Here is a 55,815-nt window from a genome sequence, read left to right as displayed (position 1 = left end):
GGAGGTGACGAAGGCCGCCCTGTACTACCACTTCAAGACGAAGGAAGAGATCATCGTCAGCATCTTCCAGGATCTGACGAAGCCGATCGAGGAACTGATCGAGTGGGGCGAACAGCAGCCGCACACCCTGGAGACCAAGCACGAGATCGTACGGCGCTACAGCCAGATCCTCGCCGACGCGTCCCCGCTCTTCCGCTTCATGCAGGAGAACCAGGCCACCGTCCGTGAACTCCGGATCGGCGAGTCCTTCAAGGACCGGATGCGCGGCCTGCGGGACATCTTCATCGACCCCGACGCCCGGCTCACCGACCAGGTCCGCTGCGTGAGCGCCATCTTCACGCTGCACGCCGGGATGTTCCTGCTCCAGGACCTCGAAGGCGACCCCGAGGAGAAGCGTGCAGCCGTCCTCGAAGTCGCCGTCGATCTCGTGACCCAGGCCCACGAGGGCACCCTCCCGTCCTAGAGCGACACCGCCGTGTCCACCCCAGGGGATGCCTCCGTGGATCCTGCCGTGGTCACGGAGTGGGTCAAATGGACAGACCCTTGGCGCGCAGGAAGGCGGCCGGGTCGATCGCGGTGCCGTAGTTCGCGGACGTACGGATCTCGAAGTGCAGGTGCGGGCCGCTGGAGTTGCCCGTGTTGCCCGACAGGGCTATGCGCTGGCCGGTCTTGACGACCTGACCGATCTTCACGTCGATGCGCGACAGGTGGGCGTACTGGGAGTACGTGCCGTTGCCGTGCTTGATGACGATGGCGTTGCCGTAGGCCGGGCCGTCACCGGCGCCGTTGCCGCCGGCCTTGACGACCGTGCCGCCGTGCGCGGCGACGACCTTGGTGCCGGTCGGCACGGCGAAGTCCTGGCCGCTGTGGGTGGACTGCCACATGGCACCGGCCTGGTGGAAGCTCGCGGACTTGGCGTACTTGGCGACCGGCTTGACCCAGCCCTTGGCCGCGACGGCCTTCTTGGCTGCGACGGGCGCCGCGGCGGGCGCGGCGGCGGACGCCACTCCGGCTCCCAGCACGACCGAGGCACCGACAGCGGCGGCGCCGACGGCCACGCGAGCGCGAAGCAGGGACGTACGGGAAGAACGGAACGTGACGCGCTTGAACATGAAGACCTCATGGGTTCGGGGACTGAGAAACCACCCGGCACACGGACGTCCGCCGGATGGCCATCCCTTGGTAACCCGCGCTCCGCCGCACCCCCAAACGTGTGATCTACGACGGAAGCTAGTACTTCAGATCAAAACTGCCCAGTCCTTGACAGAGGCCCTCAAGGCCGCAATTTGGACACTCGGCACGCCGCAGACATAGGGGCACTTCACACCCCTGGGGTGTATGTCCTTTTTGCCCAAATGGCCTGATCCACTATGCGCCCTAGTACCCCTCGGGCGGCCTGTGCCGCTTGTCACCGGCCCCCGCCCGTAAGGGACTTCAGGATGTGACCGGGGCTACTCCCCTACCCCTTGGGGGACTTGTGACCCCGGTCACCTCGCGTGCACGGGTCTGTGATGGGCCTCTCAGACCCTCTACCGTCCAGTAACCCATCGGTTCCCGCCAGTAACCCGTTGGTTCCCCTCAGGCCACCCCCACCGATCAGCATGCTCACGACACCCGGCATGCAAGGACGCGAGAGGACCCCCACCCATGACCAGAGGCACCTGGACTCGCCGTATCGCCCTGACCGCGGCGGCCACCGCCGCCGTCACCGCGATGGCCGTCCCGGCCGGCGCTCAGGCCGCTCCGGCCACCGGCATCCCCACCGTCGCCACCGCCTCCGTGACCGCCGCCGCGGCCGCCGAGGACGTCGACTACGCCACCTGGCAGGCCGACGTGCGGGCCGTGATGGACCAGGCGCGGCCGTACCTCGAACAGCGCATCGCCACGACCACGCCGGGCGAGAAGAAGGCGATCGTGTTCGACATCGACAACACGACCCTGGAGACCGACTTCGGCTTCAGCTACCCGCAGCCCGCCAACAAGCCGGTGCTCGACATCGCCAAGTACGCCCAGGACCGCGGCGTCGCGCTGTTCTTCGTCACCGCCCGCCCGGGCATCCTCTCCGGGGTGACCGACTACAACCTCAAGGTCGTCGGCTACAAGGTCAACGGGCTCTACGTCCGGGGCTTCCTGGACCTCTTCAAGGACGTCGCCGCCTACAAGACCGCCCAGCGCGTCGACATCGAGAAGAAGGGCTACACGATCATCGCGAACATCGGCAACAGCGCCACCGACCTCTCGGGCGGCCACGCCGAGAAGACGTACAAGCTGCCGGACTACGACGGTCAGCTCTCGTAGCCGACAAGGCCCGACAAGGCCCGGCACGGCGCCCCGAGGGCCGTCAGGGCATGCGAAAGGGGCCGGTGCTCGAAAGCACCGGCCCCTTTCCGTGGCGACGCGCGGTGGCGTCGCCGTGAGGCTTACGCCTCCTTGCTCAGGTTCGGCCCGGCACCGCCGGCCGCCTGCTCGATCGGCGGGACGTCGGGCAGCGCCGACTTCTCCTCACCGCGGAAGGTGAAGGTCTGGGTCTCGCCCTCGCCCTCGGTGTCCACGACCACGATGTGACCGGGGCGCAGCTCGCCGAAGAGGATCTTCTCCGAGAGCGTGTCCTCGATCTCGCGCTGGATCGTGCGACGCAGCGGACGCGCGCCCAGCACCGGGTCGTAGCCCTTCTTGGACAGCAGCTCCTTGGCGGACTGGGACAGCTCGATGCCCATGTCCCGGTCCTTGAGGCGCTCGTCGACCTTGCCGATCATCAGGTCGACGATCCGCAGGATGTCGGCCTGGGTGAGCTGCGGGAAGACGACCACGTCGTCGACGCGGTTGAGGAACTCGGGGCGGAAGTGCTGCTTCAGCTCGTCCGACACCTTGTTCTTCATGCGCTCGTAGTTGGTCTTCGAGTCGCCCGAGGCCGCGAAGCCCAGGTTGAAGCCCTTGGAGATGTCCCGGGTGCCGAGGTTGGTCGTCATGATGATGACCGTGTTCTTGAAGTCCACGACCCGGCCCTGGGAGTCGGTCAGACGACCGTCCTCCAGGATCTGCAGAAGGCTGTTGAAGATGTCCGGGTGGGCCTTCTCGACCTCGTCGAAGAGGACGACGGAGAACGGCTTGCGGCGCACCTTCTCGGTGAGCTGGCCGCCCTCCTCGTAGCCCACGTATCCGGGCGGGGAACCGAAGAGACGCGAGACCGTGTGCTTCTCGCTGAACTCCGACATGTCGAGGGAGATCAGCGCGTCCTCGTCGCCGAAGAGGAACTCGGCGAGCGCCTTGGACAGCTCGGTCTTACCGACACCGGACGGGCCGGCGAAGATGAACGAGCCACCGGGACGCTTCGGGTCCTTCAGACCGGCGCGCGTACGGCGGATCGCCTTGGACAGCGCCTTGACGGCGTCGACCTGGCCGATGACCCGCTTGTGCAGTTCCTCCTCCATGCGGAGCAGGCGGCTGGACTCCTCCTCGGTCAGCTTGAAGACCGGGATGCCGGTGGCCGTGGCGAGGACCTCGGCGATCAGCTCGCCGTCGACCTCGGCGACGACGTCCATGTCGCCGGCCTTCCACTCCTTCTCCCGCTTGGCCTTGGCGGCCAGGAGCTGCTTCTCCTTGTCGCGGAGAGAGGCGGCCTTCTCGAAGTCCTGCGAGTCGATCGCGGACTCCTTGTCGCGGCGGACGCCGGCGATCTTCTCGTCGAACTCGCGGAGGTCCGGCGGAGCGGTCATCCGGCGGATGCGCATCCGGGAACCGGCCTCGTCGATCAGGTCGATCGCCTTGTCCGGCAGGAAGCGGTCCGAGATGTACCGGTCGGCCAGGGTGGCGGCCTGGACCAGCGCCTCGTCGGTGATGGAGACGCGGTGGTGCGCCTCGTACCGGTCGCGCAGACCCTTGAGGATCTCGATGGTGTGCGGCAGGGACGGTTCGGCGACCTGGATGGGCTGGAAGCGGCGCTCGAGGGCGGCGTCCTTCTCCAGGTGCTTGCGGTACTCGTCCAGCGTGGTGGCGCCGATGGTCTGGAGCTCACCGCGGGCCAGCATCGGCTTGAGGATCGACGCGGCGTCGATGGCGCCCTCGGCGGCACCCGCACCGACCAGCGTGTGCAGCTCGTCGATGAACAGGATGATGTCGCCGCGGGTGCGGATCTCCTTGAGGACCTTCTTCAGGCGCTCCTCGAAGTCACCGCGGTAGCGGGAGCCGGCGACCAGCGCGCCGAGGTCCAGGGTGTAGAGGTGCTTGTCCTTGAGGGTCTCGGGCACCTCGCCCTTGACGATGGCCTGCGCGAGGCCCTCGACGACGGCGGTCTTGCCGACGCCGGGCTCACCGATCAGCACCGGGTTGTTCTTGGTACGGCGGGACAGCACCTGCATGACCCGCTCGATCTCCTTCTCGCGCCCGATGACCGGGTCGAGCTTGGACTCACGAGCGGCCTGGGTGAGGTTCCGGCCGAACTGGTCGAGGACCAGGGACGTCGAGGGGGTGCCCTCGGCAGGGCCGCCGGCGGTGGCGGTCTCCTTGCCCTGGTAGCCGGAGAGCAGCTGGATGACCTGCTGCCGCACCCGGTTCAGATCTGCGCCCAGCTTGACCAGGACCTGGGCGGCGACGCCCTCGCCCTCACGGATCAGGCCGAGCAGGATGTGCTCCGTGCCGATGTAGTTGTGGCCCAGCTGAAGGGCCTCGCGGAGCGACAGCTCCAGCACCTTCTTGGCACGGGGGGTGAAGGGGATGTGCCCGGACGGGGCCTGCTGGCCCTGGCCGATGATCTCCTCCACCTGCTGGCGGACCGCCTCGAGCGAAATCCCGAGGCTCTCAAGGGCCTTGGCGGCGACACCCTCACCCTCATGGATCAGGCCCAGGAGGATGTGCTCGGTGCCGATGTAGTTGTGGTTGAGCATCCGGGCTTCTTCCTGAGCCAGGACGACAACCCGCCGCGCGCGGTCGGTGAACCTCTCGAACATCGTTAATCGCTCCTCAGAGCGGTCAGGCAGTGGGGGGAACTTCCCCTCCCTGTCCTTCCGCAGCTTAGTCCCGCAAGCGGGGACCGCTCATTCCAACTGCCGACACCGTCGATGGCCTCCTGACCCCGAACGCCGACATCTGCTCCAACCCGATGGTGCGAGACGATGTTCCCGCAGGCCAGGCAGTTACCCACACCATCAGTACGCCGATGGCGAACGTGAGACGTCCTGTTCTGCGTGTCGCCCCCTCCCACTAGGCATGTCTTACCCGCTGGGACTGACACTCCATGCCCTGCGCCCCGGTTCCCTCCGCTACGGGCGAACAACCTTGCGCCTCCCGGCACCGCCACCCGCCCCCTTTTCCGGCACCCTGCGCAGCAGACACGACACCCAGCGTAACTCTCGGGACTTTCGGTCCGTTGCACTTGGCATGGCTGGCCCGGTCCCACCTCCGACGCACCCCCTGCTGCCCCTCCCCCGACGGCCGCTCGCCCGGGAGAGCCGGGAGGGCCGGGAGGGCAGGGGTGGCGGAGACGACGTCCGCGGCTGGTACGAGAACGAACTGGGGTGGCCGACGGTGCCCGGGCACCCGGTACGACTTTTGACCGGCGAACGCTTCGACGTCCTGGACGTACCGGCGACGGCGGGCCACGCGGCCCTACGGCGTCTGACGGCGGCCACGACCACGCCGGCGGGCTTCCCGGTATCGGCGGGCTTCCCGGTATCACTGCACGGGAACTCGGCATCACCGCACGGGCACACGGCGAACGGCATCCGCATGCGGCTCCTGGTGGCCGCGGGCGCGGCGGAGGAGCTGCCGGGGATCCTTCAGTGGCTGGAGTGGGGCGCGCTGCCGCTGGACCTCACGGCGATCGGCGCGGGCGGGGTCATGGAGGCCCCGCCGCCTCCGGCCGTCCGCCGGCCGCCACGGGCCGGGCCATTGCAGGGGGCCGCTGTGTGGGTGCGGCCCCCCGTCGCGGGGTGCGAGGTCGAGTCCTCGCTGCCGACGATGTCGGCCCTGGGGGCCCCAGGGGGCGCCCCCGATCTCGTACGACTGGTGAACACGCTGGCGACGGAGTGCCACCGTGTCCGACTGCGGCGCGCGAGCGCTCAGCCGTTGGCCTTCTCGTAAGCCTCGCGAATGGTCGCGGGAACACGGCCACGGTCATTGACCTCGAAACCGTTCTCCTTCGCCCACGCGCGGATCTGAGCGGTGTCCTGGCTGCCACCGGCAGCGGCACGCGCCTTTCCACGCCCACCCGAAGCGCGGCCCCCGGTACGCCGGCCACCCTTCACGTAGGGCTCGAGAAGACCACGCAGCTTGTCGGCATTGGCAGTGGTGAGATCGATCTCGTACGTCTTGCCGTCCAGCGCGAACGTCACGGTCTCGTCCGCCTCGCCGCCGTCGAGGTCGTCGACAAGAAGGACCTGAACCTTCTGTGCCACCGGATTTCCTTTCATCGATAACGTGAGGGCCGGGGGTCCTCGGCTTCCGCCGTTTAGCCGCACCCTGTTATATGCAGTACTGCGTTACGTCGGAAAGCAAACCGCTTTTGCTGAGAAAACACAAACCCCTGGCGGAGCCCGGCAGCCCGCCCTCCGCCCGGAAACGTGCGCGTTTCGGACATAGGGAACCCGGGCAAGGGGGGTCGGCCGGAATGGGCCCGACGATCACAGATGCAGAAGCATCCGGCTGTTGCCCAAGGTGTTCGGTTTCACTCGTTCGAGTCCGAGGAACTCCGCTACGCCCTCGTCATATTGATCCGAAACGGTTTGGGTTCTGGGTCGTTGGAGGGGTGTGAGCGATCTGGTGGGGGACGCGCGGCATCTGTCGCCGTCGGCGCAGGAGGCCCTGCGGCTGCGGGCGGTGGCCGCGTTGGTGGCGGGGCGGGACCGTGAGGACGTGGCGGCGGTGTTCGGGGTGTCGCTGAAGGCCGTCGACATCTGGTGGGCGAAGTGGCTGGCCGGCGGTCGGGAGGCTCTGGTGATGCGGCCGCGTGGTAAGCCGGTCGGGGTGCACCAGGTGCTCGGGGAGGCCGAGCAGGCCGCTGTGCGGCAGGCGGTCCTCGATCACCGGCCCTGTGACGTGGGGCTGAGTGGGCAGTTGTGGACGCGGCGGCTGATCGGTGACCTGATCGCGAAGCTGTACCGGGTACGGCTGACCGAACCGGGGGTGGGCAAGTACCTGAAGCGGTGGGGTCTTTCCTTCCAGCGCCCGGACAAGAGGGCCGTCGAGCAGGACCCCGAGGCCGTCCGGCGCTGGCACGCCGAGACCTGGCCCAAGATCCGGGCGAGGGCGAAGGAGGACGGTGGGGAGATTCTCTTCGCCGACCAGGTCGGCATCCGCTCCGACCAGGTCACAGGCCGCACCTGGGGAGAGAAGGGCAAGACCCCCGTCGTGCGACGGGCCGGGAACCGGTTCTCGGTGAACGCGATGTCGGCGATCAGCACCAAGGGCCGGATGCACTTCATGGTCTTCACCGAGAGTTTCACCGCCGAGGTGATGTGCCGCTTCCTGGACCGGCTCGCCGGCCACTTCGACCACAAGGTCCATCTCGTGGTCGACGGGCACTCCGCCCACCGCTCGAAGAAGGTCCGCGACTGGCTCGCAGCCCACCCCGACGACGTCGAGCTGCACTTCCTGCCCCCGTACTCGCCCGAGCTCAACCCCGACGAACTCGTCAACGCCGACCTCAAGCACAGCCTGCCCAAGCAGCACCGAGCCCGGAACCAGGCCGAACTCGCCGCCGAGACCCGCCGCTTCTTCCGCAGACGCCAGCGCCAGCCGCACATCGTCCGCGGCTACTTCGGCGGCCCACACGTCCGCTACGTCCTGGACGAGAACCCCATGAGTTTCTGATCAATAGGAACGCAGCAGCTCCGCGTAGACGTCTGTGTCGACGGGTGTCTCACCGATCTCCACGAAGCCGTGCTTGCCGAAGAAGTCCACTTCGAAGGTGAGGCAGAAAACCCGGCGAACGCCGAGCCAGCGGGCGGTGTGCAGCAACTTCTCCAACAACTGATGGCCGACGCCCGCGCCCTTCAGGCCGGGCTTCACCGCGAGAGTGCGCACTTCAGCGAGGTCTTCCCACATCACGTGCAGGGCTCCGCAGCCGACCACCTCGGCGTTGTCGTCCCGTTCGGCGACCCAGAACTCCTGGATGTCCTCGTAAAGCGTGACGGTCGCTTTGTCGAGCAGGATGCGGCCGCGGACGTACGCGTCAAGGAGTCGGCGTACGGCAGGGACATCGCTGGTCCGGGCCCGGCGGACGGTGATGGCTTTACCGGTGACTTCGGCGTTCTCGGCGGAGGGGCTCTCTGCGGACATGTCCGGACGCTATCGCCCGTCGTCCTCCGTTGCCGAGCCGGGGTTCTCCCGCGGACTCGCCGTTGCGGGTTCGGATGTTTCCGGACCTTGGACGATGCGTACGGCGTCGCTCAGCGCCTGTCGCTGTTCGTCGCTCATCATCCCGAAGAAGGCGACGAGTGCGGCGGCGGGGTTGTCGCTCTGCGCCCAGGCGTCGTTCATGAGGGCGGCGGCGTAGGCGGGACGGGTCGAGACCGCCTCATATCGATAGGCCCGGCCTTCCGACTCACGGCGTACCCAGCCCTTCTGATGGAGATTGTCCAGAACGGTCATCACCGTGGTGTAGGCGATGGAGCGTTCCTGCTGAAGGTCTTCCAGGACTTCCCGAACGGTCACCGGGCGGTTCCACTTCCACACCCGCGTCATGACCGCGTCTTCGAGTTCTCCCAATGGGCGAGGCACCCTCAGAACAATAATGGGAGATCTCGCCAATCGCGTGCCGGACGTGCACTTTCATCGGCAAACACGAACAAAAAGGGCGCACGGCTCCGGGAAGGAGTCGTGCGCCCTCGTGTCGTGGGGACGCGGCGTGCGCGCCGGGTCAGGCGTCGGGGGCGGCGGACGCCTGGCGGGCGCTCTCCGCGCGCGCGAGGGCCGCGTCGACGGCGGCGTCCTCCTTGGACTTGTTGGCACCGCCCTGGGTCTTCACGATCACCCGGATCAGTCCGATGAAGAACACGGCCATGACGGCCGGGGGCAGCAGCGCGGAGACGTAGTCCATGGACCCAGGGTAGCCAGGGACGAAGGGGACATCGGGGCGGGGTCGGGGTGTCGGCCCCGCCACCGATGACGATCTCGGCCGGTACCGGCCTCGGCCTCAGCCGGCCACCAGCCGCCGCTGCTCCGGGTCCGCGGGCGGCGGGGCGGGCTTGCGGCGCGGGAAGACCTCGCCCGGGGTGGGGACGGGTCGGCGCGCCGGCTGGGAGGGGTCGGGCTTGGCGGGGGCGGGGCCCGGGGCGGGCGCGGCCGGCCGCTCGCCAGGCTTGGCGCGCGGCTGCCCGCCCCGCTCGCCGGGTTCGTCCTGCTCGCCCTGTGCTCCCACCGGCTCGAAGGCACGGTCGTCGTGGTCGCCGGAGCGGCCCCCCGGGAGCGCCAGGAGGCGCGTACGGGACGCGGGGACCAGCGGGACGGTGGAAGTGGCCGTGCGGGGCGTACGGCGGGCGAGACGGGCCCGTACGTCGTGTTCGGCGAGGGCCTGGCAGCGGTCCAGGAGGGCGGCGGCCGTCGGGTTGCCGCGCAGGGCGCGCAGGGCGGCCAGGTCGTCAGGTCCCGGCCGCTGGCCCGTGGCCAGGACCTCCTCCAGGAGCGTGAGGTAGCCGGCGGCGGTGCCGGGGAGGGCGGCGCGGTACCGGGCGAGGTCGGCCACCAGGAAGGCCCGCAGCCGGGCGGCCTCGCGCATCGCCTCGTCGAGGGACTCGGCGAGGCGATGACAGTCCTGGACGTCCTCGGCGGAGACGGGGCCGGGGTGGAGGGCGAGGGCGAGGGCGCGGCGGAGCACTCGCAGCTCCTCCGTCCCGAACGCCATGCCGCCGCGGGATCCGTAGGGCGTGGGCATGCCGCGACGATACGCGCTAATCAGACAAATTTGACATAAAGGCTGGAAGCGACGCGCCCGAATCCGCCCTGGTGGACGCGTGCACGCACGCGAAAGGGGTCCCCGGACCGTGTTGGCTCGGGGACCCCTTCGCGCGCGGGTCACATCCGCGAGACGTTCCGCTCGTACACCAGCCGCAGGCCGATCAGGGTCAGCCAGGGCTCGTGCTCGTCGATCACCGAGGACTCGCCGAGCACCATGGGGGCGAGGCCGCCGGTGGCGATGACCGTGACGTCGTCCGGGTCGGTGGCCAGCTCGCGTGCCATCCGGCTGACGACACCGTCGACCTGGCCGGCGAAGCCGTAGACGATGCCGGACTGCATGGCCTCGACCGTGTTCTTGCCGATCACGCTGCGGGGCCGGGCCACCTCGATCTTGCGGAGCTGGGCCGCCTTGACGCCGAGCGCCTCGACGGAGATCTCGATGCCGGGGGCGATGACCCCGCCGACGTACTCCCCGCGCGCGCTGATCGCGTCGAACGTGGTGGCCGTGCCGAAGTCGACGACGACCGCCGGACCGCCGTACAGCTCGTTCGCCGCGACCGCGTTGATGATGCGGTCGGCGCCGACCTCCTTGGGGTTGTCGAAGAGGATCGGCACGCCCGTCTTCACGCCGGGTTCGACGAGGACGGCCGGTACGTCGCCGTAGTAGCGGCGGGTCACCTCGCGCAGTTCGTGCAGCACGGAGGGGACCGTGGCGCAGATCGCGATGCCGTCGATGCCGTCGCCCAGTTCGACCCCGAGGAGCGGGTGCATGCCCATCAGGCCCTGGAGGAGGACCGCCAGTTCGTCGGCCGTACGGCGGGAGTCGGTCGAGATCCGCCAGTGCTCGACGATCTCCTCGCCGTCGAACAGTCCCAGCACGGTGTGCGTGTTGCCCACGTCGATCGTCAGCAGCATGGCCGGTTCCCGCTCTCTACTCGGCCGCGCGCAGATCCAGGCCGATGTCCAGGATCGGCGAGGAGTGGGTGAGGGCCCCGACGGCCAGGAAGTCGACGCCCGTGTCGGCGTACGCGCGCGCGGTGTCCAGCGTGAGCCGGCCGGACGCCTCCAGCAGGGCGCGCCCGCCGACGATGCCGACGGCCTCGGCGCACTCCGCGGGCGTGAAGTTGTCCAGCAGGATCAGGTCGGCGCCCGCGTCCACGACCTCGCGGAGCTGGTGCAGGGTGTCGACCTCGACCTCGATCGGCACGTCGGGGAAGGTCCCCCGGACGGCCTTGAACGCCTGGGCGACTCCGCCGGCGGCGACCACGTGGTTGTCCTTGACGAGCGCCGCGTCGGAGAGCGACATGCGGTGGTTGACGCCGCCGCCGCAGCGGACCGCGAACTTCTCCAGGGAGCGCAGGCCCGGCGTGGTCTTGCGGGTGTCACGCACGCGTGCCGTGGTGCCCTCCAGGACGTCCGCCCACGCGCGGGTGGCGGTCGCGATGCCGGAGAGGCGGCACATCAGGTTGAGCGCGCTGCGCTCGGCGGTGAGCAGGTCACGCGTGCGCGAGGTGACCGACAGCAGCTTCTGCCCGGCCTCGACGCGGTCGCCGTCCTCGACGTGCCGTTCGACCTCGAACTCGTCCGTGCAGACGACCGAGAGGACCGCCTCGGCGATCCGCAGGCCCGCGACGACGCCGGCCTCGCGCGCGGTGAAGTCGGCGGTGGCCACCGCCTCCTCGGGGATGGTCGCGACGGTGGTCACGTCCACGCCGTGGTCCAGGTCCTCCTGGATCGCGACGTTGGCGATGTCCTCGACCTCGACGGGGTCGAGTCCGGCGTCGGCCAGGAGCTGGGCGAGCGCGGGGTCGAGCCCGCACTCCAGGTACTCCTCGCCGCCGGGGTCGCCGTCGGCGCCACAGGCACAGCCGTCGCCGCAGCCGCCGTTCGGGGCGAGGGGAAGGTCGGGGGTGCTCACGTCTGTCACTGCTCCTGCTGGTGCTGCCGGGTCGGGGGGAAGTCTGCGGTATCGGTGGTGCGTACGGCGAGTGTGCGGTCCGGATTCAGCCGTACGACGATGTGGCGGCGCCAGTCGGCGTCGTCGCGGTCGGCGTGGTCCTCGCGCCAGTGGCAGCCGCGGGTCTCCTCGCGCAGCGCGGCGGCGGCGACCAGGACACGGGCCACGCACAGGAGGTTGGTGGCCTCCCAGGTGTCGACGCCGGGCTCGGCCGTCTTGCCGTTCTCGTCGAGGGCGTCGCGGGCCTCGGAGTGCAGCCGCTGGAGCTGGGCGGCGGCCCGCTCCAGGGACGCGGCGGAGCGCAGCACGCCCGCGCCGTCGGTCATGGTCCGCTGGATCGCGAACCGGGCCTCGGGGGCGAGCAGCGGGTGCGCGGGCCGCTCGGGGTGCTCGACCGGCGCGGGCACGCGCGCGTGCGGGCCGTCGCCGGAGCGGTCGGCGGCGCCGGGGGCGAATTCCGCGGCGATGTCGGCGACGATCCGCTCGGCGTAGACCAGGCCCTCCAGGAGCGAGTTCGACGCCAGCCGGTTCGCGCCGTGCACCCCGGTGCAGGCCACCTCGCCGCACGCGTACAGGCCGGGCACGGTCGTACGGCCCCGGGAGTCGGTGCGGACGCCGCCGGACGCGTAGTGGGCGGCCGGGGCGATCGGGATGGGCTCGTGCACGGGGTCGATGCCGTGGGCGCGGCAGGCGGCGAGGATCGTCGGGAAGCGGTGCTCCCACATGGCCGCGCCGAAGTGCCGGGCGTCGAGGTACATGTGCTCGGCGCCCTGCTCCTGCATCCGGCGCATGATGCCCTTGGCGACGATGTCCCGGGGCGCCAGCTCGGCCAGTTCGTGCTGGCCGACCATGAAGCGCACGCCGTCGGCGTCGACCAGGTGGGCGCCCTCGCCGCGCACCGCCTCGGAGACCAGCGGCTGCTGGCCCTCGGCGTCCGCGCCCAGGAACAGCACGGTCGGGTGGAACTGCACGAACTCCAGGTCGGAGACCTCGGCGCCGGCCCGCAGCGCGAGCGCCACGCCGTCGCCGGTGGACACGGAGGGGTTGGTGGTCGCGGAGAACACCTGGCCCATGCCGCCGGTCGCGAGGATCACCGCGGGGGCGTGCACGGCGCCCACGCCGTCGTGCTGGCCCTCGCCCATGACGTGCAGGGTGACGCCCGCGGTACGGCCGGACGCGTCGGTCAGCAGGTCCAGGACGAGCGCGTTCTCGACGGTGCGCACGCCCCGCGCGCGTACGGCCTCGACCAGCGCGCGGGAGATCTCCGCACCGGTCGCGTCACCGCCCGCGTGCGCGATACGGCGCCGGTGGTGGCCGCCCTCCCGGGTGAGTTCCAGGCCGCCTTCCTCGGACTCGTCGAAGTGGGCGCCGGTCTCGATGAGCCGCCGTACGGCGTCGGGGCCCTCGGTGACGAGGATCCGGACCGCCTCCTCGTCGCACAGGCCGGCGCCCGCGACCAGGGTGTCGTCGAGGTGCTGTTCGGGGGTGTCGCCCTCGCCCAGGGCCGCGGCGATGCCGCCCTGCGCCCAGCGGGTGGAGCCGTCGTCGAGGCGGGCCTTGGTGACCACGACCGTGCGCAGCCCGGCGGCCTCGCAGCGCAGGGCCGCGGTGAGACCGGCGACGCCGGAGCCGACGACCACGACGTCCGCGGCGATGCTCCACCCGGGCGCGGGCGCGTGCAGTCGTATGCCTGTGCTGGTCACGAGGCGGCTCCGAGGGTTCCGAAGGTGAGCGGGAGGTTGTCGATCAGCCGGGTCGTCCCGACCCGCGCGGCGACGGCGAGGACCGCCTCGCCGGTGAAGTCGTCCGCGATCTCGGTGAAGTCGGCCGGGTCGACGAGCGCGAGGTAGTCCAGCACCAGCGGCGGGTCCAGCCGGACGGCCTCGTCGAGGACCTGGCGGGCGGCGGCGCGGACGGCCGCCGGGTTGCCGGGGGCGGCCTTGGCGACGGCGTGCGCGTCGGCGGCCGCGCGCGACTCGCCTATGGCGCTGAGCGCCTCGGCGCGCGCCTGGGTGGCGGGCACCTCCCGCGCGCGGGCGCGCAGCGCCTCCTGCGCGGCGTGCCGGTCACGGCCCGCGAACAGGGCGGCCGACAGCGCGAGCGCGGTGCGCCGCTCCCGCGCGGAGAGGTAGCGGTTACGGCTGGACAGGGCCAGGCCGTCGGCCTCGCGCACGGTGGGGACGGCGACGATCTCGACGCCGAAGTTCAGATCGCGGACCATCCGGCGGATCAGGGCGAGCTGCTGGGCGTCCTTCTGCCCGAAGAACGCCACGTCGGGCCGGGTGAGGTGGAGCAGTTTGGCGACGACGGTGAGCATGCCGTCGAAGTGCCCGGGGCGCGTGGCGCCCTCCAGCCGCTCCCCCATCGGGCCGGCGCTGATCCGCACCTGGGGCTCGCCGCCCGGGTAGACCTCGTCGACGGACGGGGCGAACACAGCGTCCGCGCCCGCCTCCTCGGCGATCTTGAGGTCGGCGTCCAGGGTGCGCGGGTAGCGGTCGAGGTCCTCGCCGGCGCCGAACTGGAGGGGGTTCACGAAGACCGTGACGACGACCTCCCCGTCCGGGCCGGCGATCTCGCGGGCGGTGCGCACGAGCGTGGCGTGGCCCTCGTGCAGGGCGCCCATCGTCATCACGACGGCCCGGCGGCCCGCACGCGTGCGTGCGTGCAGCTCCGCGGCGGTGCGCAGCAGGGTGGTGGTCATCCGGCATCTCCTTCGGTGCCGTGCGTGCCGGGTGTACCGGGCGTCTCGCCGGAGAGCACGCCGAGGAGGTCCTCGGCGAGTTCGGGCTTGAGCAGTCCGTGGGCGAGCGCGCGGTCGGCGGTGGCGCGGGCCATCGCGAGATAGCCGTCGACGGCCTGCGGGGCGTGCCGGCGCAGCTCGGAGACGTGCGCGGCGACCGTGCCCGCGTCGCCGCGCGCGACGGGGCCGGTGAGCGCGGCGTCGCCGGAGCGCAGCGCGTTGTCCAGGGCGGCGCCGAGCAGCGGGCCCAGCATCCGGTCGGGGGCCTCCACGCCGGCCGCCCTGAGCAGCTCCATGGACTGGGCGACCAGGGTGACCAGGTGGTTCGCGCCCAGGGCGAGGGCAGCGTGGTAGAGCGGGCGGCTCTCCTCGGCGATCCACTCCGGCTCGCCGCCCATCTCGATGACGAGCGCCTCGGCGGCCAGCCGCAGTTCCTCGGGCGCGGTGACGCCGAAGGAGCATCCGGCGAGCCGCTGCACGTCCACGGGCGTGCCGGTGAACGTCATCGCCGGGTGCAGGGCCAGCGGCAGCGCGCCCGCGCGCAGGGCCGGGTCCAGGACGCGCGTGCCGTAGCGCCCGGAGGTGTGCACGAGGAGCTGGCCGGGGCGGACGGCACCGGTCTCGGCGAGGCCCTCGACGAGGCCGGGCAGGACGTCGTCGGGGACGGTCAGCAGCACCAGGTCGGACCGCTCGAGAACCTCGGCGGGCCGGACGAGCGGCACGTCGGGCAGCAGCAGCGCGGCCCGCCGCCGGGAGGCGTCGGAGACGCCGGAGACGGCCACCGGGCGGTGCCCGGCAAGCTGGAGGGAGGCGGCCAGCGCGGGACCCACGCGGCCGGCGCCGACGACACCGACGGTGAGCCGCGCGGGGCGGTCCCTGGGGTCTGGCTGTTGGACTGTACTCACGCGACGGCGGCCTTCCGTTCCAGTCCGCTCCGGGTACCGGACGATTTCTCGTCATGTTAACGCGATCGGTTCCACGGGGACCCGGCTGTCCACAGGCTGTGCGTAATCTCGCAACGCAGCGCCACCACCGGGCGGGACGGGCGGGGCAGGGCAGGCGGGGGCGGGGGGAAAGCCGTGTGCACGCCCGCACCGGCGCACGGCATGATCCGCGCATGACGCATACGGCGAACCAGGGCGACCGGGACGGCCGCCAGGACGGCGACCGGGACAGCGGCGGGGACGGCGGGCAGGACAGCGGCCAGGGCCGGGAGGAGTCGCCGCAGCAGCGGCTGCGGGCCCGGCGCAGGGCGGCCCTGCGGGCGGCCGGACGCGTCCTGTCGCGCGGCGCCGCCCTGGGCACCCTGGCGGAACGCCTCGCCCTGCTCCAAGAGGCCGCTCCCGAGGTCCACGACCTGGACGAGCCCACGGACCTCTACGGCGACGGGATCGTGACGGCCCTGGAGGAGCGGGTCGCCGCGCTGCTGGGGACGGAGGCCGCCGCGTTCTTCCCGACGGGCACGATGGCCCAGCAGGTCGCCCTGCGCTGCTGGGCGGGCCGTACCGGCAACCCGACGGTGGCGCTGCACGCGCTCGCCCACCCCGAGGTGCACGAGCGCAACGCCCTCTCCGTGGTCAGCGGTCTGCGCACGGTGCGGCTGACCGGCGAGCCCCGGCAGCCGACGGCCGACGAGGTGCGCTCCTTCGAGGAGCCGTTCGGCACGCTCATGCTGGAGCTGCCGCTCAGGGACGCGGGTTTCGTGCTGCCCACCTGGGAGGAGCTGACCGAGCTGGTCGCGGCGGCACGCGAGCGTGACGCGGTGGTGCACTTCGACGGCGCGCGCCTGTGGGAGTCCACGGTCCACCTCGGCCGTCCGCTGGACGAGATCGCCGCCCTCGCGGACAGCGTCTACGTGTCGTTCTACAAGTCCCTCGACGGCTTCGGCGGTGCCGCGCTCGCCGGGCCGAGCGGCCTGGTCGAGGAGGCGAAGACCTGGCGGCACCGGTACGGCGGCGCGGTCTTCCAGCAGTTCCCCACCGCCCTGTCGGCGCTGATCGGCCTGGAGCGTGCGCTGCCCCGGCTGCCCTCCTACGTGCGGCACGCGCGCCTGGTGGCCGCCGCGCTGCGCGAGGGGCTGGCCGCGTCGGGCGTGGCGTGGGCGCGCGTGCACCCCGAGGTGCCGCACACCCACGAGTTCCAGGTCTGGCTGCCGTACGAGGCCGACGTGGCGGCCGAGGCGGCGGTGCTCCAGGCCGAGGAGACCGGGGTGATGCTGTTCACCGGCTCCTGGCAGGCCGGCGGGCCCGGTCTGTCGTTCACCGAGGTCACGGTCCGCTCCGACGGCCTGGAGTGGACGGCGGACGACGTACGGGCGGCCGTCGCCGGCTTCGTCGTACGCGCGGAAGCGGTGGCGGACCGCCGGTAGCGGCGTTGTCAGTGGGTGGGTGCACCATGAGGACATGAGCGTCAGCATCGACATCGCGGGGCTGCGGCCGGAGAGGGTGGCCGTCGTGCCCTCTCCGCTGGCCGAGCTGGGGATGGCGCTGCACGCCCTGTCCGAGCCCGGCCACCACCCGCGCCTCCAGGGCTGGGCGACGGGCGTGACCGCCCGCCTCGACCCGCACCTCGCCGACCGGATGTGCGAGGCGGACTTCCTGTGGCGCACGACCTTCTCGGACATCTTCCTGCCGTACGCGGGCCTGCCGGGCAGTGCCGTGCTCCCCGGGGCCACGCTCGCGGAGGACCTCGACCTCCTGGACAAGCTGACGGACGAGCAGTTCGTGGACGCGGCCCTGGAGTTCATCACCTGCTCGCTCGACTACGACACCCGCACGCCCGACCTCCTCGCCGACAGCTCGCTGCGGCCGCGCGCCCTGGAGGCGGCCGCCTACCGCGGCCCGCAGCAGGTGCGCTTCACCCAGCGGCTGTTCGACGACCCGCCCGGCGTCCGCGCGTGGGTGCGGCGCTTCCTGGAGGACTGCGACGAGGCGTTCTTCGGGGAGGCGTGGGCCCGGCTCACCCACCAGCTCGCGGCGGACGCCCGGCACAAGACCGAGCTGCTGCGGCACAAGGGGCTGGCCGAGGCGCTGGCCGCGGTGTCCCCGGTGGTCACGCTGGACGAACCCGCCGGGCGGATCGTCGTGGACAAGCTGCTGGAGGGCCGCACCTCGCTGCGGGACGGCGGGCTGCTGCTCGTGCCGACCAGCTTCGGCTGGCCGCACCTCAGCGTGCTGCACCGGCCCGGCTGGCAGCCCGTGCTGCACTACCCGGTGGGCTCCCCCGACCCCGCCGTGCCGCCGTCGGTCGAGCAGCTCACCCTGCGGCTGACGGCCCTGTCCCACCCCGTGCGCATGCGGATCTGCCGCTTCCTGGCGCGCAGCACCTACACGACGAGCGAGCTGGCCCAGGCGCAGGGCATGACGGCCCCCGAGATATCCCGGCACCTCGCGGTGCTGAAGAAGGCCGGTCTGGTCACCACCCGCAGACGCGGGCGGTACGTGCTGCATCAGCTCGACGTGGCGGTGGTGGCCCGCCTGGGCAGCGACTTCCTGGAAGGCGTCCTCAGATAGCGCGCGCGGGTCGGGCGGGCCCCTGGCGTGCGGGTCAGCCGTGGCCCCCGCCGCCCGCGCGGACCAGCCCCGTCTCATAGGCGAGGACGACCACCTGCACGCGGTCGCGCAGCCCCAGCTTGGTCAGGATGCGGCCCACGTGCGTCTTGACGGTCGCCTCGGACAGCACGAGCCGGGCCGCGATCTCCCCGTTGGACAGCCCCTGGGCGACCAGGATCATGACCTCGCGCTCGCGCTCGGTGAGCCGCTCCAGCTCCTTGTGCCGGGGTTCCTGGCCGGTGGACGGCAGCATCGGCGCGAACCGGTCGAGGAGACGCCGCGTGGTGGAGGGGGCGACGACGGCGTCCCCGCTGTGCACCGAGCGGATCGCGGCGAGCAGCTCCCCGGGCGGCACGTCCTTGAGCATGAAGCCGGAGGCGCCCGCCTTCAGCCCGGAGAACGCGTACTCGTCGAGGTCGAAGGTGGTCAGGATCAGCACCTTCGGTGGCTCGGGCTCCGCGCAGATCCGCCGGGTCGCCTCCACGCCGTCCAGCTTGGGCATGCGGACGTCCATCAGGACGACGTCGACCGCCGTGGAGCGCACCACCTGGAGGGCCTCGACGCCGTCGCCCGCCTCGGCCACGACCTCCATGTCCGGCTGGGCGGCGAGCACCATCCGGAACCCGGTGCGCAGCAGCACCTGGTCGTCGACGAGCATCACGCGGATCGTCATCGGGTCCTCTTCCGTGGGTCGGTTCTCTGTGCGGGGGGCGTGGGGCAGAGCCAGGGGGCGTGACAGGTGTCAGTGAGGGGCGTGCGTTCGCGTCAATGCGCCGGTTTGAGCGGGAGCAGGACGCTGATGCGGAATCCTCCGCCCGGCCGCGGTCCCGCGTCCAGGGTGCCGCCGACCATGCCGACGCGTTCGCGCATACCGATCAGGCCGTGGCCCTGGCCGTCGACGCCGCCCTCCTCGTACAGCTCGTGCGGGGCGCCCTTGCCGTCGTCCTCGACGAGCAGGCCGAGGCCGTCGTCGAAGTAGACCAGACGCACACTCGCACCCGCGTTCGGCCCGCCGTGCTTGCGCGTGTTCGTCAGGGCCTCCTGGACGATGCGGTACGCGGTCAGCTCGACGCCGCTGGGCAGCGGGCGCGGGGTGCCCTCGATCTTGAAGTCCACGGGCAGCCCCGAGCCCCGGCACTGCTGGACGAGGTCCTCTATCTGCTCGACGTCCGGCTGCGGCACGTACTCGCCGCCCTCCTGGTGCTCGCCGGTGCGCAGCACGCCCAGCAGGCGGCGCATCTCGGCGAGGGCCTGGCGGCCGGTCGAGGAGATCGTCTCCAGCGCCTTCTTCGCCTGGTCGGGGGCGGCGTCCAGGACGTACGCGGCGCCGTCGGCCTGCACCACCATCACCGACACGTTGTGCGCGACGACGTCGTGCAGCTCGCGCGCGATCCGGGCGCGCTCGGCGGCCACCGCGACCTTCGCCTGCGCCTCCCGCTCCTTCTCCAGGCGCGCCGCGCGCTCCTCCAACTGGGCGAAGTACGCGCGCCGGGTGCGCATCGAGTCGCCCAGCACCCAGGCGAGGGCGAACGGCACCGTCTGGAAGACGATGACCGCGACCTGACCCGGCACGCTCGCGTTCTCGTGCGGCCAGCGCAACTGCGCCAGGGTGGCCGCGCACAGGGCCATCACCAGCGCGAGCCGGGACGCCCAGCGGGCGCCGTTCGCCGCGACCGTGTAGACGATCACCAGCAGCGCGAAGTCGGCCGCCGTGACCCCCACGTTCAGCACGAGCTGGGCCAGCCCGAGCGCGGCGGCGAGCACGAGCATCGCCTCAGGCATCCGCCGCCGCAACGCGATGACCAGGCACAGCAGGAACACGACCGGCACCAGCAGCGCCGTGGAGTCGGTGCCGCCCCGATCCTGACCGGCGGTTCCGGCGGCCGCGGTGATCCCGAAGAGGACGAGGGCCCAGAAGCCGTCGACCCCGGTCGGGTGTCTGCGGAGGAAGTCATAGAGGCGCTGCACGTGACCCAGCGTAGGGAAGCGGGATGTGTGCGGGGGTCAACCGGAGGGCCGATCCGTCCCCGACGCGTGTACTCCGCAAGGTGGAGGCCGTGATCACCTGTACGCCTAGTCTGTCCGGGTGGTGCGAGACGGGACCGGTTCCGGCGGATGGCGCGGATGGCGTGCGGCGACACGGTCCGCCCTGTACGGGACGGACGGCGAGGGCGGCAGCGGTACGGGTGACAGCGACGCCCGTGGCTTCTACCGGCGGCCGGAGGGCCCCGCCGGGCACTTCCGTACGTCCGTCCACGCGTCGCCCCTGTTCGCCACGGCCGTGGCCCGCCTGCTGTGCCGGGTCGACGAAGCGCTGGGCCGGCCGGGGACGCTGGACTTCGTGGACATGGCCGCGGGGCGGGGCGAACTGGTCACCGGGGTGCTCGCCGCGCTGCCCGCCGACGTGGCGGCCCGCACACGCGCGTACGCCGTCGAGATCGCCGGCCGCCCCGAGGGCCTCGCTCCCCGGATCACCTGGCTGAGCGCGCCCCCGCCGCAGGTCACCGGGCTGCTCTTCGCCAACGAGTGGCTCGACAACGTGCCCGTGGAGGTCGCCGAGGTCGACCCGGCGGGCGTCCCGCGCCTGGTGCTCGTACGGGACGACGGCACCGAACGGCTCGGGGACCCCCTCTCCGGGGCGGAGGCCGAGTGGCTCGCGCGCTGGTGGCCGCTGCCGGCCGAGGAGGGCCTGCGCGCGGAGATCGGCCTGCCCCGGGACCTCGCGTGGGCGGCCGCCGTCTCCTGTGTCGCGCGCGGGCTCGCGGTGGCGGTGGACTACGGCCACACCGCCGACGCCCGGCCGCCCTTCGGCACGCTCACCGGCTTCCGCGAGGGACGCGAGACGGCACCCGTACCCGACGGCTCGTGCGACATCACGGCCCATGTGGCACTGGACGCGTGCGCGACGGCGGGGGCGGACGCTCCCGGTCCCGCGCCGCTGCTCACCCAACACGCCGCCCTGCGCGCCCTCGGCATCACCGGCGCGCGCCCCCCGCTCGCGCTCGCCGGCACGGACCCCGCGGCCTACGTCCGCGCCCTCGCGGGTGCCGGGGAGGCCGCCGAACTCACCGCGCCGGGCGGCCTGGGCGACTTCGCGTGGCTCCTCCAGCCGGTCGGCATCGCGAACCCGCTGCCGCGGGAGCCCGCCTGACCGTCCGCCCGGCGGCCGCTCGTCCCGCCGCGCGGGCTGCTTGCCGCCGCGCGGGCTACTTGTCGATGTCCCCGACCACGAAGAACATCGACCCCAGGATCGCCACCATGTCCGCGACGAGCGTGCCCGGCAGCAGCTCGGTCAGCACCTGGATGTTGTTGTAGGAGGCCGACCGCAGCTTCAGCCGGTACGGCGTCTTCTCGCCCTTGCTGACGAGGTAGTAGCCGTTGATGCCGAGCGGGTTCTCGGTCCACGCGTACGTGTGCCCCTCGGGCGCCTTGAGGACCTTCGGCAGCCGCTGGTTGATCGGGCCGGGCGGCAGCTCGGCGATCCGGTCCAGACAGGCGTCCGCGAGGTCGAGCGCGTTGTGGGTCTGACCCAGCAGGCACTCGAACCGGGCGAGACAGTCCCCCTCGCTCCGGGTGACCACCTTCAGGGTGTCCGCCAGCTCCCCGTAGGCCAGGTAGGGCTCGTCGCGGCGCAGGTCGAAGTCGACGCCCGCGGCGCGCGCGATCGGCCCGCTCACGCCGTACGCGTGGACGGCGCGGGGCGTGAGCGTGCCCACCCCGCGCGTGCGGCCCCGGAAGATCTCGTTGCCGAGGACGAGGTCGTCGTAGACGTCCATGCGCGAGCGCACCGCGGAGACGGCCGCACGCGCGCGTGCCGTCCAGCCGGCCGGGAGGTCCTCCTTGAGGCCGCCGACGCGGTTGAACATGTAGTGCATGCGCCCGCCGGAGACCTCCTCCATGACGTTCTGGAGCACCTCGCGCTCGCGGAACGCGTAGAAGACCGGGGTGATGCCGCCGAGTTCCAGCGGATAGGAGCCGAGGAACATCAGGTGGTTGAGGACCCGGTTCAGCTCCGCGAGGAGCGTGCGGGTCCACACCGCGCGCGGGGGGACCTCCATGCCGAGCATCCGCTCGACGGCGAGGACCACGCCCAGTTCGTTCGAGAAGGCGGACAGCCAGTCGTGGCGGTTGGCCAGCATGACGATCTGCCGGTAGTCGCGCGCCTCGAACAGCTTCTCCGCGCCCCGGTGCATATAGCCGATCACCGGTTCCGCGTGCTGGATGCGTTCGCCGTCCAGCACCAGCCGCAGCCGCAGCACGCCGTGCGTGGAGGGGTGCTGGGGGCCGATGTTCAGCACCATGTCGGTGCTCTCCGCGGCCCCGCCGATCCCGACCGTGGTCTCCGTCGTAGGAGTCATGAGCCCAGTCTCCCCTACGTACGCTGGCCGTATGGAGACGGGGAGCGCGGTGGGCGAGGAGACGGCGGCGGACGGGCCGGTGTGGACCGGACTGCCGCCCGGGCTGCTGCGGATGCGGCGGCTGCTGCTGGTGGTGTGGCTGGGGCTCGCGGCCGTCGCCGTCGGGGTGCCGCTCGGTCTGTTCGCGGGGCCCGGGTGGGCGGCGTTCGCGCTGCTGCCGCTGGCCGGGATCGGCTGGGGCTGGGTGCTGCTCGGCCGCAACTGGCGGTCCTGGCGCTACGCCGAGCGCGCCGACGACCTGCTGATCAGCCGGGGTGTGCTGTGGCGGGAGGAGACCGTGGTGCCGTACGGGCGGATGCAGCTCGTGGAGGTGACCTCCGGGCCCGTGGAACGGCACTTCGGGCTGGCCAGCGTGCAGCTCCACACGGCGGCCGCCGCCACCGACGCGACCGTCCCGGGCCTGGACCCGGCCGAGGCGGAACGGCTGCGCGACCGGCTCACGGCACTCGGCGAGGCCCGATCGGCGGGGCTGTGACGACGCGGGGGGCCGCGGGAGGGCCTCCGTCGGAGGGCGGTGCGTCGTCCGCGCGTGGGCCGTCACCCGAGGGCGGGTCGGCAGCCGAGGGCAGACCTGCAGCCGAGGCCGGGCCATCACCCGAGCGTGGCTCGTCACCCGAGGGCGGGCCTACAGCCGAGGCCGGGCCATCGTCCAAGGGCGGACCGTCAGCCGAGCGTGGGCCCGCAGCCCAGGGCGGGCCCGCTGCCGAGCACGGGCCGGCAGCCGAGGCGGGCGGCGTGCCCCGTGAGCCCTCCGCGCGGCCGCCCGTCACCGAGCGGCGGCTGCATCCCGTCACGCCGTTCCGGCGGGCGTGGGCGCCGCTCGCGGTGCTTGTCGGCTGGGCCGCGCACGATCCGAACCAGGCGCAGCAGCAGCTCACCCGGCTGACCACCACGACCCTGCTGGTCGCGCTCGCCGTACTGCTCCCGGCGGCCGCCGCGTACGGCTTCCTGACCTGGTGGTTCACCCACTTCGCGGTGACCGACAGCGAGTTGCGCATCCGTACCGGTTTGCTGTTCCGGCGCACCGCGCACATCCGGCTGGAGCGCATCCAGGCGATCGACGTCACCCAGCCGCTCCTCGCGCGCGTCGCGGGCGTGGCCAAGCTGCGGCTCGACGTCGTCGGGGCGGCGAAGAAGGACGAGCTGGCCTTCCTCGGCGAGGAGGAGGCCCGCGCGCTGCGCGCCGAACTGCTCGCGCGGGCGGCCGGGTTCGCGCCCGAGACGGCGCACGAGGTGGGCGAGGCGCCGGCACGCGAACTCGTGCGCGTACCGGCGCGCGAGCTGGCGATCGCGCTCGCGCTGACCGGCGCGACCTGGGGCACGCTGGCCGCCGCGCTGGTCGTCCCGCCCCTGCTGTGGCTGGCCACGCACAGCATGGTGACGGTCCTGGCGAGCGGGCTGCCGCTGCTGGGCGCGGCGGGCGCGAGCAGTGTGGGCAGGTTCGTCGCCGAGTACGACTGGCGGGTGGCCGATTCCCCGGACGGGCTGCGCATCGACCACGGGCTTCTGGACCGCGCCCACGAGACGGTGCCGCCGGGGCGCGTGCAGACCGTGCGGATCGTCCGGCCCCTGCTGTGGCGGCGGCGCGGCTGGGTGCGGGTGGAGCTGGACGTGGCCGGGTCGTCCAACTCCGTGCTGCTGCCGGTCGCCCCGCGCGCGGCGGCGGAGGCGGTCGTCGCGCGCGTGCTGCCCGGTGTCACCGTCCCGCCGGACGAGGCGCTGTCCCGCCCGCCGCGCCGGGCCGGGCGGTGTGTGCCGGTGTGGTGGCGGGGCCACGGGATCGCCGTCACGGACGCGGTGTTCGCGGCGCGCCACGGACTGCTGAGGCGGCACCTGGCGCTCGTCCCGCACGCCAAGGTGCAGAGCGTACGGCTCTCCCAGGGGCCCTGGCAGCGCCTCTGGCGGCTCGCGGACGTCCATGTGGACACGGGAGCCGACAAGACCGTCACGGCCCGGCTGCGGGACGCTCAGGAGGCCGCGGAGCTGCTCCGCGGTCAGGCCGAACGGTCCCGCACCGGGCGCCGGGACGCGCGGCCCGACCGCTGGATGGCTCAGGAGACGGCTCAGGAGACGGCGCTGCGCAGTCCCTGAAGGTCGATCTGCTCGGTCTCGTCGTGCGCGGTCAGGTCGATCACCTGGCCCACGCCGCGCGACTCCTCACCGGCGGGCTTGAACTCCGCCTCCGCCTCGGCCTTGTGCAGGGCGAGGGCCTCCTGTCCGACCACGTCGGCGAGGTCCTCGTTCTGCACGTCCGCGAGGGCGTCGGACGGCGCCTCGCTCTTCGTGCCGAAGAAGTCGAAGCCGCCCTCGGCGGTGGGACGCCGGATCGGCGGCGTGGCGGGGACGACGGCGACGGCGGTCGGCACCGTGAAGTGCCCGGAGGGCCGCACCACCGGCCCGGCCGGACGCCGCACCAGCTCGGCCGAACCCGAGGACACCGGGGCCGGGGCCGGGGCCCGCGCGGGCTCAGCGGGGCTGCTCTCGGACTGCTCGGCGGCCGGGGCGGCCTCCGTGGTCGAAGCGACCGGGGCGGTCGGGACGTTCGGGTGGGGGGCGGCCGCGCGCGTGTGCTCGACGGCCGCCTCGGACTTCCCCTCCGCCTCGTCCTCCCGCGCGGGTTCCGCGTCACCGTCGGCGGCATCCGTCGCGGTCTCGGTGACGACCGCCTTCGCCGCGGCCTCCGCACCGGCCGGGTCGTCGTCCTTGGCGGCCTTGGCAGCCTCGGCGGCCTTGACGTTCGGCGTGTCCTCGGCGAGCTTCACCGCGTCCGGGTCGAACTTGCCCAACGCCGCCTGCGCGCGCAGGAACAGCTTGGAACCCTCGGGGGAGAAAGCCGCGGGGGCGTCCGCCTCGTGCGCGGCGTCCTCGTCGTCCTCATCGCCGTCGGCGGCCGCCTCAGGGACCTCGGACTCGTCGGTGTCGTCGGCGGCGTCGGCCGACTCGTCCAGCTCGGCCGTCTCGTCCAACTCGCCCGCGTCAGCCGCGTCATCGGCGGCGACCGTCTCATCAGCCTCGGTCTCGGTCCCGACCTCGGCCTCGGCCGCCTCGACCCCGTCGACCGCCTCGACCGCGTCGTCCTGCGCCGCACGCGCCGGGGGCAGGGCCGCGGGCGGTGCGGTGGTCTCTATCTCCAGCAGCCGGCGGCCCTCCAGGGCGGTCGCCCGCTCGGTCTCCGCGGTGGCGTACCGGCGCAGCAACGCGGCGTGCTCGTTGCGCAGGCCGGCCAGCTCGGCGCGCTTGGCACGCAGCCGCTGTTCCAGCTTGACGCGCAGCTCGCGCGATTCGTCGAGGTCGGTCTCCAGTTCGGCGACCCGTTCCTCGAAGCGCCACTCGTCGCTCGCCCGCGCGCGCGTGAGGTCGGCGACCTGCCGGCCCGCCTGCGTGTCCCAGCGGCGCATGACGAACGCGCCGACGAGCGCCGTGGCCGCGGCGGCCGCGGCCAGACCTCGGAGCACCATGGGCTCCGTGAACAGCCATGGTCCCAGGGCGCAGACGACCGAGACACCTGCGATAGCCGAGGGAGGCAGCAGCCTGTGCAAAGGCGGGGAATGGCGGTGACGTCCACGTGGCATGGCCAGAAACTTACCGCGCGTAGGCGATTGTTGGCGCCCCGCCCCACAAAAAGCTGCCATACCGAAGCCTTCACAGGACATCGGGAAACAGAGCGGTCACGCATTCAACGGAAATCAAGATCATTTACGGTGCGGAACGGCCGTTCACGCCCCGGTCAGACGCCCGCTGATCCACTCCAGCGTCGGCGGGATCTCCCGCCGCCAGGTGTTGAAGTTGTGTCCGCCGCTTTCGAGGATGATCGACGAGATCCGGGTCCGCTGCGTGGCCTTCACCTCGTCGATGAACTTCAGCGTGGCCTTGTAGTTGGATTCGCCCACTTTGCTGCTCGTGACCAGCAGGGAGGTGTCCGGGGCGGAACGGTTCTTCAGAAACCAGTGCAGATCCGCCTCGTCGCGCAGCGTGCGGTTCCCGTGGAAGAGGTCGCCCGTGGTCGGATCGATCGGCGCCTTGTAGTACGCCGACAGGCCCGCGCCCGCCGCGTACACGTCCGGGTGATGCATCGCCAGCTTCAGCGCGCAGTAGCCTCCCGTGGAGTCCCCGATGATCCCCCAGCTTCCCGGCTTCCTGCCGACCCGGTAGTGGGCCGTCACGGCTTCCGGCAGGTCCTCGGCGAAGAACGACTCGGTCTGCGGCCCGTCCGGGATGTCCACGCACTCCGTGTCGCGCGGCGGCGCGACCGTGGGCCGCAGCATCACCAGGATCATCGGCTGCATCCGCCCGTCCTTGGCGAGCTGCCGCGCGGTGCGCGGGTAGTGCAGCTTGTCCACCAGCGCCTCGGCCGTCCCCGGGTAGCCGGTGAGCACGACCGCCGCGGGGAACGTACGCGTGCGGTTCGCCGGGTCGAAGTACTCCGGCGGCAGGTACACGTACGCGGGCGTGGCGATGCGTGTCGTACGGCCGTTGAGGGCCACCTTCTGTATCTGCCCGCCGAACCGCGGCCGGCCGCCGCCCCCGTCGACCTGACGGGTGTCGACGACCCGCAGGAGCCCCTCCGGCGCCCCGCCGCCGCCCGCGTGGTCGACGACCACGCCGACCTCCGTCTCCCGGCCCAGGAGGTCCGCCCAGCTCGCGTAGAAGCCGAATGCCTGGTTCGCGGAGAGGCCCACCGACACGAAGACCGCCAACTGCGTGGCGAACAGCAGGCCGACGCGCCCGCTGACGGCCCGCCAGGTGCGCCGCGCGAGGCGCGGCCACAGCCACACCGTGCCGACGAACAGCACGACGGCGAACGCGATCGACAGCAGCAGCAAGGTGTTGCTCGTGAGACCCATGCGGTGGTTTCCTGCCTGCTCTCCGTCCGGACACAGGCCCGTCCCCCCGACTCCTTCGCGAGGGCTTGTCCCGGACTTTCCTTGGCCTTTTCGGTGGCTTTGAGAAGCTGAGTGAACCTCTCCCCCCGAGACACCGTCCTAGAGGGCGCAATGTCGCCGGATGCCCGAATCGGCACCGGGTCCAAGGTCTCTCGCGGAACTACGGGATGCGATGTCTGTCAGGGAAGATGGGGAAATGTCGGGCGGGGTTCCGAACCGATCAAGCAGGGTGCGGCGGCTCGTGCGCGGTCCGCGCCCCGAGTCCGTGCCCGCCCTCGTCGGCAGAGCCTGTGCCCTCGTCGGCCTGGTGGACGTGGCCGCGGGCGTCTTCCCCCGGTTCAGGCACAGCCGTATGCACACCCTCGCGGAGGTGCTGCCCGGCTCGTTCGGCCCCTTCGCGGCGGCGCTCTCGCTGAGCGCCGGCATCCTGCTGCTGCTCCTCGCCCACGGCCTCAAGCGCTCCAAGCGGCGGGCCTGGCGCGCCGCCGTGGTGCTGCTCCCGGCGGGCGCCGCGGCCCAGTTCGTATACCGCCACTCGGTCGTGGGCGCGCTCATCTCGATCGCGCTCCTGGTGCCCCTGCTGGTGCACCGCGACCAGTTCGCCGCCCTGCCCGATCCGCGCAGCCGCTGGCGCGCGCTCGCCAACTTCGTCCTCATGGGCGCCGGTTCCCTCGGTCTCGGACTGGTCATCGTCAGCGTCCACCCGAACCGTCTGATCGGCGACCCGAGCCTGGCCGATCGCCTGACACACGTCCTGTACGGCCTCTTCGGCTTCGAGGGCCCGGTCGACTACGCGGGCAACACCTCCTGGACGGTCGCCTTCTCGCTCGGCGCCCTCGGCTGGCTCACCGCGGTCACCACCATCTACCTGGCCCTGCGCCCCGAACACCCGGCCGCGCGCCTCACCGAGGAGGACGAGTCCCGGCTGCGCGCCCTGCTGGACCGGCACGGCCGCCGCGACTCCCTGGGCCACTTCGCGCTGCGCCGCGACAAGGCGGTCGTCTTCTCGCCCAGCGGCAAGGCCGCGGTGACCTACCGCGTGGTCTCCGGCGTGATGCTCGCCAGCGGCGACCCGATCGGTGACGTCGAGGCGTGGCCCGGGGCCATCGAACGCTTCATGGACGAGGCCAGGGCCCACTCCTGGACGCCCGCCGTCATGGGCTGCTCGGAGACCGGCGGCGAGGTCTGGACCCGCGAGACCGGCCTCGACGCCCTCGAACTGGGCGACGAGGCGGTGGTGGACGTCGCGGATTTCTCGCTCGCCGGCCGCGCGATGCGCAACGTCCGCCAAATGGTCAAGCGCATCGAGCGCGCCGGATACGAAACCCGGGTCCGACGTGTACGTGACCTCGGCGAGGCCGAGCTGGAGCGGATCAGGCGGGCCGCCGAGGACTGGCGGGGCACCGACACCGAGCGCGGCTTCTCCATGGCGCTCGGCCGCGTGGGCGATCCGGCCGACGGCGACTGTCTCATCGCCACCGCCCACAAGGCCGACGAGGTCCCCGGCCCGTACGGCGACCTCAAGGCGATCCTGCACTTCGTGCCCTGGGGCCCGGACGGCGTCTCCCTCGACCTGATGCGGCGCGACCGCGCGGCCGACCCCGGGATGAACGAACTGCTGATCGTGGCCGCGCTCCAGGCCGCCCCCCGCTTCGCGATCACGCGCGTGTCGCTGAACTTCGCGATGTTCCGCTCGGCGCTGGCCCGCGGCGAGAAGATCGGCGCCGGACCGGTGCTGCGGGCCTGGCGCGGTCTGCTGGTCTTCCTCTCCCGCTGGTTCCAGATCGAGTCGCTGTACAAGTTCAACGCCAAGTTCCAGCCCCGCTGGGAGCCCCGTTTCGTCGTCTACCGCGCCTCCGGCGACCTGCCGCGCATCGGCTTCGCCGCCATGCAGGCCGAGGGCTTCGTCGACCTCGCCCTGCCGCTGCCCCGCTTCCTGCGCCGCCGTACGAAGCCGGCACGCGTGTGTGCGCACCGGCCGGCCGAGCGGGACGTACAGGCCGCGTAGGGGTGACCGGGCAGCACCTGCGGGGTTCCGCCCCGGCCCGGGAAGCCGGGCCGGGCAGCGTCCCGGCCCGCCCCTGGGCCTACGCTGAACATATGAGCAAGCAGAGCGGACGCGGACGGGTCGCCGGTCTTCCGGAATGGGATCGCTGCGCGGTCATGGGGGTCGTCAACGTCACCCCCGACTCCTTCTCCGACGGCGGCCGCTGGTTCGACACGACGGCCGCCGTCAAGCACGGCCTCCAGCTCGTCGCCGAGGGCGCCGACCTGGTCGACGTCGGCGGGGAGTCCACCCGCCCCGGCGCCACCCGTGTCGACGAGGCCGAGGAGATGCGCCGGGTCGTCCCCGTCGTCCGCGGCCTCGCCTCCGAGGGCGTCGTCGTCTCCGTCGACACCATGCGCGCGTCCGTCGCCGCCCGGGCCCTCGCCGCCGGCGCCGCCCTGGTCAACGACGTCAGCGGCGGCCTCGCCGACCCGGAGATGATCCCGGTGGTGGCCGACGCCGGCGCCCCCTTCGTCGTCATGCACTGGCGCGGCTTCCTCGAAGGGGGCAACGTCAAGGGCGTCTACGCCGATGTGGTCGCCGAGGTCGTCGACGAGCTGCACGCGCGTGTGGAGGCCGTCCTCGCGGGCGGCGTCTCCCCCGACCGGATCGTCGTCGACCCCGGGCTCGGCTTCTCCAAGGACGCCGATCACGACCTCGCCCTGCTCGCCCACCTCGACCGGCTGCACACCCTGGGGCACCCGCTGCTGGTCGCCGCCTCCCGCAAACGCTTCCTCGGCCGCGTCCTGGCAGGCCCGGAGGGCGCACCACCCCCCGCGCGCGAACGGGACGCCGCCACGGCCGCCGTCTCCGCGCTCGCGGCGCACAACGGCGCGTGGGCCGTGCGCGTGCACGAGGTCCACGCGACGGCGGACGCGGTGCGGGTCGCGCGCGCCGTGGAAGGGGCGCGCGCCACGGAAGGGACGCGCGCCGACGACACCGCGCGCGCCGTGCGCCCCGGTGGTGCGGAAGGAGTCCGGTGAGCGCCCCCCACACCGACGTCGAAGAGGTCGAGGCCGCCAACACCGCGTTCTACGAAGCGCTGGAGCGGGGCGACTTCGAGACGGTGTCCTCGCTCTGGCTCACCCCCTCCGACCTGGGCGTCGACGAGGAGTACCACGATCCGGCGGACAGCGGCGTGATCTCCTGCGTGCACCCCGGCTGGCCGGTGCTCACCGGGCGCGGCGAGGTGCTGCGGTCGTACGCGCTGATCATGGCGAACACCGACTACATCCAGTTCTTCCTGACCGATGTCCACGTCTCCGTCACCGGCGACACCGCCCTGGTGAACTGCACGGAGAACATCCTCAGCGGCGGTCCGGCACCGTCGGACGGCGAGGAGCTGGGGCCCCTGGTGGGCCAGCTCGTCGTCGCCACGAACGTGTTCCGCCGGACCCGGGACGGCTGGAAGCTGTGGTCGCACCACGCCTCCCCGGTCCTGGCCGACGGCGAGGAGCCGGAGGACGGCGAGAAACCGGAGAGCCTGGACCACCCCGAGAACCCGGGGAACGACGACAACGGCGAGAGCCCGGTCTGACCCCCGCACCCCCGCGCCCCCACCCCCTTTCCCCCTCCCGCACCAAGAAGTGGTTGGAATCACGAACCCGCGGGTAGGCGCGGCTATCGGCCCGTGAGCCACCGGGTTCACCGAGGGAAACGCCCGGTGAAAACTGCGGTGCCGCCCCGGGCCGTGCCCGCCGGGGCCCGGCGCTGTCGGTGCTCGCAGGTAGATTCGTTCGAGGCCGCGGTGGCGCCCGCACACGCCACCGGCCGGCCGGAACCGACGATTGCAGGAGTGATGCGCGTGGATCGTGTCGAGCTGCGCGGCCTGAAGGCCCGCGGGTACCACGGTGTGTTCCCGAAGGAGCGCGAGGAGGGCCAGACCTTCATCGTGGACCTCGTGCTCGGCCTGGACACCCGCCCGGCGGCCGCCGACGACGACCTGGCGAAGACCGTGCACTACGGCATCGTGGCGGAGGAGGTCGTCGCCGTCGTCGAGGGCGAGCCGGTCAACCTCATCGAGACGCTCGCCGAGCGCATCGCCCAGGCCTGTCTCGCACACGAAGGGGTGGACGAGGTCGAGGTCCGCGTCCACAAGCCCGACGCACCGATCACCGTCCCCTTCGACGACGTGACCGTCACCATCATCCGGAGCCGAGCATGACCGCGTCCTTCACCGAGGGTCACAGCGACCCGACCGTACAGCCGGTACCCGCCTCCGTGGTCGAGCAGGTGGACGCCGCCGACACCACGCTGCACAACCCGCAGCGCGCCGTGATCTCCCTCGGCTCCAACCTCGGCAACCGCCTGGAGACCCTCCAGGGCGCCATCGACGCCCTGGAGGACACCCCGGGCGTCCGCGTGAAGGCCGTCTCCCCGGTGTACGAGACGGCGCCGTGGGGCGTCGAGCCCGGCAGCCAGCCCTCGTACTTCAACGCGGTCGTGGTGCTGAAGACGACCCTGCCGCCGTCCTCCCTGCTGGAGCGGGCGCACGCGGTCGAGGAGGCGTTCCACCGGGTCCGCGAGGAGCGCTGGGGCGCGCGCACCCTCGACGTCGACATCGTGGCCTACGCCGATGTCGTCGACGGCGACCCGCGGCTCACCCTCCCCCACCCGCGCGCCCATGAACGCGCCTTCGTGCTCGCCCCCTGGCTCGACGTCGAGCCCGAGGCCGAGCTGCCCGGCCGGGGGCCGGTCGCGGCGCTCCTGGACACGATCACCCGGGAAGGCGTCACCGCGCGCCAGGACCTGGAACTTCACCTGCCCGCGTAGTCGTTAAGGTCAAGACGACCACTGTCCTTGAGGACCCGGGGGAGCTGAAGGATCACCGTGAAAGAGCTGCGCATCAGGGTGCTGGCCGGGGTCTTCCTCGTGGCCGGCGTCCTGTCCTGGGCCGGTGCCCGTCTGTGGACCTCGATCGGGACCCTGCCCAGCGTCCCGCTGGCCGCCCCCATCGTCCTGGCCCTGATCGCGGTGGTGCTGCTGGCCACCGCGCTGTCGCTGCGCTCCCGCCTCAAGGCCCAGCGCGAGCGCCGCCCCGGCGCCAAGGGCGTCGACCCGCTGATGGCCGCCCGCGCGGTCGTCTTCGGCCAGGCCAGCGCCCTGGTCGCCGCCCTCGTCAGCGGCATGTACGGCGGCACGGGCGTCTTCCTCCTGGAGTCCCTGGAGGTCCCGGCCCACCGCGACCAGGCGATCTACGCCGGCTTCTCCGTCGTCGCGGGCATCGGCGTCATAGCAGCCGCCCTGTTCCTGGAGCGCGTCTGCAAACTCCCCGAGGACGACGACGACCACAACAACGGAGCGGCGACCCCGGCGTAAGTCAGCGCGCGCGATCCTTCAGCGCGCAATCCTTCAGCGCGCCATGATGAGACTCATCGCCTCGTTGCGCGTCGCCATGTCCCGGAGCTGCCCGCGGACCGCCGACGTGATGGTCTTGGCGCCGGGCTTGCGGATGCCCCGCATGGACATGCACATGTGCTCGCACTCCACGACGACGATCACGCCGCGCGGCTCCAGAATCTCCATCAGCGAGTCCGCGACCTGCGTGGTGAGACGTTCCTGCACCTGGGGGCGGCGGGCGAACACATCCACCAGCCGGGCCAGCTTGGACAGACCGGTGATCTTCCCGGTGGTGGACGGGATGTAGCCGACATGCGCCACCCCGCGGAACGGCACCAGATGATGCTCACACGTGGAGAACACCTCGATGTCCTTCACCAGCACCATCTCGTCGTGCCCCAGGTCGAACGTCGTGGTCAGCACGTCCTCGGGCTTCTGCCACAGCCCCGCGAATATCTCCTTGTACGCCCGCGCCACCCGCGCCGGAGTCTCCTTGAGGCCCTCGCGGTCCGGGTCTTCGCCGACCGCGATCAGGAGTTCGCGTACGGCGTTCTCGGCGCGCTTCTCGTCGAACTCGCCGATCTGGCCCTCGCCGTCCAGCGTCACGGGGTCGGTCATGTGCTGCCTCGTTCCTAGGTGTCCCACAAGGGCGTCGAAAACAGGTCATACGGAAAATGCCGCGCCCCCCAGGCTAGAACCTGGGGGGCGCGGCATCCATTCCGGGCCTGGTCAGCTCTCCGGGCGGTCCTCCGGAGCGGGCTCGGTCACCGGGGCGGGCTCCGCCGCGGTGGCCTTCGCGGTGGAGATCGCCGGAGTGGTGCCGTTCGCGCCGTTCGTCAGGGCCAGCTCCTTGGGGGAGAGCACCGGCGGACGGGTCGAGGGCGTACGGCGGGAGGAGCCGGTCCAGGCCGGCCGCGGGGGACGCTTGTGGATGGGGGCGAAGATCTCGGCGATCTCCTCCTTGCCCAGCGTCTCCTTCTCCAGGAGCTGAAGCACCAGGTTGTCGAGAACGTCGCGGTTCTCGACGAGGATCTCCCAGGCTTCGTTGTGCGCGTTCTCGATGAGCTTCTTGACTTCCTCGTCCACCAGCGCGGCGACCTCTTCCGAGTAGTCGCGCTGGTGAGCCATCTCACGGCCGAGGAACGGCTCGGTGTTGTCGCCGCCGAACTTGATGGCACCCAGGCGCTCGGTCATGCCGTACTGGGTGACCATCGCGCGGGCGGTGGCGGTGGCCTTCTCGATGTCGTTCGCCGCGCCCGTGGTCGGGTCGTGGAAGACCAGCTCCTCCGCCGCGCGGCCGCCCAGCATGTACGCGAGCTGGTCCAGCATCTCGTTGCGCGTGGTGGAGTACTTGTCCTCGTCCGGCAGGACCATCGTGTAGCCGAGGGCACGGCCGCGGGACAGGATCGTGATCTTGTGGACCGGGTCGGAGTTCGGCGAGGCCGCCGCGACCAGGGCGTGACCGCCCTCGTGGTACGCGGTGATCTTCTTCTCCTTGTCCGACATGATCCGGGTCCGCTTCTGCGGGCCCGCGACCACACGGTCGATCGCCTCGTCCAGCATGTGGTTGTCGATCAGCTTCTTGTCCGAGCGGGCCGTCAGCAGCGCGGCCTCGTTCAGCACGTTCGACAGATCGGCACCCGTGAAGCCGGGAGTGCGGCGGGCGACGGCGGACAGGTCGACGTCGGGCGCGACCGGCTTGCCCTTCTGGTGGACCTTGAGGATCTCCAGACGGCCCTGCATGTCCGGGCGGTCGACCGCGATCTGGCGGTCGAAGCGGCCGGGGCGCAGCAGCGCCGGGTCGAGGATGTCGGGCCGGTTCGTCGCGGCGATGAGGATCACGCCGCCCTTGACGTCGAAGCCGTCCATCTCGACGAGGAGCTGGTTCAGCGTCTGCTCGCGCTCGTCGTGACCGCCGCCGAGGCCGGCGCCGCGGTGGCGGCCGACCGCGTCGATCTCGTCGACGAAGACGATCGCCGGGGCGTTCGCCTTGGCCTGCTCGAAGAGGTCACGCACACGGGAGGCACCGACACCGACGAACATCTCGACGAAGTCGGAACCGGAGATCGAGTAGAAGGGGACGCCCGCCTCGCCGGCGACGGCACGCGCGAGGAGCGTCTTGCCGGTGCCGGGCGGGCCGTACAGCAGCACGCCCTTGGGGATCTTGGCGCCGACGGCCTGGAACTTGGCCGGTTCCTGGAGGAACTCCTTGATCTCGTGGAGTTCCTCGACGGCCTCGTCCGAACCGGCGACGTCCGCGAACGTCGTCTTCGGGGTGTCCTTGGTGATGAGCTTCGCCTTGGACTTTCCGAAGTTCATGACGCGGGAGCCGCCGCCCTGCATCTGGTTCATCAGGAACAGGAAGACGACCACGATGAGGACGAAGGGGAGCAGGGACAGCAGGATCCCGACGAAGGCGTTCTGCTTCGTCGGAGAGACCGTGTAGCCGTCCGGAATCTGCTTGTCCTGGTACTTGGTCTGCAGCGTGTTGGCGATGGTCACGCCCTGATCGCCGATGTAGCTCGCCTGGATCTTCGAGCTGCCCTCGATCTTCACGCCGTCTTTGAGGGTGGCCTTGATGGTCTGCTCGTCACCGGTGGTGAGCTTGGCCGACTCGACCTTGTTGTCGTTGATCGCTGCAATGACCTGGCCTGTGTCCACCGTCTTGTAGCCGCCGGACGAGCCGACGACCTGCATCAACACGACCACGGCAAGGACGGCCAGCACGATCCACATGACCGGCCCACGGAAGTATCGCTTCACGTCCATCCATACGGAGCGGTGCCGCCCCGTCCCTCCTGCCATAGTGAGTTTGATAAGACAGTTCTTCTGACGGTACCCCAGCATGGTGGCCCGAAGCCGCACAGGAGAGCCGGTGAGCCCGTCTGCCTGCTCCAACGGTGCGAAACCCGCTGGGGTTCCCGATCGCCCTACAAGACCGGCCGTCCGGCTCAGTCCGTGCCCGGGCCGGCGCTGCCGTCCGGCTCAGCCGCCGTAGACATGGGGCGCGAGCGTACCGACGAACGGCAGGTTCCGGTACTTCTCGGCGTAGTCCAGGCCGTAGCCGACGACGAACTCGTTGGGGATGTCGAAGCCCACCCACTCCACGTCGATGGCGACCTTCGCGGCGTCCGGCTTGCGCAGCAGCGTGCACACCTTGAGGGAGGCCGGCTCGCGCGAGCCGAGGTTCGACAGCAGCCAGGACAGCGTCAGGCCGGAGTCGATGATGTCCTCGACGATCAGGACGTGCCGGCCCTTGATGTCGGTGTCGAGGTCCTTCAGGATCCGCACCACGCCGGAGGACTGGGTGCCCGCGCCGTACGACGACACGGCCATCCAGTCCATGGTGACGGGGGTGGACAGCGCCCGGGCGAGGTCGGCCATGACCATCACCGCGCCCTTGAGGACACCGACGATCAGCAGGTCCTTGCCCGCGTACTCAGCGTCGATCTTCGCGGCCAGCTCGGCCAGCTTCGCGTCGATCTCTTCCTTGGTGATGAGTACCTGCTTGAGGTCGGCACCCATGTCTTTCGCGTCCACCGCATCACTTTCGGTCGTCCCACCGGCCGCCTGGCCCTCCGTGCGGAGAGCCGGGTTTCAGCCTTGCCGAATCACCAGTCTGCCACCCTGCCGCTGGGCCACGACTTTGCCGGGGAGGTTGATGACCCCCTGGCCGCGCCATCCGGTGATCAGCCGGTCGACCTCCTCGATGTGCCGGGCGAAGAGGGAACCGGCCGGCGCGCCCGCCTCGATGGCGGCGCGGCGCAGGATCCGGCGGCGTACGGCGGGCGGCAGGGCGTAGAGCTTGGCGCACTCCAGGAGGCCGGCGGCGTCCCGTACGGCGGTCTCGGCCTGGCCGGCCCAGGCGTCGAGCGCGTCGGCGTCGTCGCGGGAGAGCTGGGCCGTTCGGGCGAGGGCCTCGACGACGCCCTTGCCGAGGGCCTTCTCCAGGGCGGGCAGACCCTCGTGGCGCAGCCGGGAGCGGGTGTAGGCGGGGTCGGCGTTGTGCGGGTCGTCCCACACGGGCAGCGACTGGACCATGCACGCCTTGCGGGCGGTCTGCCGGTCGACCTGGAGGAAGGGCCGCCGGTAGCGGCCGCCGGTGCCGGAGATCTCGGCCATGCCGGACAGGGAGCGGATGCCGGAGCCGCGGGCGAGGCCGAGCAGGACGGTCTCGGCCTGGTCGTCGCGGGTGTGGCCGAGCAGGACGGCGGCGGCGCCGTGGCGTTCGGCGGCGGCGTCGAGGGCGGCGTAGCGGGCGTCTCGGGCGGCGGCCTCGGGGCCGCCTTCGCGGCCGACGGTCACGGCGGTGGCCTCGACGGGGTCGAGGCCGAGTTCGCGCAGGCGCAGGACGACCTCGTCGGCGCGCAGGTCGGAGCCGGGCTGGAGGCCGTGGTCGACGGTGACGCCGCCGGCGCGCAGCCCGAGCCGGGGGGCTTCGAAGGCGAGTGCGGAGGCGAGGGCCATGGAGTCGGCGCCGCCGGAGCACGCCACGAGGACGAGCGGCGCGGGCGGGCGCGCGTGCGAGCCCCGCGCCGGGGTGGCGGTGGGGTCGGTGGGCTGGTGGTCGTTGAGGATGTCGTGGAGTACGCGGCGGACCGCCAGGCGTATCGCCGCGACCGCAGGATGGGGACCCATTGTCCGGTTCCCTTCATGAAGTTTTGTCGGGGGTGAACCCCGGGCCGGTCACTCAGAGTGTGTAGATGGTGACAGAGCCGGGCCGTTCCCCGAGCATTGCACGCCTGCCGAGGACCCACGGTCCCTCGGACGGGTGATTGAAGGGGCGTTCGCCTGCCGTCGGCCGGATCCGGTTCACGGGGTGCCGTACGGGTGTCATGACTCGGCCTTGCGGTGCACGCGGGCGACCCAGTCCGCCGGTTTGGCGATCTCCGCCTTGGTGGGGAGGGTGTTCGGGGAGGTCCAGACGCGGTTGAAGCCGTCCATGCCGACCTGTTCGACGACGGCCCGCACGAAGCGTTCGCCGTCGCGGTACTGGCGGAGCTTGGCGTCGAGGCCGAGCAGTTTGCGCAAGGCCATGTCCAGGCGGGAGGCGCCCTTGGCGCGGCGCTGCTGGAACTTCTCGCGGATCTCGGCGACGGAGGGCACGACGGCGGGTCCGACGCCGTCCATGACGAAGTCGGCGTGGCCCTCCAGCAGGGACATCACGGCGGTGAGGCGGCCGAGGATCTCGCGCTGGGCGGGGGTCTGGACGAGTTCGACGAGGGAGCGTCCGCCGTCGTCCTCCTCGCCCTCGGGGCGGCCGCCGGCGAGGGACTGGGCGGCCTCCCTGACGCGCTCCAGGAAGGTCATCGGGTCGACGTCGGTCTCCCCGAGGAACGACTGGATCTCGCCCTCCAGATGGTCGCGCAGCCAGTCGACGGCGGAGAACTGGGTGCGGTGGGTCTCCTCGTGGAGGGTGACCCAGAGGCGGAAGTCGTGGGGGTCGACGTCGAGTTCGCGTTCGACGTGGACGATGTTCGGGGCGACGAGCAGCAGCCGGCCGCCCTTGGGGCCGCCGGAGGGGAGGTCGCGGGAGGCGGGGGCGAAGGTCTCGTACTGGCCGAGCACGCGGGAGGCGAGGAACGACAGCAGCATGCCCAGTTCGACGCCGGTGACCTTGCCGCCGACGGCGCCCAGCACGGCGCCCCCCGGGCCGCCCGCGCGGCGTTCCTGCATCTTGTCGAGGAGGGGCTTGAGAAGCTCCCGGAAACCGGCGACGTTGGCCCGCACCCAGCCGGGGCGGTCGACGACGAGGACCGGGGTGTCGTGCGTGTCCTCGGTACCCATCCGGGTGAATCCGCGGACGTGTTCCTCCGAGGCCTTGGCGTGCCGGCGCAGCTCCGCGACGACGGCCCTGGCCTCGTCGCGGCTCACCTCCGGGCCCGGCCGCACGAGCCGGGTCGCGGTCGCGACCGCGAGATTCCAGTCGACCATCTCCACACCACCGATGCTCGTCATGCGTCAACGGTACGTGCTCACCGCCAGTTGAGGCAGAGCCACGAACCCGAACCCGAAGACGCGCACCCAGGACCCGCCGACGCACACGGCACCGGAGCGCCCTAGCCGCAGCCGCAGTTCGCCAGTGCCGTTGCTGTTCGGTCCAGGGCTGATTGGGCCGTGTCCCTGTTGGTGGTGCCGGAGGCCAGGAGGGCGAAGGCGAGGAGGTGGCCGTCGCGGTCGACGACGGTGCCGGCCAGGGCGTTGACGCCGGTGAGGGTGCCGGTCTTGGCGCGGACGACGCCGGCGGCGCCCTCGGTGTAGCGGGCGCTGAGGGTGCCCGTGAAGCCGGCGACGGGGAGTCCGGTGAGGGCCGGGCGCAGGTCGGGGCGGTCCGGGTCGGCGGCCTTGACGAGGAGGGCGGTCAGGAGGTCGGCGGTGAGGCGGTCGCCCCGGTCGAGTCCGCTGCCGTCCTCGAAGACCGCGCCGGCCATGGGCAGTCCGAGCTTCTTGAGCTGGGCGTGGACGGCCCGGCCGCCGCCGGCGAAGTCGGCGCGGTCGCCGGTCGCGACGGCGGTCTGGCGGGCGAGGGCCTCGGCGATGTCGTTGTCGCTGTTGGTGAGCATCCGCTCGACCAGGTCGGACAGCGGGGGCGAGGAGACGGTGGCGAGGGTCTCCGCGCGCGTGGTGGCCTTCGAGGGACCGGGGGCGCTGGTGGTGATGCCCTCGGCCTTGAGGAAGTCGGCGAACTTGCGGGTGGCGTCGGCGGCCGGGTCGGCCACGCGGTAGGCCGTGCCGCTGGTGGAGTCGTCGGTGCGGCCCTGGTCGGCGCTGAGGGCGGTGACGGGGGCGATGTTGGGATCGACCCCGATGGGGTGAATCCGGGGGCCGGTGAAGAGGGTCGTGTCGTAGGAGAGGGTGACGTCGGTCAGGCCGCGTGCCGTGAGCGCCTTGGCGGCCGAGACGGCGAGCGCGCGCAGGCTCGCCCAGCCCTCGGCGTCCTTGCGGGCGGTGAGGGTGGGGTCGCCGCCGCCGACCAGGACCAGTTCCTTCGTGTCGGGTTCGAGGGCGGCGCGGGTGGTGAGCCGGTGGTCGGGTCCCATCGCGGTGAGCGCGGCGACCGCGGTGGCGATCTTCGTGGTGGAGGCGGGGGTGAGCGCCTGGCCGGACCCGGTGCCGTAGAGCCGCGCGCCGGTGGTGACGTCGACGACCGCGGCGGTGTGCAGGGTGCCGAGCGCCGGGTCGCGCAGCAGGGGGTCCAGGACGGCGGCGAGGGCGGTGGTGGTGTGGGCGGACTTCACGGTGCCGGTGGGGCCGCCGAGACCGGAGAGTACGGAGGGGGCGCTCGGGGCGGGCCGGGGGGCGCCGGCCGCGGTGTCGGACGTATCGGACGAACCGGTGCGACGGCCGTGATCTGCGCCACCCGTGTGATGCAGGGCGGCGGCGCGGTCCCGCTCGGCCGTACGCTGACCGGTGGAGTCCCAGGGGCCGGCGGCGGTCACCACGCCCGCGGCCAGCGCCAGTCCGGCGGTCGCCGCACCCGCGGTGTACCGCCAGGTCCTGACGGTCGGACCGGTCTTCGTGATCCGCGCGAGCTGCGGTTTCGCCGCCTGCGTGAGCCGTGCGACCCGCGGCTTCGCGGCCGCCGTCGCCCGCGCGAGACGAGGGCCTACGATCCCTGCGGCCCGTGCCAGACGCGGTCGTACGGCGTCCGCGACCCGCACCACGTGCGGTCTCGCGGCCCGCCACGGTCTCAGCTCCGGCATGACCACCAGCCCCTTTCGCGATCACCCACCTGCGTGAGGGACACTTAACCACCAGAACTATGTGCTGATCATGGAGGAGCGTCCGGTGGAGTTCGACGTCACGATCGAGATCCCGAAGGGTTCGCGGAACAAGTACGAGGTGGACCACGAGACCGGTCGGATCCGCCTGGACCGTCGACTCTTCACCTCGACCGCCTACCCGACCGACTACGGCTTCGTCGAGAACACCCTCGGCGAGGACGGCGACCCGCTGGACGCGCTGGTCATCCTGGACGAGCCGACCTTCCCGGGTTGCCTCATCAAGTGCCGCGCGATCGGCATGTTCCGGATGACGGACGAGGCCGGCGGCGACGACAAGCTGCTGTGCGTCCCGGCGACCGACCCGCGCGTGGAGCACCTGCGCGACATCCACCACGTGTCGGAGTTCGACCGCCTGGAGATCCAGCACTTCTTCGAGGTCTACAAGGACCTGGAGCCCGGCAAGTCCGTCGAGGGCGCCGACTGGGTCGGCCGGGTCGACGCCGAGGCCGAGATCGAGCGGTCCTACAAGCGCTTCAAGGACCAGGGCGGTCACTGACCTTCCGCACCGAGGGGGCCGCACGTACACGCGTGCGGCCCTTTCGTGTGCCTGTGCGCATACTGATCCGTACGGAAGGTGTCGTTCAGGGAGCGTTGCTCAGTGACGGATGCGGAGGACCGCAAGCCGCAGTCGGACGAGGCGAGGGGTTCCTACGAGCCCGAGGTGACGTCCGAGTTCGCCGTTCCGCCGGGGCTGGCCGTGCCCAGAGCGGGCGGTGAGCCGGAGACCACGTCGGAGTTCGCGGTTCCGCAGGGGCTGGACGTGCCGCCCGCCGAGGAGCCGGAGGGGTCGGCGTTCAGCCGGCCGAGCACGTACAGCGCCCGTGGCGGCCCGGCCGCGTTCACCCCCGCCGAGGGCGTTCCGGTGGTCAGTCTGACCAAGGACCTGCCCTGGCAGGACCGGATGCGCACGATGCTGCGGATGCCGGTGACCGAGCGGCCGGCGCCGGAGCGGACCGTGAAGCCGGAGGAGGGCGGGCCGGCCGTCCCGCGCGTCCTCGACCTGACACTGCGCATCGGTGAGCTGCTGCTGGCGGGCGGGGAGGGCGCCGAGGACGTGGAGGCCGCGATGTTCGCGGTCTGCCGCTCCTACGGGCTGGACCGCTGCGAGCCGAACGTCACCTTCACCCTGCTGTCGATCTCGTACCAGCCGTCGCTGGTGGACGATCCGCTGACGGCGTCCCGGACGGTCCGCCGGCGCGGCACCGACTACACCCGGCTGGCGGCCGTGTTCCGGCTGGTGGACGACCTGAGCGACCCGGAGACGCACTTCTCGCTGGAGGAGGCGTACCGGCGGCTCGCGGAGATGCGCCGCAACCGGCACCCGTACCCGACCTGGGTGCTGACCTCGGCGAGCGGGCTGCTGGCGGGCGCGGCCTCGGTGCTGGTCGGCGGTGATCTGGTCGTGTTCGTCGCCGCCGCGCTCGGGGCGATGCTCGGCGACCGGCTGGCCTGGCTGTGCGCGGGCCGGGGGCTGCCGGAGTTCTACCAGTTCCTGGTCGCGGCGATGCCGCCGGCCGCGATAGGGGTCGCGCTGACCCTGACCCATGTGGACGTGAAGGCGTCCGCGGTCATCACCGGCGGGCTGTTCGCGCTGCTGCCCGGACGGGCGCTGGTGGCGGGCGTCCAGGACGGTCTGACGGGCTTCTACATCACCGCGGCCGCGCGGCTGCTGGAGGTCATGTACTTCTTCGTGGGCATCGTGGTCGGGGTGCTGGTGATGCTCTATCTGGGCGTGCAGCTCGGGGCGCATCTCAACCCGGACGCGGCCCTGGGGATCACCGAGCGGCCGCTGTGGCAGATCGGCGCGTCGATGCTGCTGTCGCTGACCTTCGCGGTGCTGTTGCAGCAGGAGCGCTCGACCGTGCCGGCCGTCACCCTCAACGGGGGCGTGGCCTGGTCGGTGTACGGGGCGATGCACTACGCGGGCGAGATCTCGCCGGTGGCCTCCACGGCCGTCGCGGCGGGGGTCGTGGGGCTGTTCGGGCAGTTGCTGGCCCGCTACCGGTTCGCGTCGGCGCTGCCGTACACCACGGCGGCGATCGGGCCGCTGCTGCCGGGTTCGGCGACGTACTTCGGGCTGCTGGCCATCGCGCAGAACGAGGTGGACCAGGGGCTGGTGTCGCTCACCAAGGCCGCGGCGCTGGCGATGGCCATCGCGATCGGGGTGAACCTGGGTTCGGAGGTGTCCCGGCTGTTCCTGCGGATCGGATCCGCCGAGAAGCGCCGGGCGGCCAAGCGGACCCGCGGGTTCTGACACCCGCGGGCCCGGCGCCGTCAGTAGCCCTCGTTGTACGGGTACGGGCCGTTCTGGTGGGGCTGGGCGCCGTACGGCTGCTGCTGCGGCTGCGGCTGCTGGTCCCAGGGCTGCTGCTGGGGGTACGGCTGCGGCTGCTGCTGCGGGTAGGGCTGCTGCTGGGGCTGGTGGGGCCGGTCCTGCTGCGGGTACGGCGTGCCGTAGTAGTCGTTCTGCTGCGGGCGGCCGCCCTGGTGGCCGTACGGGCCGGGCTCGTGCTCGTCGATACGGCGGAGCCGGGTCGTCGCGTCGTCCATCACCGGGGGCTGCTGCTGGTACGGCTGCTGCTCGGGCCGCTGCTCGGCGGGGGCCTGCGAGGCGTTCTTCTTGGCGGCGCTGCGTGCCCTCATGAACTCGATGACGATCGGAACCACCGAGACGAGGACGATCAGGATGAGGATCGCCTCGATGTTCTTCTTCACGAAGTCGATGTTGCCGAGCCAGGAGCCCAGCAGGGTGACGCCGGCGCCCCACAGGACGCCACCGACGATGTTGAAGGTCAGGAACGAGCGGTACCGCATGCCGCTGACGCCGGCGATGATCGGGGTGAAGGTGCGCACGATGGGCACGAAGCGGGCCAGGATCAGCGACTTCGGGCCGTGCTTCTCGAAGAAGTCGTGCGCCTTGACGACGTTCTCCTGCTTGAAGAGGCGGGAGTCCGGTCGGGTGAAGAGCGACGGGCCGACCTTCTTGCCGAACATGTAGCCCGCCTGGTCGCCCAGGATCGCGGCGACGCAGATCAGCGCGACCGCGCCCCACAGCGGGAAGTCGAGCTGGCCCGAGGTGATCAGCAGACCGGCGGTGAACAGCAGCGAGTCACCGGGCAGGAAGAAGCCGATGAGCAGGCCGGACTCCGCGAACACGATGAGCAGCAGACCCCAGATGCCGAAGCTGTCCAGCAGATAGTCGGGGTCCAGCCAGCTCGGTCCGAGGGCAAGAGTCGTCACGGTTCCGGGCTCCTGAGGGGTGAGGGCGGTCGGTGCGGCGGAGGACCGCCCCAACGTATCAACGCGGCGCCGCGGGGCCAGGTTCCCAGGGCCTCCCCCAGGATGCACTGTGCCTCTCCCCGGTCAAAGCTGTGAGCATGGGCATCGAGGAATTCGGCGGCGGTCAGGGACCCCGGCCGGACGTACTGGTCGTCACCACCAACGACGTACCCGGGTTGCGGGTCGAGCAGGTTATCGGCGAGGTCTTCGGCCTGACCGTGCGCTCGCGGCATCTGGGCAGCCAGATCGGCGCGGGTCTGAAGTCGATGATCGGCGGTGAGCTGAAGGGGCTGACGAAGACCCTGGTGGAGACCCGCAACCAGGCCATGGAGCGGCTCGTCGAGCAGGCACGCGCGCGGGGCGCCAACGCCGTGCTGGCGTTCCGCTTCGACGTGTCGGAGGCGGCGGACGTGGGCACCGAGGTGTGCGCGTACGGCACGGCGGTGGTCCTGGCCCAGGAGTGAACGTCCCCGGACGCACAGGGAGCGCACCGGGGACGCACCGGGCCAGGACAGGTCGCCGTCAGCGCGTGTGCCGGGCCGCGTTCGCCAGGATCGCGTCCCTGAGGTGCTCGGCGAGGCCCGGGCGCAGGGCGTCGTAGTACGCCGTGAAGCGCTCGTCGGCGACGTACATCTCGCCCAGGCAGCGGTGCATCTCGTGGGGGCACGCGTAGTAGCGCGTGTCGATGTGGCGCCGGTGCTCCTCGGCGAGGTCCATGGCCGCCTCGCCGGTCGGCGGCTCGCCGTCGGCCACGAGTGCCGCGTAGCGCTCGCCCCAGGCGTCGGCCTCGGCGCGGATGCGCTTCCAGTCGTCCTTGGTGTAGCGGGCGGTGCGGCGCCGTGACTCGGCGTAGGCGTCGGTGCCGCCCCAGCGTGCCTCGGTCTCCTGCGCGTACTGCTCGGGGTCGTGGTCCCCGAAGACCTCGAAGCGCTCCTCGGGGGTGAGATCGATGCCCATTCTGCGTGCCTCCATGGCGTGTTCCACGGCCGCCGCCATCTCCTTCAGCCGCTCGATCCGGGCGGTCAGCAGTTCGTGCCGGCGGCGCAGGTGCGCGCGCGTGTCCGCGTCCGGGTCGTCGAGCAGGGCGGCGACCTCGTCGAGCGGGAAGCCGAGCTCGCGGTAGAACAGGATCCGCTGGAGCCGTTCGAGGTCGGTGTCGTCGTAGCGCCGGTGGCCCGCGTGGCTGCGGCCGCCGGGGACGAGCAGTCCGATCTCGTCGTAGTGGTGCAGGGTGCGCACCGTGACGCCGGCATAGCCCGCGACCTGTCCTACGGAGTAGCTCACTTCTCCCCTCACTTTCCGGTCCTTCCGGTGTCGTCCTCCACGGTGCGTCTCACGCCGCGTGAGGTGCAAGCGCGGGCCCGGGACCCGGACGGCTCCCGACCGGACGCCCCCGGATGTCATGTCCGCTTTGCCCGCTTATCGTGAGCCTGTGGCTCAGGAGATCCCGCGGCACGCGCCCACCGCTCCGGCGACTCCCGCCCGCGCGTTGCTGCCCCTGATCCTGCCCGCCGTCGTGGTGGGCGTCGTCTCCAGTCTGCTGCTCCTGCTGGTCAGCGGGGTGGCCGAGGAGTTGCAGGACGTGCTGTGGGCGGATCTGCCGGACGCGCTGGGCGTGGGCCGGTACTCCGTGTTCTGGATGCTGGTCGTGCTCACCGCGACCGGTGTGCTGGTGGGGCTCGTGGTGTGGAAGGTGCCGGGGCACGCGGGGCCCGATCCGGCGACCACCGGCCTGGACGCGCCCGTGCTCCCGGCCGGGGTGCTGCCGGGGCTGACGCTGGCCGCCGTACTGATGCTGGCGGGCGGTCCCAGCCTGGGGCCGGAGAACCCGATCATCGCGGTGAACGTGGGGCTGGCCTTCTGGCTGGGCCACCGGCTGATCCCGCGGATGCCGGGCCGGGTGTGGCCGATGCTCGCCGAGGCCGGGACGATCGGCGCCCTGTTCGGCACGCCGGTGGCGGCGGCGCTGGTGATCTCCGAGGCGCTGGCGGGGCGGGAGGCGAAGGGCGCGCTGTGGGACAACGTGTTCGCCCCGCTGGTGGCCGCCGCGGCCGGGGCGCTCACCACCGACCTGGTGGCCCATCCGGCCTTCGACCTCGATCTGCCGCCGCTGGGCCGGCCCGGCTGGGGCGATCTGCTGGCGGCGCTGGTGATCGCGTCCGTGGCCGCGCTGCTCGGCATGTGCGCCGTACGGGTCTTCCCGTATGTGCACGGGGCGTTCGGACGGCTGCGGCATCCGATGCTGATGCTGCCCGCCGGCGGGCTCGTCCTGGGCCTTCTGGGGGCCCTGGGCGGGCATCTGACGCTCTTCAAGGGGCTGGACGAGGTCGCGGAGCTGGCCGCCGATCCGGACGGCTGGACGGCCGGCGAGTTCGCGACGATGACGGTGGTGAAGCTGGCCGCGCTGGTGGTCGCCGCGTCCTGCGGCTTCCGCGGCGGCCGGATCTTCCCGGCGGTCTTCGTCGGCGCCGCCCTCGGTCTCACCGCCCAGGCGCTGGTGTCCGGCGTGCATCCGGCGGTCGGGGTGGCGGCGGGCGTGCTCGGCGTGCTGCTGGCCATCACCCGGCAGGGCTGGGTGAGCCTGTTCACCGCCGCCGTACTGGTGTCCTCGCCCACGATCATCGCCCTGCTCTGCTTCGCCTCGCTGCCGGCCTGGCTGCTGGTGACGGGGCGCCCCCAGATGCAGCTTCGCGCGGACGGAACTTCCGTCCGCTGACGCCCGTTCGATCTCCAGGAGGCACACCCATGGCGTTGCACAAAGGTCCCGAGAAGCCCGACGAGCGCCCGCTGTCCGTCAACCCGTTCTACGGCGAGGCGAATCCGGTCGGAGGCATGACGGAGGCGCCGCCCAAGCACCGCATGCCCGACGGCCCCATCTCGCCGTCGACGGCCTATCAGGTCGTGCACGACGAGCTGATGCTGGACGGCAACTCCCGCCTGAACCTGGCCACGTTCGTCACCACGTGGATGGAGCCGCAGGCCGGTGTCCTGATGGCCGAGTGCCGCGACAAGAACATGATCGACAAGGACGAGTACCCGCGCACCGCCGAGCTGGAGCGCCGGTGCGTGGCGATGCTCGCGGACCTGTGGAACGCGCCGGATCCGTCGGCGGCCGTGGGCTGTTCGACGACCGGGTCCAGCGAGGCGTGCATGCTCGCCGGCATGGCGCTCAAGCGCCGCTGGAGCAAGCGGAACCCGAAGCCGGGCGCCCGCCCGAACCTGGTCATGGGGATCAACGTCCAGGTGTGCTGGGAGAAGTTCTGCAACTTCTGGGAGGTGGAGGCCCGCCTCGTCCCCATGGAGGGCGAGCGCTACCACCTGGACCCGCAGGCCGCCGCCGACCTGTGCGACGAGAACACCATCGGGGTCGTGGGCATCCTCGGCTCCACCTTCGACGGCTCCTACGAGCCGATCGCCGACCTGTGCGCGGCCCTGGACGCCCTCCAGGAGCGCTCGGGCCTCGACATCCCGGTGCATGTGGACGGCGCGTCCGGGGCCATGGTGGCGCCCTTCCTCGATCCCGACCTGGTGTGGGACTTCCGCCTCCCGCGCGTGGCGTCGATCAACACCTCGGGGCACAAGTACGGCCTGGTGTACCCCGGTGTCGGCTGGGCGCTGTGGCGGGACAAGGAGGCGCTGCCCGAGGAGCTGGTCTTCCGGGTCAACTACCTGGGCGGCGACATGCCGACCTTCGCGCTGAACTTCTCCCGGCCCGGCGCCCAGGTCGTCGCGCAGTACTACACCCTGCTGCGGCTGGGCCGGGAGGGCTACCGCGCGGTGCAGCAGTCCACCCGGGACGTGGCGATGGCCGTCGCGGAGAAGGTGGAGTCCCTCGGCGACTTCCGCCTCCTCACCCGCGGCGACCAGTTGCCGGTCTTCGCCTTCACCACGGCGCCCGAGGTGACGGCGTACGACGTCTTCGACGTCTCCCGGCGGCTGCGGGAGAACGGCTGGCTGGTGCCGGCGTACACCTTCCCGCCGAACCGGGAGGACCTGTCCGTCATCCGCGTGGTGTGCCGCAACGGCTTCTCCGAGGACCTCGCGGCGCTGTTCGTGGAGGACCTCACCCGGCTGCTGCCGGAACTGCGCAAGCAGTCGGGCCCGGCGATCCGGGACAAGGGGGCGGCGACCGGCTTCCATCACTGACCGCTCGGTCTGATTCCGCCACGGACGGTCAGCGGCGGTCCCCCGGATGCCGCTCGCCCGTCGCGTAGGGGTTCTCCTCGCCCTCGGCCAGGACGCCCACGAAGGGTTCGCCCTCACCGGCGAAGGTGTAGGCGCCCGCCTCGATCCGTTCGATCAGGCCCCGGGTCCAGGCGGCCTCGCCGTCGGCGGTGTGCACCCACATGTTCATGATCTCGCCGATGTGACCGAGCTGCTCCGGCCCCTGCTCGGGGACGTAGTGCTCGGTGACGGCGGCCCGCCACTCGGCGAGGCCCCGCAGCCGCTCCCGGAGCAGACCGACCGCTTCCGTGCGGTCCAGGTCGACCATGAAGCCGATCGCCGCGGAGAGGGTGTCGATGCTGCGGTCCCGGGCGACCAGTGCCTCCCGCAGCAGCCGCAGATACTCCTGGGTGCCCTGCTCGGTGATCTCGTACTCGGTGCGCGGCGGTCCGCCGGCCGTGGACGGCGCGATCTCATGGGCGTGCAGGAGTCCCTGCTTGGCCATCTGCTTCAGGGCGTGGTAGATCGAGCCGGGCTTGGCGTTGGACCACTCATGGGCGCCCCAGTACTCCAGGTCGTTGCGGACCTGGTAGCCGTGGGCCCGCCCGTGCTGGCGGACCGCACCGAGCACCAGGAGACGGATCGCTGACATGCGCTCCAGGGTAGGGGGCGGGCACCGGCCCGCCCCCCCGTCGGCCGGACGGCTGGAAGCGGCTAGAAACGGCTAGAAGGGGAAGCCGCTGCGCCCGTGCTGCACCGAGATCCACTTGGTGGTGGTGAAGGCTTCGAGGGTCGTCTCGCCGTTGAGGCGGCCGACACCGGAGTTCTTCTCGCCGCCGAAGGGCACGATCGGCTCGTCGTGGACGGTGGCGTCGTTGACGTGGATCATGCCGGTGACGATCTGCTTGGCGAAGCGGACACCGCGCTCGATGTCGGCGGTGTGGACGGCGCCGCTGAGGCCGTACGGCGTGTCGTTGGCGATGCGGACCGCCTCCTCCTCGCCGTCGAAGGTGTTGATGAAGACGACCGGCCCGAAGACCTCCTGCTGGAGCAGGGCGGAGTCGAGGGGCAGGCCGCTCAGGACGGACGGCTCCACGAGGTTGTCGGTGGTCGCGCCGTGCAGCAGGGCGGTGGCGCCCTCGGCGATCGCCTGCTCGACGGCGCCGGTCACGGCCTCCGCCTGCTGGGAGTTGATCACCGGGCCGATGAGGGTCGCCGGGTCGCGCGGGTCACCGGCCTGGAGCGTGCGCACCTTGGCGACGAACTTCTCGGTGAACTCGTCGGCGAGCGAACGGTCGACCAGGATGCGGTTGGCGGCCATGCAGACCTGGCCCTGGTGGACGAAGCGGCTGAAGACCGCCGCGTCGACCGCGTAGTCCACGTCGGCGTCGTCCAGGACGACGAAGGCGCTGTTGCCGCCGAGTTCGATGATGGACCGCTTGAAGTGCGAGGCCGCGACGGTCGCGACATGGCGGCCCACCTTGTCGGAGCCGGTGAAGGAGATCACCCGCGGGACCGGGTGCTCCAGGAAGGCGTCGCCGATCTCCGCTATGTCGGTCACGACGACGTTCAGCAGGCCCGGGGGCAGCCCCGCGTCCTCGAACAGCTTGGCCAGCACGGTGCCGCCGGAGATCGGCGTGTTCTGGTGCGGCTTGAGCACCACGGCGTTGCCGAGGGCGAGCGCGGGGGCCACGGACTTCAGCGACAGCAGGAACGGCACGTTGAACGGGCTGATCACGCCGACCACGCCGACCGGCTCGCGGTAGACGCGGTTCTCCTTGCCGTCGATCGGCGAGGGCAGGATGCGGCCCTCGGGGCGCAGCGACAGATGGATCGACTCGCGCAGGAACTCCTTGGCCAGGTGGAGTTCGAAGGCGGCCTTCCCGAAGGTGCCGCCGGCCTCGGCGACCAGGACCTCGCTGATCTGGGCCTCGCGCTCCTCGACCAGCCGCAGCACCTTCTCGAACACCGCGCGGCGGGCATAGGCGTTGGTGGCGGCCCACTCCTTCTGCGCGCGGGCGGCGGCCTGGTACGCCTGGTCGACCTCGTCGACGGTGGCGATGGTGATCGAGGCGAGCTTCTCACCGTCGTAGGGGTTGAAGTCGATGATGTCCCAGGACCCTGTGCCCGGACGCCACTTGCCGTCGATGTACTGCTGGGCCAGGTCGGTGAAATAGGACGACATGTGATCCCTCAATCCCCTGCTGCGATCGACGTCACGATCTGATCACACGTCATCGTACGTGTGTTTCAAGGGAGTTGGGGCCGTACTCGGGAGTCGGGGCGAATCTCTCAGGAGAGCTGGATCAGCCCGCGCAGCAGGTCCCGGCTCTCGTCGGGGCCGGGGCTGTCCTGCTGGAGCTCCTTCAGCGCCTGCTCGTACTGGCTGACGTCCTCGCGTTTGTCCAGGTAGAGGGCGCTGGTGAGCTGCTCCAGATAGACGACGTCCTGGAGATCGGCGTCCGGGAAGCTGAGGATCGTGAACGCGCCGGACTCCCCGGAGTGCCCGCCGAAGCTGAACGGCATGACCTGGAGCCGTACGTTGGGACGCTCGGAGATCTCGATCAGGTGCTGGAGCTGGCCGCGCATCACCTCGCGGTCGCCGTAGGGCCGGCGCAGCGCGGCCTCGTCGAGGACGATGTGGAAGTCGGGGGCGTTCTCGGCGACCAGGTACTTCTGCCGCTCCAGACGCAGCGCCACTCGGCGGTCGATGTCGGCGGCGCTCGCGCCCTTCATGCCGCGGCTGACGACGGCGTGGGCGTACGCCTCGGTCTGGAGCAGACCGTGCACGAACTGCACCTCGTACGCCCGCAGCAGGGAGGCGGCGCCCTCCAGACCGACGTAGGTGGGGAACCAGTTGGGCAGCACGTCGGAGTAACTGTGCCACCAGCCCGCGACGTTGGCCTCGCGGGCGAGTCCCACGAGCGCCTGGCGCTCGGAGTCGTCCGTGATGCCGTACAGCGTCAGCAGGTCCTCCACGTCCCGGGTCTTGAAGCTGACCCGGCCCAGTTCCATCCGGCTGATCTTCGACTCGGAGGCCCGGATCGAGTACCCGGCGGCCTCACGCGTGATACCGCGCGCCTCGCGCAGTCGCCGAAGTTGCGAGCCGAGCAGCATCCGCCGCACCACCGATCCAGGCTCTCCCGCGCTCACGTTCGCCAGCCTCCCCAACCCGTCCTCAGGCTCCGCAGTCTGCCACTAAAACACTTCGAGCAGTACTCGTCCGATTACAGAGACGGAAAGAAGCCAAAGCATATGGACACAGGGACGGAGGAGAAGCGAGAGGGAGGAGCTGGAGAAGTGCCGTCGCAGGGCGGGAAGTTGGCGGAAAAAATGGCCAAGAAGCGGTACGGGGAGGTCCATTTCGGTCACGTGCACGTGCATCTGCCCTTGCATCCGCCGTGCGCATCCGAAACCATGGTCCCGCGCCACCGCTGCTTCGCCACGACCGCGACTATCGGGAGTGCCTCGCATGGGGACGAATGGATCGACCATGCTCGAGCCGTTACGGCAGGGCCTTCCGCCGCTCGACCCCGCGGCCGTGTCCAACGCCGCCTCCTGCGCTCTTCCGCCCCGCTTCGAAGCCGTGCGCGAGGCCCGGCAGTTCACCCGGCGGACCCTCGGCCAGTGGGACGTGGGCGACCGCTTCGACGACGTCTGTCTGGTGGTCTCGGAGCTGGTGACCAACGCGCTGCGGCACGGCATATCGCCGGGCGGCGCTCCGCGCGCGGGTGAGCGGGATCCGGCGGTGCGGCTGCATCTGCTGCGGTGGACCGAACGGCTGGTGTGCGCGGTGCGCGACCCCAGCCGCGACTGTCCGCTGCCGCGCGACAGACAGAACGGCGAGGACTTCTCGGCCGAGTCGGGCCGCGGCCTCTTCCTCGTGGACAGCTTCGCCGACGGCTGGGGCTGGCACCCGATGTCCGGCTCCCTGGGCGGCAAGGTGGTCTGGGCGATGTTCCGGCTGCACACACCGGCCGAATGAGAAACCGCGGCGCCGATGAGCGCCGCGGTTCTACGCGCGTCACCTTCTGATCGGTGACGGTATGCCCCGTATGTCCGCAGGGGCGGGTGGCCTGCCGAGAAGAACGGGACGGGACTGGCAGGTCGGGACGGCTCGGGACGGCTCGGCCGTCAGCTCGCGATCAGATGGTCGAACTCGCCGTCCTTGATGCCCAGGAGCATCGCCTCGATCTCAGCCCGGGTGTAGACGAGCGCCGGACCGTCCGGGAACCGCGAGTTGCGCACGGCCACGTCACCGCCCGGCAGTCGCGCGAACTCCACACAGGACCCCTGCGAGTTACTGTGCCGGCTCTTCTGCCAGGCAACCCCGGACAGCCGTGTGGCCGCCATGCCGTTGTACACGTCGTGCCCCCCGTCAACGTGGTGGTCCACAGGTCGCTCCCTGGTGGTGCACTGGATCTGGCTCGTGTGGCCATTGGTGCCGTGGTCAACTGTCCCGGATCATAACCCCGTTCACGTGCAGTTGCATGGGCATATGCACGTGCACCAGGGGTGCTTGCGCGGTTACAGCGTTGACGCCTGCTTTACCCGACCGTCTGCCCGCCGGACGGCGAAGTAGTTCGGATCGAACCACTCGCGTGCACAAGGAACAGACGCGCGGCGCGGCTTTCGTGTTCCGTCGGCACCGCATCGGTTCGGATGCCGGGAGCGTACGCCCGTCCCCCGGGCGCGATACGGGGGGACCCCTCCTCCGGACGCCGGTCATCCGCTCCGCGCGGTAGTCCCGGCCTCCGGATGTGAGGGTTCCGCACGCCCGTCCGGGAGATGCGGGGACGACGGCACCGGGACCGCAGGCAGGGGCCGGGGCGGTCCGGTCCGCCGTGGCGAGTGCCGAAACGCACTCACCCCTGTGGACGACGGGGAGATCGTCCACAGGGGCGAGTCGGGGGGTGGATGCGGTCGGCGGCTGCAGTCCCGCATCCGGCGCAAGCACGGCGCAGTCCGCCGTCCACAGGCGGTGGACGAGCGGCGGATTTTCGCCGGTACGGACGACGGGTGCCGCGTACGACCGCCGGAAGGGGCCGGAGCGGTGGCCTCCGCTTGCCGGAGTGGCGCGTTCCGCATGCGCGGCCGGGGCCGGCGGCGGGTTCGGTGACCGAGATAGGCGACCGCGATCAGTGACCGGGGTCAGTGACCGGGGTCAGCGGCCGCCGTACGGCAGGAGGGCCATTTCGCGGGCGTTCTTGATCGCGCGGGCGAGCAGGCGCTGCTGCTGGGCGGAGACGCGGGTGACCCGGCGGCTGCGGATCTTGCCGCGGTCGGAGACGAACGCCCGCAGCAGTTCGGTGTCCTTGTAGTCGATATAGGTGATCCCGGCCCGGTCCAGGGGGTTGGGGCGGGGCTTGGCGGGGGCCCGCACGGGCTTGCGCGGCATGGGTCAGACCTCCAGGAGCGTGTCGAAGGCGGACGGCAGGCGCTGCCAGGCGGCGCGGCCCGCGGCGTACTCGGCGTCGGTGAGCAGGCAGGACTCCAGGACCTCGGCCAGTCCGTCGCGGTCGAGGCCCGGGGAGGTGAAGACCAGATGCTGGCAGCGGTCGCCGTGCTCGGGGTGCCAGTCGAGGGCGGCGGCGGCGCGGCGCACCGGCGGGACCAGGTCCCAGGCGGCGTCCGGCAGGGAGGCCAGCCAGGGGCCGGCCGGTTCCACGCACAGGGCGCCGCCCGCCGCGTCCCAGTGGAGCAGGGTGTCGGGCTTGTCGGCGAGCCAGAACCGGCCCCGGCTGCGGGCGGCGGCGCAGGTCAGGTCCTCCAGCGCCGCGTAGAGCCGTTCCGGGTGGAAGGGGCGGCGGCGGTGCCAGACGAAGGTGCTCACGCCGTGCGCGTCGGCCTCGGCGGGCAGCAGGGCGCAGGCCGGGTGCTGGGCCGCGGCGGCCGCCTCGACGTCGAATCCGGCGAGCGCGGCGGCCACCAGCTCGGAGGAAGTGCCGCGTGCATATGCACGTGCGGATGCCGGGGACTCTCCGGCGGCGACCAGGACCCTGCGGGCCGTCGGATGGAGCTGGGCGAGCAGTTCGCGATCCTCTTCGTCGGCCTCCCCGGACTCGACGACGGCCAGGACGGGCGCGTACTCCAGTTGGCGGGCGAAGGTGTCGGCGACGGTGCGCTGGTCGGTGGCGGCCGCGGCGAGGCCGACGTCGGCGAGGTCGTCGCCGTTGCCGAGGCAGGGCAGGAGCAGGGCCGGGTCGACGGCGGTGAGCACCCCGGTGACGGTGAGCCCGCCGGCCACGACCACCTCGGCCATGGCCTTGGGCTCGACGGAGTCCCACAGTTCGACGACCGCGAGCCGGGTCGTGCCGTCGTCGGCGAGGCGGCGCAGCTCGGGCACCAGGTCCTCGCGCAGGGCGCAGCAGGCGCAGTCGTTGACGAGCGGGGTCTCCCCGGCGGACAAGACGCCGCCGGCGTCGCGGACCGTGCGGACGACCGTGCCGGCCGGGGCGGTCGACAGGTCGTGATGGAGGGCGACGCCGCCGGGGACGTCGGCGAGCAGTCGCGCGACCGTCGCCCGGCGGGCGTCGGCGTGCAGCCCGCCGACGATCACGACGGACAGGCTCACGCCCCGCCCCGCTTTCCGTAGCGGCGCTCGAAGCGCTCGACGCGGCCGGCGGTGTCCAGGACGCGGGCGGTGCCGGTGTAGAAGGGGTGGCTGACGTTCGAGATCTCGACGTCGACCACGGGGTAGGTGTGGCCGTCCTCCCACGCGATCGTCTTCTCGCTCGTCATCGTCGAGCGGGTGAGGAAGGCGTGGCCGGCGGCGCGGTCGCGGAAGACGACGGAGCCGTAGGCCGGGTGGATTCCCTCGCGCACGGGTCAGCGCTCCTCTCGGAACTCGACGTGACGGGCGACGACCGGGTCGTACTTCCTGAGGGTCATGCGGTCCGGGTCGTTGCGGCGGTTCTTGCGGGTGACATAGGTGAAGCCGGTCCCCGCCGTGGACCGGAGCCTGACGACCGGACGGAGTTCGTTGCGTGCCATGCTGCTATCTTACTGAAAATGAATTCCATTAGCGACAACGCTTCGAGAGAGGTACGTCACCCATGTCCGCGCACTGCATGCTGACCGGGGCCCGGCCCGGATTCGGCAACCGGATCTCCCACTCCCACCGGCGGACCTCCCGCCGCTTCGACCCGAACATCCAGCCCAAGCGCTACTGGCTGCCGAGCGAGAGCCGGTACGTACGGCTGCGGCTGAGCACGACAGGAATCAAGACGGTGGACGCGATCGGCGTCGAGGCGGCCGTGGCGCGGATCCGCGCGCGGGGCGTCAAGGTCTGACGGGGGCGGGGAACGATGGCGAAGAAGAGCAAGATCGCGAAGAACGAGAAGCGGCGGGAGATCGTCGCGCGGTACGCCGAGCGGCGGGCCGAGCTGAAGCGGATCGTCCGCCGGCCGTCCTCGACGGACGCCGAACGGGCCGCCGCCCAGCGCGAACTGAACGCCCAGCCCCGCGACGCGAGCGCCACGCGCGTCCGCAACCGGGACCAGGTGGACGGGCGCCCGCGCGGCTACTTCCGGACGTTCGGACTGTCCCGGGTGGGACTGCGGGAGCAGGCGCACGCGGGGCATCTGCCGGGGGTGCGGAAGTCTTCCTGGTGATGGGGGTGGGAGTGCGGGTGCGGGTGCGCGTGTCTGCCGGGTGACCCTCCTCCTTGCCCGGGTGGGTGCCCTCCCGTCCGCCCCGGGGCGGGAGTCAGGTGCGGCTGCTGCGGGGCGCGCGGCCGGAGGCACGCCTTCCGGCCGCGAGG

General features: G+C 71.7%; 55 protein-coding genes and 2 pseudogenes (1 of these 57 running past the window's edge). 23 read left to right on the top strand and 34 right to left on the bottom strand.

The window, feature by feature from the left end; translation table 11 throughout:
- A protein-coding gene (locus AFM16_RS21995; RefSeq protein WP_030796084.1) for a TetR/AcrR family transcriptional regulator crosses the window boundary here: on the top strand, positions 1-463 show its 3' portion. Its footprint begins 134 nt before the window's first position; only the last 463 of its 597 coding nucleotides appear in the window; its start codon lies off the left edge, out of view; it ends in the stop codon at positions 461-463.
- Positions 464-527: 64 nt separating this feature from the next.
- Here the strand turns inward: AFM16_RS21995 and AFM16_RS21990 are convergent, their stop codons facing one another.
- Entirely contained in the window at positions 528-1,112 is a 585-nt protein-coding gene (locus AFM16_RS21990) for a M23 family metallopeptidase (protein ID WP_078634372.1), read from the bottom strand.
- Positions 1,113-1,647: 535 nt separating this feature from the next.
- On the opposite strand from AFM16_RS21990, the gene AFM16_RS21985 reads away from it, so the two are divergent.
- Positions 1,648-2,298 carry an HAD family acid phosphatase gene (locus AFM16_RS21985; protein ID WP_078634371.1) on the top strand — a complete coding sequence of 217 codons (651 nt, stop codon included), beginning with the start codon at positions 1,648-1,650 and terminating at the stop codon, positions 2,296-2,298.
- A 122-nt stretch (positions 2,299-2,420) separates the two neighbouring features.
- On the opposite strand, the gene AFM16_RS21980 is transcribed toward AFM16_RS21985, so the two are convergent.
- Entirely contained in the window at positions 2,421-4,946 is a 2,526-nt protein-coding gene (locus tag AFM16_RS21980; RefSeq protein ID WP_030796077.1) for an ATP-dependent Clp protease ATP-binding subunit, read from the bottom strand.
- 430 nt (positions 4,947-5,376) lie between these two features.
- Between AFM16_RS21980 and AFM16_RS21970 the strand changes: the two genes are divergently transcribed.
- The gene (locus tag AFM16_RS21970) at positions 5,377-6,078 is read left to right on the top strand and encodes an SCO3374 family protein (RefSeq protein ID WP_051780991.1); all 702 of its coding nucleotides are present in this window, start codon (positions 5,377-5,379) and stop codon (positions 6,076-6,078) included.
- Here the strand turns inward: AFM16_RS21970 and AFM16_RS21965 are convergent.
- Positions 6,057-6,392, bottom strand: coding sequence for a histone-like nucleoid-structuring protein Lsr2 (locus tag AFM16_RS21965; RefSeq protein WP_030796073.1), 336 nt, complete (start codon positions 6,390-6,392; stop codon positions 6,057-6,059). The genes AFM16_RS21970 and AFM16_RS21965 overlap by 22 nt on opposite strands.
- A gap of 225 nt (positions 6,393-6,617) precedes the next feature.
- Positions 6,618-6,707: pseudogene (locus AFM16_RS40125) on the bottom strand (amino-acid N-acetyltransferase); the annotation flags it as partial.
- Between the two features lie 37 nt (positions 6,708-6,744).
- Here AFM16_RS40125 and AFM16_RS21955 point away from each other — a divergent pair.
- Positions 6,745-7,806, top strand: coding sequence for an IS630 family transposase (locus AFM16_RS21955; protein WP_209313206.1), 1,062 nt, complete (start codon positions 6,745-6,747; stop codon positions 7,804-7,806).
- A 3-nt stretch (positions 7,807-7,809) separates the two neighbouring features.
- Here AFM16_RS21955 and AFM16_RS21950 read toward each other — a convergent pair.
- From AFM16_RS21950 to AFM16_RS21910, 9 genes and pseudogenes are all read right to left on the bottom strand, one after another.
- Positions 7,810-8,274: pseudogene (locus tag AFM16_RS21950) on the bottom strand (amino-acid N-acetyltransferase); the annotation flags it as partial.
- Between the two features lie 9 nt (positions 8,275-8,283).
- Positions 8,284-8,703: a BlaI/MecI/CopY family transcriptional regulator gene (locus AFM16_RS21945; RefSeq protein WP_078634369.1), complete on the bottom strand. Its 420-nt coding sequence runs from the start codon at positions 8,701-8,703 to the stop codon at positions 8,284-8,286.
- 151 nt (positions 8,704-8,854) lie between these two features.
- Positions 8,855-9,034, bottom strand: coding sequence for a hypothetical protein (locus AFM16_RS21940; protein WP_030796068.1), 180 nt, complete (start codon positions 9,032-9,034; stop codon positions 8,855-8,857).
- 96 nt (positions 9,035-9,130) lie between these two features.
- Positions 9,131-9,838, bottom strand: a complete 708-nt coding sequence (locus AFM16_RS21935; RefSeq protein ID WP_030796066.1) for a hypothetical protein — start codon at positions 9,836-9,838, stop codon at positions 9,131-9,133.
- A 170-nt stretch (positions 9,839-10,008) separates the two neighbouring features.
- Positions 10,009-10,806 (bottom strand): type III pantothenate kinase, encoded by a 798-nt coding sequence (locus AFM16_RS21930; RefSeq protein ID WP_030796064.1) that lies wholly within the window; start codon positions 10,804-10,806, stop codon positions 10,009-10,011.
- A 16-nt stretch (positions 10,807-10,822) separates the two neighbouring features.
- Entirely contained in the window at positions 10,823-11,809 is a 987-nt protein-coding gene (gene nadC, locus AFM16_RS21925) for a carboxylating nicotinate-nucleotide diphosphorylase (protein ID WP_078634368.1), read from the bottom strand.
- Positions 11,810-11,814: 5 nt separating this feature from the next.
- Complete coding sequence (locus AFM16_RS21920; RefSeq protein WP_078634367.1) at positions 11,815-13,551, bottom strand: L-aspartate oxidase; 1,737 nt, start codon at positions 13,549-13,551, stop codon at positions 11,815-11,817.
- The gene (gene panC / locus AFM16_RS21915) at positions 13,548-14,549 is read right to left on the bottom strand and encodes a pantoate--beta-alanine ligase (RefSeq protein ID WP_030796058.1); all 1,002 of its coding nucleotides are present in this window, start codon (positions 14,547-14,549) and stop codon (positions 13,548-13,550) included. The genes AFM16_RS21920 and panC overlap by 4 nt, the downstream gene beginning before the upstream one ends.
- Positions 14,546-15,493, bottom strand: coding sequence for a Rossmann-like and DUF2520 domain-containing protein (locus tag AFM16_RS21910; protein WP_078634366.1), 948 nt, complete (start codon positions 15,491-15,493; stop codon positions 14,546-14,548). Before AFM16_RS21910 ends, panC begins: the two co-directional genes overlap by 4 nt.
- 212 nt (positions 15,494-15,705) lie before the next feature.
- Here AFM16_RS21910 and AFM16_RS21905 point away from each other — a divergent pair, with 212 nt between their 5' ends.
- Both AFM16_RS21905 and AFM16_RS21900 read left to right on the top strand, forming a co-directional pair.
- Positions 15,706-16,956 carry a threonine aldolase family protein gene (locus tag AFM16_RS21905; protein WP_078634365.1) on the top strand — a complete coding sequence of 417 codons (1,251 nt, stop codon included), beginning with the start codon at positions 15,706-15,708 and terminating at the stop codon, positions 16,954-16,956.
- A gap of 34 nt (positions 16,957-16,990) precedes the next feature.
- Positions 16,991-18,100 (top strand): DUF5937 family protein, encoded by a 1,110-nt coding sequence (locus AFM16_RS21900; protein WP_078634364.1) that lies wholly within the window; start codon positions 16,991-16,993, stop codon positions 18,098-18,100.
- Positions 18,101-18,134: 34 nt separating this feature from the next.
- On the opposite strand, the gene AFM16_RS21895 is transcribed toward AFM16_RS21900, so the two are convergent.
- Positions 18,135-18,812, bottom strand: coding sequence for a response regulator (locus tag AFM16_RS21895; protein ID WP_030796050.1), 678 nt, complete (start codon positions 18,810-18,812; stop codon positions 18,135-18,137).
- A 92-nt stretch (positions 18,813-18,904) separates the two neighbouring features.
- A complete protein-coding gene (locus tag AFM16_RS21890; protein WP_030796048.1) occupies positions 18,905-20,107 on the bottom strand; it encodes a sensor histidine kinase in 1,203 nt (400 codons plus the stop codon).
- Positions 20,108-20,225: 118 nt separating this feature from the next.
- On the opposite strand from AFM16_RS21890, the gene AFM16_RS21885 reads away from it, so the two are divergent.
- Positions 20,226-21,290: an SAM-dependent methyltransferase gene (locus AFM16_RS21885; protein ID WP_078634363.1), complete on the top strand. Its 1,065-nt coding sequence runs from the start codon at positions 20,226-20,228 to the stop codon at positions 21,288-21,290.
- Between the two features lie 55 nt (positions 21,291-21,345).
- Here AFM16_RS21885 and AFM16_RS21880 read toward each other — a convergent pair whose 3' ends face one another.
- Positions 21,346-22,497 (bottom strand): NADH-quinone oxidoreductase subunit D, encoded by a 1,152-nt coding sequence (locus AFM16_RS21880; protein WP_030796044.1) that lies wholly within the window; start codon positions 22,495-22,497, stop codon positions 21,346-21,348.
- 31 nt (positions 22,498-22,528) lie between these two features.
- On the opposite strand from AFM16_RS21880, the gene AFM16_RS21875 reads away from it, so the two are divergent.
- Both AFM16_RS21875 and AFM16_RS21870 read left to right on the top strand, forming a co-directional pair.
- Positions 22,529-23,032, top strand: a complete 504-nt coding sequence (locus AFM16_RS21875; RefSeq protein WP_078634362.1) for a PH domain-containing protein — start codon at positions 22,529-22,531, stop codon at positions 23,030-23,032.
- Between the two features lie 260 nt (positions 23,033-23,292).
- Positions 23,293-24,648 carry a PH domain-containing protein gene (locus AFM16_RS21870; RefSeq protein WP_078634361.1) on the top strand — a complete coding sequence of 452 codons (1,356 nt, stop codon included), beginning with the start codon at positions 23,293-23,295 and terminating at the stop codon, positions 24,646-24,648.
- Here the strand turns inward: AFM16_RS21870 and AFM16_RS21865 are convergent.
- Positions 24,621-26,129: a hypothetical protein gene (locus tag AFM16_RS21865; RefSeq protein ID WP_078634360.1), complete on the bottom strand. Its 1,509-nt coding sequence runs from the start codon at positions 26,127-26,129 to the stop codon at positions 24,621-24,623. The genes AFM16_RS21870 and AFM16_RS21865 overlap by 28 nt on opposite strands.
- Before the next feature lie 144 nt (positions 26,130-26,273).
- Positions 26,274-27,401, bottom strand: a complete 1,128-nt coding sequence (locus tag AFM16_RS21860) for an alpha/beta hydrolase (RefSeq protein ID WP_078634359.1) — start codon at positions 27,399-27,401, stop codon at positions 26,274-26,276.
- Between the two features lie 235 nt (positions 27,402-27,636).
- Here AFM16_RS21860 and AFM16_RS21855 point away from each other — a divergent pair, with 235 nt between their 5' ends.
- From AFM16_RS21855 to AFM16_RS21830, 6 genes are all read left to right on the top strand, one after another.
- A complete protein-coding gene (locus AFM16_RS21855; protein WP_078634358.1) occupies positions 27,637-29,448 on the top strand; it encodes a phosphatidylglycerol lysyltransferase domain-containing protein in 1,812 nt (603 codons plus the stop codon).
- 92 nt (positions 29,449-29,540) lie between these two features.
- Positions 29,541-30,470, top strand: a complete 930-nt coding sequence (folP, locus tag AFM16_RS21850) for a dihydropteroate synthase (protein ID WP_078634357.1) — start codon at positions 29,541-29,543, stop codon at positions 30,468-30,470.
- The gene (locus tag AFM16_RS21845; protein WP_078634356.1) at positions 30,467-31,024 is read left to right on the top strand and encodes a nuclear transport factor 2 family protein; all 558 of its coding nucleotides are present in this window, start codon (positions 30,467-30,469) and stop codon (positions 31,022-31,024) included. The genes folP and AFM16_RS21845 overlap by 4 nt, the downstream gene beginning before the upstream one ends.
- Before the next feature lie 267 nt (positions 31,025-31,291).
- Positions 31,292-31,651 (top strand): dihydroneopterin aldolase, encoded by a 360-nt coding sequence (gene folB, locus AFM16_RS21840; protein ID WP_030796029.1) that lies wholly within the window; start codon positions 31,292-31,294, stop codon positions 31,649-31,651.
- Complete coding sequence (gene folK, locus AFM16_RS21835) at positions 31,648-32,259, top strand: 2-amino-4-hydroxy-6-hydroxymethyldihydropteridine diphosphokinase (protein ID WP_078634355.1); 612 nt, start codon at positions 31,648-31,650, stop codon at positions 32,257-32,259. The genes folB and folK overlap by 4 nt, the downstream gene beginning before the upstream one ends.
- Before the next feature lie 57 nt (positions 32,260-32,316).
- Positions 32,317-32,805, top strand: coding sequence for a DUF3180 domain-containing protein (locus AFM16_RS21830; protein ID WP_030796025.1), 489 nt, complete (start codon positions 32,317-32,319; stop codon positions 32,803-32,805).
- Between the two features lie 33 nt (positions 32,806-32,838).
- Here AFM16_RS21830 and folE read toward each other — a convergent pair whose 3' ends face one another.
- The 6 genes from folE to dacB form a co-directional block, all read right to left on the bottom strand.
- Positions 32,839-33,444, bottom strand: a complete 606-nt coding sequence (folE, locus tag AFM16_RS21825) for a GTP cyclohydrolase I FolE (RefSeq protein ID WP_030796023.1) — start codon at positions 33,442-33,444, stop codon at positions 32,839-32,841.
- A gap of 111 nt (positions 33,445-33,555) precedes the next feature.
- Positions 33,556-35,595, bottom strand: coding sequence for an ATP-dependent zinc metalloprotease FtsH (gene ftsH / locus AFM16_RS21820; RefSeq protein WP_030796021.1), 2,040 nt, complete (start codon positions 35,593-35,595; stop codon positions 33,556-33,558).
- A 216-nt stretch (positions 35,596-35,811) separates the two neighbouring features.
- Positions 35,812-36,351 carry a hypoxanthine phosphoribosyltransferase gene (hpt, locus tag AFM16_RS21815; protein ID WP_030796019.1) on the bottom strand — a complete coding sequence of 180 codons (540 nt, stop codon included), beginning with the start codon at positions 36,349-36,351 and terminating at the stop codon, positions 35,812-35,814.
- 72 nt (positions 36,352-36,423) lie between these two features.
- Positions 36,424-37,464 (bottom strand): tRNA lysidine(34) synthetase TilS, encoded by a 1,041-nt coding sequence (tilS, locus tag AFM16_RS21810; RefSeq protein WP_030796017.1) that lies wholly within the window; start codon positions 37,462-37,464, stop codon positions 36,424-36,426.
- A 195-nt stretch (positions 37,465-37,659) separates the two neighbouring features.
- On the bottom strand, positions 37,660-38,784 hold the full coding sequence (locus tag AFM16_RS21805; protein WP_030796015.1) for an Rv3626c family coenzyme F420 biosynthesis-associated protein: 1,125 nt from the start codon (positions 38,782-38,784) through the stop codon (positions 37,660-37,662).
- A 101-nt stretch (positions 38,785-38,885) separates the two neighbouring features.
- Complete coding sequence (dacB, locus tag AFM16_RS21800) at positions 38,886-40,529, bottom strand: D-alanyl-D-alanine carboxypeptidase/D-alanyl-D-alanine endopeptidase (RefSeq protein WP_078637045.1); 1,644 nt, start codon at positions 40,527-40,529, stop codon at positions 38,886-38,888.
- An 85-nt stretch (positions 40,530-40,614) separates the two neighbouring features.
- On the opposite strand from dacB, the gene AFM16_RS21795 reads away from it, so the two are divergent.
- Together AFM16_RS21795 and AFM16_RS21790 are read left to right on the top strand one after the other, a co-directional pair.
- The gene (locus tag AFM16_RS21795; RefSeq protein ID WP_007383738.1) at positions 40,615-41,106 is read left to right on the top strand and encodes an inorganic diphosphatase; all 492 of its coding nucleotides are present in this window, start codon (positions 40,615-40,617) and stop codon (positions 41,104-41,106) included.
- 102 nt (positions 41,107-41,208) lie between these two features.
- On the top strand, positions 41,209-42,864 hold the full coding sequence (locus tag AFM16_RS21790; protein WP_078634354.1) for a threonine/serine exporter family protein: 1,656 nt from the start codon (positions 41,209-41,211) through the stop codon (positions 42,862-42,864).
- Between the two features lie 20 nt (positions 42,865-42,884).
- On the opposite strand, the gene AFM16_RS21785 is transcribed toward AFM16_RS21790, so the two are convergent.
- On the bottom strand, positions 42,885-43,850 hold the full coding sequence (locus tag AFM16_RS21785; RefSeq protein ID WP_030796009.1) for a DedA family protein: 966 nt from the start codon (positions 43,848-43,850) through the stop codon (positions 42,885-42,887).
- 137 nt (positions 43,851-43,987) lie between these two features.
- On the opposite strand from AFM16_RS21785, the gene AFM16_RS21780 reads away from it, so the two are divergent.
- The gene (locus AFM16_RS21780; protein WP_030796008.1) at positions 43,988-44,353 is read left to right on the top strand and encodes a YbjQ family protein; all 366 of its coding nucleotides are present in this window, start codon (positions 43,988-43,990) and stop codon (positions 44,351-44,353) included.
- Positions 44,354-44,411: 58 nt separating this feature from the next.
- On the opposite strand, the gene AFM16_RS21775 is transcribed toward AFM16_RS21780, so the two are convergent.
- Positions 44,412-45,173, bottom strand: coding sequence for a MerR family transcriptional regulator (locus AFM16_RS21775; protein WP_078634353.1), 762 nt, complete (start codon positions 45,171-45,173; stop codon positions 44,412-44,414).
- A gap of 148 nt (positions 45,174-45,321) precedes the next feature.
- Between AFM16_RS21775 and AFM16_RS21770 the strand changes: the two genes are divergently transcribed.
- Complete coding sequence (locus tag AFM16_RS21770; RefSeq protein ID WP_078634352.1) at positions 45,322-46,605, top strand: ion channel protein; 1,284 nt, start codon at positions 45,322-45,324, stop codon at positions 46,603-46,605.
- Positions 46,606-46,634: 29 nt separating this feature from the next.
- Positions 46,635-48,035 (top strand): glutamate decarboxylase, encoded by a 1,401-nt coding sequence (gad, locus tag AFM16_RS21765; RefSeq protein ID WP_078634351.1) that lies wholly within the window; start codon positions 46,635-46,637, stop codon positions 48,033-48,035.
- 28 nt (positions 48,036-48,063) lie between these two features.
- Here the strand turns inward: gad and AFM16_RS21760 are convergent, their stop codons facing one another.
- From AFM16_RS21760 to AFM16_RS21750, 3 genes are all read right to left on the bottom strand, one after another.
- Complete coding sequence (locus AFM16_RS21760) at positions 48,064-48,705, bottom strand: PadR family transcriptional regulator (RefSeq protein ID WP_078634350.1); 642 nt, start codon at positions 48,703-48,705, stop codon at positions 48,064-48,066.
- A gap of 72 nt (positions 48,706-48,777) precedes the next feature.
- Entirely contained in the window at positions 48,778-50,238 is a 1,461-nt protein-coding gene (locus AFM16_RS21755; RefSeq protein ID WP_030795998.1) for an aldehyde dehydrogenase family protein, read from the bottom strand.
- Between the two features lie 107 nt (positions 50,239-50,345).
- Positions 50,346-51,182 carry a Sco1979 family transcriptional regulator gene (locus AFM16_RS21750; protein ID WP_030795996.1) on the bottom strand — a complete coding sequence of 279 codons (837 nt, stop codon included), beginning with the start codon at positions 51,180-51,182 and terminating at the stop codon, positions 50,346-50,348.
- A 364-nt stretch (positions 51,183-51,546) separates the two neighbouring features.
- On the opposite strand from AFM16_RS21750, the gene AFM16_RS21740 reads away from it, so the two are divergent.
- Positions 51,547-52,038, top strand: a complete 492-nt coding sequence (locus AFM16_RS21740; protein ID WP_030795993.1) for an ATP-binding protein — start codon at positions 51,547-51,549, stop codon at positions 52,036-52,038.
- A gap of 149 nt (positions 52,039-52,187) precedes the next feature.
- On the opposite strand, the gene AFM16_RS21735 is transcribed toward AFM16_RS21740, so the two are convergent.
- The 5 genes from AFM16_RS21735 to rpmG form a co-directional block, all read right to left on the bottom strand.
- Positions 52,188-52,406, bottom strand: coding sequence for a DUF397 domain-containing protein (locus AFM16_RS21735; RefSeq protein ID WP_051780995.1), 219 nt, complete (start codon positions 52,404-52,406; stop codon positions 52,188-52,190).
- 811 nt (positions 52,407-53,217) lie between these two features.
- The gene (gene rpsR / locus AFM16_RS21730; protein ID WP_030795989.1) at positions 53,218-53,451 is read right to left on the bottom strand and encodes a 30S ribosomal protein S18; all 234 of its coding nucleotides are present in this window, start codon (positions 53,449-53,451) and stop codon (positions 53,218-53,220) included.
- Positions 53,452-53,454: 3 nt separating this feature from the next.
- Positions 53,455-54,627, bottom strand: coding sequence for a CobW family GTP-binding protein (locus AFM16_RS21725; protein ID WP_030795987.1), 1,173 nt, complete (start codon positions 54,625-54,627; stop codon positions 53,455-53,457).
- The gene (locus AFM16_RS21720; protein WP_030795985.1) at positions 54,624-54,878 is read right to left on the bottom strand and encodes a type B 50S ribosomal protein L31; all 255 of its coding nucleotides are present in this window, start codon (positions 54,876-54,878) and stop codon (positions 54,624-54,626) included. Before AFM16_RS21720 ends, AFM16_RS21725 begins: the two co-directional genes overlap by 4 nt.
- A 3-nt stretch (positions 54,879-54,881) precedes the next feature.
- On the bottom strand, positions 54,882-55,046 hold the full coding sequence (gene rpmG / locus AFM16_RS21715; protein WP_030795983.1) for a 50S ribosomal protein L33: 165 nt from the start codon (positions 55,044-55,046) through the stop codon (positions 54,882-54,884).
- 62 nt (positions 55,047-55,108) lie between these two features.
- Between rpmG and rpmB the strand changes: the two genes are divergently transcribed.
- The gene (gene rpmB, locus AFM16_RS21710; RefSeq protein ID WP_030795981.1) at positions 55,109-55,345 is read left to right on the top strand and encodes a 50S ribosomal protein L28; all 237 of its coding nucleotides are present in this window, start codon (positions 55,109-55,111) and stop codon (positions 55,343-55,345) included.
- 15 nt (positions 55,346-55,360) lie between these two features.
- Positions 55,361-55,666, top strand: coding sequence for a 30S ribosomal protein S14 (gene rpsN, locus AFM16_RS21705; RefSeq protein ID WP_030795979.1), 306 nt, complete (start codon positions 55,361-55,363; stop codon positions 55,664-55,666).
- The last annotated feature ends 149 nt before the right edge of the window (positions 55,667-55,815 follow it).

The organism is Streptomyces antibioticus (assembly GCF_002019855.1).
In the GTDB taxonomy this organism is placed as follows: domain Bacteria; phylum Actinomycetota; class Actinomycetes; order Streptomycetales; family Streptomycetaceae; genus Streptomyces; species Streptomyces antibioticus_B.
This window is presented reverse-complemented; position numbering and strand designations above follow the sequence as displayed.

Coding starts and splice junctions, on each gene's coding strand:
- AFM16_RS21990 (WP_078634372.1), bottom strand. CDS start 1,112: ATGTTCAAGCGCGTCACGTTCCGTTCTTCCCGTACGTCCCTGCTTCGC.
- AFM16_RS21985 (WP_078634371.1), top strand. CDS start 1,648: ATGACCAGAGGCACCTGGACTCGCCGTATCGCCCTGACCGCGGCGGCC.
- AFM16_RS21980 (WP_030796077.1), bottom strand. CDS start 4,946: ATGTTCGAGAGGTTCACCGACCGCGCGCGGCGGGTTGTCGTCCTGGCT.
- AFM16_RS21970 (WP_051780991.1), top strand. CDS start 5,377: ATGGCTGGCCCGGTCCCACCTCCGACGCACCCCCTGCTGCCCCTCCCC.
- AFM16_RS21940 (WP_030796068.1), bottom strand. CDS start 9,034: ATGGACTACGTCTCCGCGCTGCTGCCCCCGGCCGTCATGGCCGTGTTC.
- AFM16_RS21935 (WP_030796066.1), bottom strand. CDS start 9,838: ATGGCGTTCGGGACGGAGGAGCTGCGAGTGCTCCGCCGCGCCCTCGCC.
- AFM16_RS21930 (WP_030796064.1), bottom strand. CDS start 10,806: ATGCTGCTGACGATCGACGTGGGCAACACGCACACCGTGCTGGGACTG.
- panC (WP_030796058.1), bottom strand. CDS start 14,549: ATGACCACCACCCTGCTGCGCACCGCCGCGGAGCTGCACGCACGCACG.
- AFM16_RS21905 (WP_078634365.1), top strand. CDS start 15,706: ATGACGCATACGGCGAACCAGGGCGACCGGGACGGCCGCCAGGACGGC.
- AFM16_RS21900 (WP_078634364.1), top strand. CDS start 16,991: ATGAGCGTCAGCATCGACATCGCGGGGCTGCGGCCGGAGAGGGTGGCC.
- AFM16_RS21895 (WP_030796050.1), bottom strand. CDS start 18,812: ATGACGATCCGCGTGATGCTCGTCGACGACCAGGTGCTGCTGCGCACC.
- AFM16_RS21880 (WP_030796044.1), bottom strand. CDS start 22,497: ATGACTCCTACGACGGAGACCACGGTCGGGATCGGCGGGGCCGCGGAG.
- AFM16_RS21875 (WP_078634362.1), top strand. CDS start 22,529: ATGGAGACGGGGAGCGCGGTGGGCGAGGAGACGGCGGCGGACGGGCCG.
- AFM16_RS21865 (WP_078634360.1), bottom strand. CDS start 26,129: ATGCCACGTGGACGTCACCGCCATTCCCCGCCTTTGCACAGGCTGCTG.
- AFM16_RS21860 (WP_078634359.1), bottom strand. CDS start 27,401: ATGGGTCTCACGAGCAACACCTTGCTGCTGCTGTCGATCGCGTTCGCC.
- AFM16_RS21855 (WP_078634358.1), top strand. CDS start 27,637: ATGTCGGGCGGGGTTCCGAACCGATCAAGCAGGGTGCGGCGGCTCGTG.
- folP (WP_078634357.1), top strand. CDS start 29,541: ATGAGCAAGCAGAGCGGACGCGGACGGGTCGCCGGTCTTCCGGAATGG.
- folK (WP_078634355.1), top strand. CDS start 31,648: ATGACCGCGTCCTTCACCGAGGGTCACAGCGACCCGACCGTACAGCCG.
- folE (WP_030796023.1), bottom strand. CDS start 33,444: ATGACCGACCCCGTGACGCTGGACGGCGAGGGCCAGATCGGCGAGTTC.
- ftsH (WP_030796021.1), bottom strand. CDS start 35,595: ATGGACGTGAAGCGATACTTCCGTGGGCCGGTCATGTGGATCGTGCTG.
- hpt (WP_030796019.1), bottom strand. CDS start 36,351: ATGGGTGCCGACCTCAAGCAGGTACTCATCACCAAGGAAGAGATCGAC.
- tilS (WP_030796017.1), bottom strand. CDS start 37,464: ATGGGTCCCCATCCTGCGGTCGCGGCGATACGCCTGGCGGTCCGCCGC.
- AFM16_RS21805 (WP_030796015.1), bottom strand. CDS start 38,784: ATGACGAGCATCGGTGGTGTGGAGATGGTCGACTGGAATCTCGCGGTC.
- dacB (WP_078637045.1), bottom strand. CDS start 40,529: ATGCCGGAGCTGAGACCGTGGCGGGCCGCGAGACCGCACGTGGTGCGG.
- AFM16_RS21780 (WP_030796008.1), top strand. CDS start 43,988: ATGGGCATCGAGGAATTCGGCGGCGGTCAGGGACCCCGGCCGGACGTA.
- gad (WP_078634351.1), top strand. CDS start 46,635: ATGGCGTTGCACAAAGGTCCCGAGAAGCCCGACGAGCGCCCGCTGTCC.
- AFM16_RS21760 (WP_078634350.1), bottom strand. CDS start 48,705: ATGTCAGCGATCCGTCTCCTGGTGCTCGGTGCGGTCCGCCAGCACGGG.
- AFM16_RS21755 (WP_030795998.1), bottom strand. CDS start 50,238: ATGTCGTCCTATTTCACCGACCTGGCCCAGCAGTACATCGACGGCAAG.
- AFM16_RS21740 (WP_030795993.1), top strand. CDS start 51,547: ATGCTCGAGCCGTTACGGCAGGGCCTTCCGCCGCTCGACCCCGCGGCC.
- AFM16_RS21735 (WP_051780995.1), bottom strand. CDS start 52,406: ATGGCGGCCACACGGCTGTCCGGGGTTGCCTGGCAGAAGAGCCGGCAC.
- rpsR (WP_030795989.1), bottom strand. CDS start 53,451: ATGCCGCGCAAGCCCGTGCGGGCCCCCGCCAAGCCCCGCCCCAACCCC.
- rpmG (WP_030795983.1), bottom strand. CDS start 55,046: ATGGCACGCAACGAACTCCGTCCGGTCGTCAGGCTCCGGTCCACGGCG.
- rpmB (WP_030795981.1), top strand. CDS start 55,109: ATGTCCGCGCACTGCATGCTGACCGGGGCCCGGCCCGGATTCGGCAAC.
- rpsN (WP_030795979.1), top strand. CDS start 55,361: ATGGCGAAGAAGAGCAAGATCGCGAAGAACGAGAAGCGGCGGGAGATC.